The organism is Bacillus sp. PK5-006 (genome assembly GCF_054161415.1).
This window is the reverse complement of sequence record NZ_CP096414.1, coordinates 3,336,960-3,394,630: the sequence shown is the minus strand read 5'-3', so window position 1 is coordinate 3,394,630 and position 57,671 is coordinate 3,336,960. Positions and strand designations below refer to the sequence as shown.

Genomic DNA, 57,671 nt, shown 5'->3' with positions numbered 1-57,671 from the left:
ACCAAGTGGTTGAGCGAGTGAAGGAAATCACAGAAACGAAAACAACAGCCAATCCACTTTCTGCGGATGTTTACATGGGACCTGTCATTGATCAAGCGTCCTTTGACAAGATCACGGATTATATCGAGGTTGGCAAACAGGAAGGCCGCTTAGTCACTGGCGGAACGAGTGATGATTCGGAAGGATACTTTATCCACCCGACCATTTTTGCAGATCTTGAGCCAACGTCCCGTTTAATGCAAGAAGAAATCTTTGGACCAGTCTTGGCTTTCTCAAAAGTCTCTAGCTTTGATGAGGCACTTGAGGTAGCCAACAACACAGAATACGGTTTAACAGGTGCTGTCATTACGAATAATCGTGATCACATCAACCGTGCGAAGCAGGAGTTCCATGTAGGGAACCTTTACTTTAACCGTAACTGCACAGGTGCCATCGTTGGTTACCACCCATTCGGCGGCTTCAAAATGTCAGGAACGGATTCAAAAGCAGGCGGTCCAGATTACTTGGCTCTGCACATGCAGGCAAAAACGATTAGTGAAATGTTTTAATATGGAAAAAGCATGAACCTGCACTGACGGGTTCATGCTTTTTTTGCCTGCTTGCGACTTGTTTCTATACAAATCTGACTGGAAAGAAGTATGATAAATGTATCACTTAATCAGGGAGCAATCGGGATGGAAGAGATATTAGAAAAGCTTCATACATTTTTTGATGTCGATAAATTAATTGCATTTATTAGCGGCTATTTAAAAAAACCAGTCATTTTAGAAAGCACAGAGTGTCAGCTCCTTGCTTATAATTCTTACAGCATTCAGCAGTTTGACCCAGTCAATCAGCAAACGATTTTCTCCAAGGAATGTCCGGGGTCTGTGGTCGATTGGTTAAAGAAAACAGGGGTAATTGAGCGGCTTCACAAGGAGTCAAAGCCTTTTTATGTGAGCGGCCATGACGAGCTCGGATTTAATCGGCGGGTGGCTGTGAGCGCCAAGCATAAACAAGAGGTAGTAGGCTTTATTTGGGTGCAGGACATTGAGGACTCCCTCTCTCAGGAGGAGCTGCAATTTTTACACGAAGCTTCCTTTCAGGTTGGAAAAGTGATTTATAAGAATAAGAAACAGCTTGAGAAAAAGGAAGGCAAGATTGAAGAGTTTTTCAAAAAGGTCATGGATGATCATTTTTATACTGAAGAAGAGCTGAAATGGGAGGCTGAGAACTTAAGCATTCCACTGCCAGCCGTATTTACTGTTATGGTCGTGCACGCTGCCGATAACAAAAGTGAGACGGCAGAAGATGTGAAGGATGTCATTCGAACGTATTTGCAGCTAGAGGATAAAGTGAATCACGTCTATTCGGTTCAAGCAGATATTGTCGTTATATTAGGCAGCCTGTCAGACCGGCACTCACCGAAAGCGACTGCCGCTGATGTCATCGCACATCTGCAATCAAAAACGAATGCCCATCCTTCCCCTTTGTATATTGGGATGGGAAGAGAGTATCGTGATGTCATGAAAATGAGTACAAGTCGATTTGAAGCGATAGAGGTCGTCAAGGCAGTAAAAATTGTCGGAGGGCAAGAACTGATTCCATATGATTATGAGAATTTAGGGGTCTTCCGGTTTTTAGACTCTATTTACAGCCATCAAAAAAAGAAAAACGACTTCAATCCAGATTTGTTACGCTTGAAGGAAAAAGACCGCGAGAGTCAAACCTCGTTTTTAAAAACGCTGGAAGTCTACTTATTGAATAACTGCAAGCTAAAGCCAGCAGCGGAGCAGTTGTTTATTCATCAAAATACATTAAACTATCGAATGAAACAAATTTTTGACATGACTTCGATCGACTTAAGTCATTTTAGCCAGAGATGTGAGTTATTTATTGAATTGATGCTGATGAAAAAAGATCAATAATCATGATGGAATCCGCAGGTGCACAGGATCACCTGCGGGTTTTCATGTGACATGCGAAAATGGCATACAACTGATGCATTTCGTTGTATGATAGATAAAGATTTTATGAGAAAAGTGAAAGGGGGGCCACCTTTGGGATCAGTCACCTTAGCCATTTTGATTTTCATCATGACCCTCGTCCTTGTCATTTGGCAGCCAGGACGTGTCACCATAGGATGGTCAGCGTGTGGAGGCGCCATTCTTGCACTTGCCTTTGGTGTCGTTCATCTAGGCGATGTGTGGGAAGTCACGCAAATTGTATGGAACGCTACCTTTGCCTTTATTGGCATTATTATCATTTCGTTAATTTTAGATGAGATCGGTTTTTTTGAATGGGCTGCACTGCATATGGCAAAAGCCGCAAGAGGCAACGGTGTCCGCATGTTTATTTACTTAACATTGCTCGGCGCTGTTGTGGCTGCTTTTTTTGCCAACGATGGAGCGGCACTGATCTTGACCCCAATCGTCTTATCTGTGGTGAGAGCGTTGAAGCTGGATGAGCGCATGGTGCTTCCTTTTGTGATGGCAAGCGGTTTTATTGCAGACACAACCTCCTTGCCATTTGTCATTAGTAACCTGGTCAATATCGTATCAGCCGACTATTTTCATATTGGTTTTCTAGAATATACAGCGAATATGTTCGTGCCAAACCTTGTGTCGCTTGGAGCGAGCATGCTGGTTCTGTATGTATTTTATCGAAAGCTTATCCCAAAAACCTACGATCTGTCACAGGCAAAGGAACCGGCGTCAGCTATTCGAGATATCCGTATGTTCCGTTTGTCTTGGTATGTGCTCGGCTGTCTGCTTGTGGGTTATTTTGCGGGGGAACTGATCGGTATTCCAGTATCCATCATCGTAGGCGGGATTGCCCTTGCTTTCTTGTGGCTGGCAAGAAGAAGTCCACAAGTAGCGACAAAGCGAGTGGTCAAAGAAGCGCCGTGGTCCATTGTGTTTTTCTCGATCGGTATGTATGTCGTCGTATATGGACTGAAAAATGTCGGTCTTACAGAAATATTGGCGGCATGGATCCAGCAAGGGGCTTCACATGGCTTGCTTGCAGGAACGATGTTTATGGGCGTGCTTGCCGCAGTGCTGTCCTCTGTGATGAACAATCTGCCGACCGTTTTAATTGATGCGATTGCCATTGGACATACAGATACAGCAGGTGTCATGAGAGACGGACTGATTTATGCCAATGTCATCGGCTCCAACCTTGGACCGAAAATGACCCCAATCGGCTCATTGGCGACATTGCTGTGGCTTCATGTCTTAAAGAAAAAAGGCGTCCATATCTCTTGGGGGGCGTACATGAAAGCCGGGATCATCCTGACCATCCCAACCTTGATTCTCACATTACTCGGGTTATATGTATGGTTATGGCTTATTCATTAATTATCGTGCAGACAAATCCTCGCATTCGCCCGCAGGTCTGCGCTCCAGTGCTTAGGGCTGCAAAGGTTTTCTATCACGCTGAAAAAGAGCAGATCCATGAGATCTGCTCTTTTTTTGCTACAGATATTTCGCATAGCGTTTTTCTAAAAAGTCCTGAAGCAATGAGACGACACTGCAAATGCCCCAGTAAATGAGTGCGACCAAAATATACATGGTCATATAATCGAATTCTCGTCCGCCTACAATTTTTGCTTGCTGGAAGAGCTCTGGTACAGTAATCATTGCTGCCAGTGAGGAAGCTTTGATTAAATCGAGCATGACATTGGTCAATGGCGGCAGGGCGATGCGGACGGATTGAGGCAAAATGACACCACGCATCGTTTGCCAATAGCTGAGACCTAATGATTTAGCAGCTTCCACCTGTCCACTTGGAACAGAGGAGAGAGCCGCCCGGTTAATTTCTGCAATATAGGCAGCACTATTAAAGCTGAACCCAATAATGGCGGCAGTGACCGCTGTGAACTCAATGCCGATATAGGGGAATCCAAAATAGAGAATAAACAAAATCACTAGAATGGGCACGCCTCGCATGAATGAGATATACAGTCGTGCAGGCAGCCGAAGAATCCATGAATTCGCCATCCTGGCAAGAGCGATAAAAAAGCCAAGAATGGTACCAAAAAACATGCTCACAAAGGAAATGAGCAGCGTCAGCCAGATGCCTTTCATAACAAACGGAAATGACGCCTTTGCCAGTGCAGGATTAAATATATATTCTAAATGAATATCTCCCACGATTGCGGCTCCTTATTTGGAAATGTCGACATCTTCGACATCAGCATCAATTTTCTTAGAGACGTCTGCATGATTAAAGAATTTCTCAGAAATCTTTTTCATTGTTCCGTCTTTTTTCATGTCGCCTAATACACGATTTAATTCTTTTTGAAGCTCTTTGTTGTCCTTCTTCATAACAAAACCTTGTTCATTCGGCATGTACTTCAAGTCAGGGTGAATTGTAATATTTAGTTTAGGAAATGCAGCAAGAGCCAGTGTCTGCAAGTAATAATCATTTAGAATGACATCTGTACGGCCGTTTGCAACATCCTTTAGGTATTGCTCGTTTGTCGCATTATCATAAATGACTTCCTTTGCACCGTACTTACGAGCAACATCCATATAAATCGTTGTGGCAGCCCCTGCTGCTTTCTTTCCTTTTAAATCTTTTAAAGTTTTAATGCCAGATAAATCATCTTTCCGAACGATAGCCGTTCCGTAGGAATATTTATAAGGGGTTGAAAAGGCAAACTTGTCTTTTCTGTCATCTGTGATGTCGATATCATTTGCAGCGGCATCCACTTGACCAGAATTAATGGCGCTCAGCATCCCATCATAGCCCATTTCTTTAAATTCTACTTTCACATCAAGACGTTTAAACGCTTCTTTGACGACTTCTACTTCATAGCCAGTTAATTGATCCTTGCCATTAGAAGTATCATGATAAGAAGTTGGATAAAGGGTGCCTGAAGTTGCAACCACGATTTTCCCTTTCTTTTTAATCTGATCCCACTTTGTGTCTTCAGATTGAGATGAGCCTGATTGACTGCAAGCAGACATGATAAGCATGAAAGCAGATACAACAAGCATGATCCATATAGGTTTTTTATGATAAAAACGACTCATTTAAGAATCCTCCTCTATTTTTTATACAAAACAAAACATAGCACGCTTTTTCTGTAAGGACAACGTTTTCAGAAGAAAAGTGAAAAAGTAAGAATATTTTAAGCAATTTGCGTGTTAGAAATAATGTATAAAAAAGGAAAGCGAGCGCAAAATAAAGGCGAATAAAGGAGGGAACAACAATGATGCAAAAAATAAGTAGTTTGATCATCTTGTCGATGATGCTGTTATTTGGTTTTCATATAGAAACGGCTCATGGAGAAACACCTCAAATGGAAAAGCGCCCGGTGACACATCAAGTGAAATTAACAGCAGAACAACAAAAACAAATTGAAATCCTTGAGCAGCAAATTCTTTCTAAGCGAAAAGAAGTCATTGAGAAATATGTACAGTACGGCGTGTTAACAAAGGAACAAGGCACACACATCACGAAACGAATGGATGAGCATTACACTCATTTGAAAAAGAACGGATTTGTTCCATTGCTGAAAAAACCACAGCACCATCGCCCATGATAATGATGAAACCGGCAGCGAAGTGCCGGTTTTTTATTGTCGATCAGAAGGTGAGACTTTCCCCATCTTGAGGGACAAAAATGGCTTGATCTGCATGATGCTCTTGAACGTAAGCTTCTAAAGCAGCTCTTGTTAACAGGCAATGATTCACTGCTTCAAGATGACAGACGACAATTTGAGCTTTTGGCTGAGAACGGTGAATGTCTAGAATCTCTTCCTTGGTCATTGTAATGGGATCGCCTTCTAAAAATTGAGCAGCCCCGCTATTGACCACAATGACGTCTGGCTTGCTTGTATTCACAACCTCTTTCGGTTCATCACACCAAATGGTATCACCTGCAATATAAAGGGTAGGTTCATCAGGGTGAGAGAAAACAAAACCGCTCACCTGCCCCATCCGCTTCGCCGTTTCTCCCGTCCCATGCTGTCCGCCTGTACGTTTAATATGAACACCGCAAATGTCCATTTCATCTTCAATGCATGTGACATGCTGAAATCCAGCTTCTTCAACTTCTTTTCGATCCTTCTCCGATTGAGTATAAATTGGTTGATCCTGAGCTAATTTCCTTTTGGCCTCGTCGTCAAAGTGGTCCACATGTAAATGAGAGAGTAAGACAGCATCTGGGTGTAACAGACTGTCTAAATCTATATTTACAGGAAGCTCCACAATAGGATTGTTCAAATGTTGATTGGCTGTATGAGGGAACGGTGGATATGTTCCTTTTGCTGCTAAAAAGGGATCGATTAAAAAAGTTGAATGACCATAGTGAAGGTATAAAGTCGCATTGCGAATGAGTGTTATTTTCATAAAAAGGCCTCCTTTTTTTCTGATTAAGTTTACAGTATATTAAAAGAGTTCTACGTGACAGAGGATCATGAAAGTCTTTTGGCAGAAGGGCTTGATTTTTGAAAGAGGTGAGCCAATGCTAGACCAAACAGATATGAATATTTTAAAAGAACTATCAAAGAACAGCCGATTAACGATGAAAGCTCTAGGTGAAAAAGTTCATTTAACCGGCCAAGCTGTTGCAAATCGGGTGTTAAAGCTAGAAGAAGAAGGCGTGATTGAAGCATATACCATTTCAATTGATTGGCAGACACAAAAGACGATTCAAACCTTTTTGCAGCTATATACCCGTAGTCATCATCATGAACCACTTCTGTCGTTTCTTTATAAAAAGGAAGAAATCAAGAATTTGTTCAAAATAAGTGGTGAAGGCTGTTATATGGCTGAAGGACATTTCTCCAGTCATGATGAACTTGATCAGTTTTTAACGGAGCTGACGAATTACGCCAATTACAAACTGTCTATTGCGGTTAAACGTCTCATTCATCAGTAATAGAAGAGACGCAGGAGGAAAAGGAACGATGCAAAAATTAATCGAAAATCAAGCTGAACCGATGACAAAGGAAAGAATCAAAGCAGACTTGGTTCAACTTGGTGTGAAAAAGGGCATGATTTTATGTGTTCATTCATCTTTATCATCAATCGGCTGGGTAAACGGAGGCGCTGTAGCCGTCATACAAGCATTGATGGAAACCTTAACAGAAGAGGGGACACTGATTATGCCGGCACAAACGTTAGAGCTTTCTGATCCCGCCGATTGGATCGATCCGCCTGTTCCTTATTCATGGTGGAAATCGATCAAAGAAACAATGCCCGCATTTGACCCAGCTTACACGACGCCAGCAGCAATGGGAAAGGTGGCGGAAACATTTTGGAAATACCCAGGCGTGGCGAGAAGCAATCATCCCCATTTTTCATTCACCGCCTGGGGGAAAAGAAAACATGAAATTCTGAAACACCATGCACTTTCCTTTGGATTAGGAGAGCAGTCGCCTCTTGGCCGCATGTATGATCTTCATGCTCAAGTGCTGCTGCTTGGTGCATCATTTGAGAGCATGACAGCTTTTCATCTAGCTGAATACCGAATCCCTCAGCAGGACCTCATGACAAGAGGAGCCCCTATTTTAGAGAATGGGTGGAGGGTATGGAAAGAGTACCAAGATATCATCACAAGAGAAGAACTATTTGAACAGATTGGCCGTGATTTTCTGCAATCAGGAGGCATCCATCAGCACAATCAAATTGGACTTGCCAGTTCATATTTACTGCCCATGAGAGAATCGGTAGACTATGCGGAACAGTGGCTTGATCTATACGATCAGTCGTAATCTACACTGTTTGGAAATTTACATAATAAACGTCTTGATCAGGCTGCTGTGAGGTGTAGCAGTTAAGCTGATAGTTTCCTTTTGGAATGGAGAAAGACAGCACATGGGCCATGACGCTTGTGATATAAACTTGGTCACTTGTAAGCGTAAAGGGAACTGTTATGGCTCTATCAACCGAGACTTGGGGCTCATCGCTATTTAATGTCACAATAATAGACGCCTTTCCATTATTGATTCCTTCAAAGGAAACTCCTTGATCTCCCGTTGCAAATCCTTGAAGAATGTCCTCATCTGTCCAATCAATAACAGGTGGTGTTTCGCTTCCGGTGTATACCGTGATTTGGTGGTAGGAGATAGATAGGGAATAGGCTTGATTTAAGTGATTCATATAAAAAACTCCTTTATTTATGGATTTTCGTTGGAACGTGAATGGTTAAAGAGTGATTCTTGAGGAGAAAGTTAGGCAGCAAGACGATTGTCGCCGTCTTGCGCTATTTGGTGTGGGATCTAGATGTGAAATTGCGAGACCATTGCTTTTAAATCTCCTGCTAAATGGGCAAGCGCTTCTGATGAAGCTGTTACTTCTTCCATTGCAGCAAATTGTTCTTCTGTTAAACCGGCTACTTGCTGTGAATGTTCACTCGTTCGTTTCACGCCTTCTGTAATAGACGCAAAAGACTGTTTCGCATCGTTTGTATAAGCTGCGATTTTTTGTGATGCACTTGATAAATGCTTAATGCCATTCGCCATTTCTCTCATCGACTGCTGGATATCATGAAATGATTCCTCTGTATGAGAGATAAGTACAGCCCCTTGAGCCGCTTCCTCTCTTACTCGTTTGATGGCATTCGTCGAATGAGTCATCTCTTTTTGTATTTCAGAAATGAGATGGGAAATCATGTTTGATGATGCTTGAGATTCTTCTGCAAGCTTTCTCACTTCGTCTGCGACAACAGCAAATCCTTTTCCATGCTCACCTGCCCGTGCTGCTTCAATTGCTGCATTAAGAGCTAGCAGGTTTGTCTGGCTGGCGATATCTGTAATGACTTTGGAAATATGATCAATTTCAGCTGAACGTGTTTCCAATGCTTGAATCGCTGTACCATTTTCTTCAATTGATTTGGCAATAGACGTCATTTGTGAATGAACTTCACCGATATTGTGTACACCTTTTTGGGCCACTTCTTGTGCGGAGTGACTTCTTGAAGCCATTTGTCCTGCATTTTCAGTGATGTTTGCCAGCTCGTTTGATACTTGAATCATTTTGTGCTCACTAGCTGTCATTTGAGTGGACTGTTCTTCTGAAGATTGTGCCACTTCTTGAATCGTGTAGGTGATTTTTTCTGATGCTGCACTTGTTTCTTCTGCGCTAGCTGACAGCTGCTCAGAGGATGTGGCCACTAATTCAGACGTGTTCATGACATTTAGAATGGTTTGATTTAGTTTTTCACGCATCTTATTGAAATGGCCAGCCAGATCAGACAATTCATCACCAGCAGTATCCGTCACATTGATGGTTAAATCACCTTCGCCTGCACTCTTAATGGCAGAAGCCATATGCTTGAGACGTGCCTGAATCCGTTTAGTGAAAATAGAAATAATGATGACCGAAACGATCAGACTTAACAAAAGGACGATGACAAATTGTATATAGAATGACTGAAGCATTTGTGAAATCATGCTTTGATTGGCGCCAGTATAAAAAATACCAATTGTTTCGCCTGCTTCATTTTTGATCGGCATATAAGCCGTTTGATAGTCTTTCCCGGCAACATTTGCAGTGCCGTAATAGTTTTCTCCTTTATCTAAAACAGTGGTCTTCACTTCAGGAGAGACTTCTGTACCTACAGCTCGTTTCCCGTTTAACATGACATTCGTAGCAACGCGGGTATTTCCTTGAAAAATCGTGATGGTATCACCGGTATATTCGGCTAATTGGTCAACCAATGTGTCATGATCATTCATTTGCGTATTTCCTTTGAATAGCTTGTTCTCTTTAATCTGCCACGAGCCTTCTACTTTTTCATTCAGGTAGGCGTAGCCTAGTTTTAAATCACCTTTTGCTTTTTCAGTTGCCATATGCTTGATGTTTTCTGTCATCTCGCGATTCACCACATAACCAACAACTGCGGAAAAGATGATGAGGACACTTAAAAAGATCAGCAAAATTTTGGCGCCAAGCCTCAGTTTTCCCTTTTTCTTCATGCTTTTTAACTCCTTTAGGTATAAGGTAGGATATCCCTCCTTAAGGATTATCGGCATGAAAAAAGTGTTTAAAATACCTGCATGCAGTCATGTGAAAATTTTTTTAATATAGAAAAGGGAAAGGCTGCTAATCGATGATAAATTGAATTCTTGTGCCGTCAGGATCATCCGATAATTGATGACTCACCCACGAGCCTGCGCCTCTATTATCAGAAGGGCGTACATATTTGACAGAAGCTCCTGTGCCTCCTTCTTTGCACATTGCCATTGGCCATTCGTCACGATCATACCCGCGCTTTGTTGGAACGCCATGTAATGATCGATCCCTCTGCTCATCACTATGTTTACGGTCAATTGTACAAATGGATGAATGACCTTCATCAATGGCTTCTTCTATGTGCTTGGCTGTTTCGGGATAGCGGTCTGATGGAAAATGAATCGTTTTGTCATAAGATGAATTCGCTGTCTCTTGTTTCCCTTGCTCCAGCTGGATATAGCCTGTTGCTACACCAATAACAATCAATAAAAGCAAGAGAATCATTTTAAGAAGTTTCATAGGTGCTGGCTCTCTTTCTTGTTTGCGTATTTTGTAAACAGAAGTATAGCAGAATTACTTACCAATTTCTCCTGGTTTTGAAAAAACGCCTTTTAAAATTCAAAAAACAGATTTTACTTGATTTCTTGTTTTTCATTTTTGTAGAAATTCATAAAAATTTTAATTTTGTAGATCATAAAACGATTATGCTCATCCAAAATGGCTTTATCACTGCTTTTTGAGCTAATTTCAAGAATTTAACACACAGAAATTTCAAAAAAATAAAATTGACTAGACCGATCTGCTTTAATAATATGGAGTCAAATATCAAAAAATGTCGTAATTTATCAAAATATGATTCTAATTACATTGTAGGAGGGAAGTACAAATGGCGGATGTCTCATACCGGCTCGGAATAGACATAGGCGGAACATTTACTGATTTATCGTTGATAAATGAAGCAACAGGGGAGCTGACTGAACTCAAGACACCCACAGTGACTGATGACCCAGCCCAAGGTATTATCAATGGGTTAAATCTTCTAAAAAAAAGAGGTGTTGATTTATCCAACATCCAATACCTCGTTCACGGAATGACAATCGGTCTTAATACATTATTGCAGCGAAAAGGAGCAGATTTAGCCCTTTTTGTGACAGAAGGATTTCAAGATATATTGTCACTTCAACGTTTACGACTACCCATTCCTTATGACTTCAATTCTCGTTTGCCAGAACCATTGATACCTCGGAAGCATGTATATCCAATCTCTGAAAGGTTGATACACGATGGTACGATCAAAAACCCTCTCTATCTGCAGCAGTTAGATGATGCAGTCCAGCATGTTATATCTAAAAATCTAGCAGGCATCGTCATTTCTTTTTTACATAGTTATCAAAACCCAGTTCATGAATTACAGGCAAAAGCCTATATCAATCATCATTATCCACAGTTAGAAGTCCTTACTTCATCTGAATTATGGCCTCAAATGAGGGAATACGAGCGTACAGTGATGTCTGTTGTTAATTTGTACATTCAACCAAAGGTGAAACAGTATTTACAAACACTGAAAATTCGTTTGAAGGAAGAAGGTGTACCAATTTCTCCATACATTACACAATCAAATGGTGGTTTAATGGATGCAGAAAGTGCGGCAACCTCGCCTGTTAAGACTCTCTTTTCTGGTCCGGCAGCTGGTGTCATCGGTGCGGCGAGAATTGCAGCATCAGCTAGTGAACCCAACCTGATCACTTTTGATGTCGGGGGGACGAGTGCAGATATCTCGATTATTCAAAATGGACAGCCTACAATGGCGCAATCCAATCAGCTTTCAGGCTTCCCAATCATTCTTCCATCTGTTGCGATGTATTCAATAGGAGCAGGGGGAGGTTCGGTAGCATGGATTGATCAGGGCGGACTTCTAAAAGCGGGGCCAGAATCAGTTGGCTCAAATCCGGGACCAGCTTCGTATGGAAAGGGAGAAAAAGCAGCTTTAACTGATGCGTTTCTCATATGCGGTTATCTCAATCAAGAACGTTTTGCCGGAGGACATTTACAATTACAGTTGTCTGCGGCGAAAAAGGCCTTTCAGCCAATTGCTGATCAGCTCAACAAAACGGTTGAAGAGGCGGCTGACCAGCTCATTCAAGTAGCCGTAGCCAATATGTACACAGAATTAAGCAATGTGATGGAGCAGCAAGGATTTGACCCTAGAGATTTTAGTTTGCTGGCGTTTGGCGGAGCAGGACCGGTTGTAGCGAATTTTCTTGCGAGAGAAATTCATGCGAAAAATGTGGTTGTTCCTCCGAGTCCGGGTACATTATGTGCATTAGGTGCTCTGACCGCTGACTTTATTCATGATGCGGTGCTGTCGAAGAAAATATGCTTACAAGACTATTCGATCAAACAACTAAAACAAGATTATGAGAAGCTGTCGCGAAAAGCGGCTGATTGGGTCAGCCAGCAGGACATTCAGCATATCAATCAGACATCCATTCTATTATTAGCAGACGCACGTTATCAAGGACAGGCATTTGAGATTGAATTGCCATTATCGATTGATTGGCTAAAACAAGAACAAGACATCCACCAACTCATTGAAGCCTTTCACAAACTGCATCAACGACAATATGGTCATAGGGATGATCAGGCAAACATCGAGTTTACTCATTTACGCGTTCGAGTCATAGGCGAGACGCCTCCTCTGCCTTTTTCACCTGTTCATGAAAGCAGCGGACAGTCTTTGAAACCATATGAATATAGACGAATCTTTATAGAGGAAAAAGAATACGAAGCATCGGTTTATAACCGGGATACTCTGTCAGTAGGTTCTATTGTTAATGGACCAGCCGTTATTGAGCAGGATGATACAACAACATTAATTTTGCCAAACTGGGCAGGCAGCATTGATCCATCAGGTAACTTAGTGATTTCAAAGGAGGCAGCTTTACATGAGAACTGATCCAGCAAAGCTTGAGATGATGCGCAGTTATTTTAATGCGATTGCATCAGGCATGGGACATGTCATTGAACGAACGTCATTTACGACCTTCGTCAAAGAATCTGCTGACTTTGCGACAGCATTAGCCACGCCTTCTGGAGATTTCTTTGTTTATCCGAAGACAGTGGGTGTGACGATCTTTTTAGGGCTGAGTCTAAAAAAGGCGATTGAAGAAAGCGGGCCGATGCAGCCAGGAGACATTATCATCACTAATGATCCTTATACGACAGATGGTTTGGCGACTCACCTGCCAGATGTCCATATCATTAAGCCGATTTTTGTAGATGATGAAATCGTAAGCTATGCTTGGTCTTTTGTTCATGTCAGTGATGTGGGTGGACTTGTGCCTTCGAGTATTTCACCGACAGCAACGGATGTTCATCAAGAAGGATTAAGAATTCCGCCAGTAAAAATTTATGAAGGCGGAAAAGAGAATCAGGTCGTACGTACCTTTTTAAGAGCTAACAGCCGCGCTAGTCATCTAAATGATGGTGATATCAATGCGATGATTGCTGCAGTGAATACAGCAGATATTCGGTTAAAAGAAATGATTGAGAAATTCGGAAAAAACGAAGTGAAACAAGGAATGATAGACTTGCTGAAGCAAGCCGAGGATCGTGCTGGAAAGGTCATTGAAGCTATACCGGATGGAACGAGTGAATTTGCTGATTATTTAGATGATGATATGATCTCAGACGTCCCTATTCGGTTGAAAATCAAGCTAACGATCAAAGGGAAACGGCTGACGCTCGATTTTTCTGAGTGTGATCCGCAAGTAAAAACAGCCTTTAACCTTGTCACCAATGGTCAGAAGCATTCCTTTCTTTATCAAGGGTTGATTAATTACATCATTAGTAAGGATCCTTTTATACCGATTAATGGTGGAATAACGTATCCAATTGACGTGGTCTCTCCTAAAGGAACGCTGGTGCACCCAGAATACCCTGCCTCTGTCGGAATTCGGCATTCGATTACGATGAGGCTGTACAATGTCGTGCTAGGCGCCATTGGTAAGCTGCTGCCTGAAGCAGTGCCGGCAGCAGGTGCAGGTCAATCTGCCATTGTGGTTCTCTCTGTACCTGATGATCAAACGGGTGGCAGGAAAATGTCCGTTGTCGAACCATTAGGCGGAGGCGGAGGTGCTCAAAATGGTACTGATGGAGTGGACGGTATTGATCATTCGTCAGGCTTTTTGAAGAATACCCCAATTGAGAGTTTGGAACAGCATATTGATATTCATGTTCACCGATATGAGCTTCTGCCGAATACAGGTGGAGCTGGTGAAAATCGAGGCGGACATGCGATTGGTTTGGAATTTGAAATGATGAAGCCTGAATCGATGGTGACAGCACGAGGAATGGAACGGATGAAGTTTCAGCCTTGGGGATTAATGGGCGGCCGAGCAGGAGCGGTTGGTGAGGTCAAGCTGATCACAGCTAATGGTGAGAAACAAGACCAGCCCAAAATAGATGTCTTGCGACTTGATAAAGGCGATATCGTTCAATTGATTTCACCAAGTGGAGGCGGCTGGGGGAATCCATTTGACAGGAAGAAAGAAAAAGTCCTTCAGGAAGTGGAAGCAGGTCTATTAAGTGAAGAAAGAGCGCTGCAGCAATATGGTGTGAAAATATATTTAGACCAAAATGAATGGAAGATTGATGAGGAGCAGACGAGCAGGGTACGTGAAAAGGTTAATCATTCTCCATCTACTGACGTGTGGGATTTCGGAGAACAAAGAGCAGCTTATGAGAAAGTATGGACGGACGAAGCCAGCAGTGAGCTAGCCGTTCAGCTTCGTTCCTATCCGGCTAATGAACGTACGCACTATAAACATGCAGTTCATCAACATTTCAGTCATAGAAAAGAGCCGTTAACAACGAAAGATATTACTCAAGCACTTCGTCAAATGAATGGACAAAAAGGGGGAAATGAATCATGAAAAGAAGATTAATCGCTATTTTTGCAGGCATCCTATCAATCGTTGTACTGCTGACCGCTTGTGGTGGAAATGGAAAGGATCAAGGCAAACAGCAGCAGACTGTGATTGTTGGCGTATATGGAGGCGATTGGGAAAAGAATATCAAACCAATCCTCGAAAAGTTTGAAAAAGATACAGGAATTAAAGTGCAAACCGTCTCTGGGGCGGATTCTGAATGGTTTACAAAATTAAAAGCGTCAAATGGGAAAAATCCACCATATGACTTACTAATCTTACAGCCTGATACGATTCAAAGAGGTATCGCGGCAAACGTTCTTGCGCCTATTGATGAAGATCAAGCGCCGAACGTCAAAAAGCTTTACCGTTCTGTCCAAAAGAAGCTTACTGTGAATGGAAAACAATATGCAGCAGGTTTTAGTATGGGGCAGCTTGGTATTGCTTATAGAAAAGACCTCGTCAAGCAGGAACCAAACAGCTGGACTGACCTATGGAGCAGTCAGCTGAAAGGGAAGGTAGCCATTTCATCTCCGACTTATTCAGCCGGTTTGCAATTTTTCTCTGCACTTGTTCATGCGCAAGGGGGGACAGAATCAAATCCTAAGGATATTGATAAAGCATTTAAAAGTCTCGCGCAGTTAAAAGGTCATGTTGCTGCTTTTCCAGATAACCCAGGATCGATTCAAACCTTGTTAGAACGTGGGGATGTTGCGGCTGTTCCATATTGGGACGGACGAGTATTTGCACTTGAAGAAGAAGGCATGGATATTGGTTTTTCATATCCGAAAGAAGGTGCTGTTGCAGCTGTTGCGAGCTGGGCTTTAACGAAGGGAAGTCCGCATGAAGAAGCGGCGTACAAACTATTAAACTACTTAAGTGGAAAAGAAGCTCAGGAGGCTTTCTCGGAAAAATCTTATTATGGCATGTCGAATTCTGATGTGAAATACGATGACAAGATTAAGGGGAAAGTGAAAGTTGGAGAAAATTATTACAGCAAGCTGACGTGGGTAGATTATGAAACAGCGACCTCTGAGCTTGGCAATTGGACAAATCGATGGAACGAAGTATTAGGCGGAGGAAAATAGGTGATCGCATGAGTGGAATTCATTTAGAACACATCAGTCAGCACTTCGGTGAGCAGATTGCTCTCAACGATGTCAGTCTTACGGTGAATGAGGGAGAGTTTTTCTCCCTTCTTGGTCCTAGCGGCTGCGGAAAATCAACATTATTAAACATCATTGGCGGTTTTTTAGAACCAACAAAAGGCGTCGTCTATATTGGCGATCAGGATGTGACAGCTTTGCCGCCTTACCAAAGAAAAACAGGTATGGTTTTTCAAAGCTATGCACTTTTTCCACATCTGACTGTATTTGATAATGTGGCGTACGGGCTAAAGGTTCAAAAGAAAAAGAAGGCGGAAATTAAAGAGAAGGTGATGGAAAGCTTGTCTCTTGTTCAATTAGAGGCATTTGCGAAACGGATGCCCCACCAATTAAGCGGTGGTCAGCAGCAGCGGGTAGCGATTGCAAGAGCGCTGGCGATTCAGCCGTCTGTTCTCCTTCTTGATGAACCGCTCAGCAACCTAGATGCCAAACTAAGAAAAAACATGCAGACAGAGCTGCGAAATATTCAAAGGAATGTCGGGATTACAACCATTCTTGTGACACATGATCAAGAGGAAGCCTTAAGCCTTTCTGATCGGGTTGGAATTTTAGGAGAGGGAAGAATACAGCAGATTGGGACGCCTTTAGAGGTGTACCGCCAGCCAAACAATCGATTTGTAGCTGAATTCATCGGACAGGTGAACATCTTTGAGGCCGTGTACAATGAAGCTGATGCGGCATTTACAGTTCCGCATGTCACCCATTCAAGCGGTCAGCATCTTCAGCTGCAGGCTGCGGCACATCAAGAGAAGAGGGAAAAGCAACTGCTTATGCTGCGTCCTGAAAGAATCAGCATCTCTTCTGAGCGGGAGGAAGTAAAGCCGAACCATGTATCAGGCGTGCTGTCAGATGTGAGTTATATTGGGCATTCATTACGTTTGGTTGTGGGGCTTGATAATGGTGAAATCATTGTCCATGCTTCTGATGCGGCATTTCCCGAACTGCCTGAAGTTGGAGAAACCGTCCATATCCATTGGCAGCCTGAAGATATCGTTTTCTTAGATTCGAAGGTGCATACGTGATGCGAATCAAGAAAAAGAATCAACGATTTCATTGGTTTATGCTGCTGCCAGCCTGTTTGTTTCTTGTAGTATTTTTACTAGCTCCTCTGGTGATGATGCTCGTTCTCAGTTTTCGCGATGTCGATTCGATGATGAATACATTACAAACGTATAGCTTTTCTCAATATATTCATGTGTTCACGACAGATGCATATGTAAAGGCGATTGGAAGTACTGTGTGGGTGGCTTTGCAGACAACGGTGATTTGTTTATTGATGGCATACCCCGCAGCATACGTGCTCGTCAAAGCACCTAATCCGCGTCTGCGGGCATTTTTCTATATCCTACTTGTGTCGCCGCTTTTGACAAGTGTTGTGATTCGGACATTTGCATGGATTGTTCTTCTTTCGCAAAATGGTCTGATCAATGGCATGTTATTAGATTTACAGGTGATTGAGAAGCCGCTCTCGATGCTGTGGAATATGAATGCGGTCATTATTGCCTATGTCCAAGTCATGCTGCCATTTGCAGTACTGCCGATCGCAACAAGCTTAACCGATATGGATCGTCACTTAAGACCGGCTTCTATGAGTCTTGGAGCTGGCCGGATTCGAACCTTTTTTCATGTCACCTTACCACTGACCATTCCAGGCATGGTGACTGGCGCGATCATCGTCTTCTCACTGGCAGCAGGAAGTTATATCACCCCGCTGTTAGTCGGCGGACGGATGCAGCCGCTGCTGCCGCTGTCAATTTATCAGCAGGTCATGCAGGTGTATAATCTGCCTCTTGCTGCGGCTATGTCCTTTACATTATTGGTTTGTGTGCTTATGGTAGTCAGTCTATTAAGCTGTTTATTGAAGCGTTGGGAGGCGAGGATGCATGCGTAAAAAGTCAATAGGTGACCGCTTGCTTTCCATCCTGATTTGGACTGCTGGGTCATTGGTTTATCTTTTTTTAACCATACCTGTTCTTGTGATCGTCCTATCTGCTTTTAGTCCAAATGCCTTTCCTGAATTTCCACCGACTTCGTTCTCTGTGCGCTGGTTTCATGAGGTCGTGTCAAATCCAGAATGGATGGAATCTCTTCGGATCAGTGTGATTCTGCTGTTCATCGTGACGCCTCTCACGGTTCTTTTAGGGACAATGGCATCGTATGCTTTAGCAAGGCTTTCCTTTAAGGGAAAGGAGGCTGTCCAAGCTTTCATTCTGTCACCTCTCATGATTCCTCAGGTGGTGTTAGGGATTGCAATGCTTTACTTGTTTACGGCTATGGGCTTTACAGGGTCTTTGTGGGCGCTCGTCATTGGTCACGTCATCATTGGTTTTCCCTATGTGGTTCGAACGGTAGGCGTGAGTGTTTCGAATTTAGATCCGCGGCTTGAGCTGGCTTCAATGAATCTTGGCGCAGGACCCATTCGCACGTTTTTTAGAGTCACATTGCCTTTGATTAAGCCGGGAATCATTGCAGGAGGGGTGTTTTCAGCTGTGACGTCATTTGGGGAAATATCGATCAGTTTGTTCGTTTCCTCTCCTCAAACCATTACAATTCCTGTCAGGACCTTTAATTACATTGAGCAGACCTTTGATCCAAGTGTCAATGCGATATCTGTCATATTTATTATCATTTCTATCATTGCGCTGCTCATTATTGAAAAAACGATTGGTTTGTCTAAGGTGATGTAAATATAATGAAGAAACAAGGAGTTGTCATTTGAAATGACAACTCTTTTTTTGTTGTTTTTACAGTAAAAAAATTCATTTTTTTAGGGAATATAGTTCTTAAGATTTAAGAATTTGCGGGGAACGCAAGGAGACCTCTATCCTACATTTTCGGTCATATTTTCAAAATTTAAGGGAAAATATGAAATTTTTGCGGTATTTAGTCGATTATTTTCGGTTGAACGCAACTATTATTAGTTATTTTCGGTAAATATCGTCAATTCTAACAGGATCCCTTCGGTATAACGCATGAATCTTTACACCCATTTTTCGGTGAAAAAAACAATATTTTCATATAAAGTGGACGTAAATAGAAAATATCTAAAAGAAAAGAAGAAAAAGGCAAATCTATGGAAACATAGAGACGCAAAGCCATGTCCTAAGGTAAATGATTCTTTTTTTGCTAAGGTCGGCAGGCTACCGAATGAAAATGGGAGTCCCTCCGTTTTATTCGGGGTGGGCTCCTTTTCTGTTTAACCATCTATTTTAATGAAATAGACTTGGTTCTTTTGATATAGAGGGTGCAGGGTGAAATTGGTGGAGAAAACATAGAAGAGGCGGAGGATGAGAATGAATATAGTTTATTACCCCTTAACACATGCGCAAAAGCGAGTATTCTACACGGAAAGATTTTATCCAGGTACAAGTATTTCTAATTTGGGTGGATTCGCCAGGTTGAGATCAGCATCTGGTCTCGATCCTTCTTTGGTCGTCGATGTGCTTCAAGCGTACATTCGACAAACTGACTCTCTTCGGCTGAGGCTCGTGTATCGAGATGAAGAGGAGGAGCCTGTTCAATATATCAAACCTTATGAAAAACAGCCGATTCGCATGGAAAAGGGCTGGAGTGAAGAGGAAGTAAGGGTTTGGGCAAACGAGCAGATTCGTGAGCCGATGCCATTGATTGACAGCCCTTTGATTGAATTTACGGTGTTTCAAATCAGTGATCAAGAGTGCTGGCTGTTCTGTAAAGCACATCATATTGTCGCGGATGGTATTTCCATCATTTTAATGGGAAATCGCATTATTGATTTATATCATGACATGCTGCAAGGAGTAGACATCTCGCCAGTTGAGGAGATTTCCTTCGTTGATCACATCATGAGTGAGCAGAGCTATGAATCTTCTAAACGTTTTCAAAAAGACCAGGCTTTTTGGAATGAGCAATTTGCTCATATTCCAGACTTCGCATCTTTAAAACCGCATAAGGGATACGAGATGAGTTTGCATGCGGAGCGATTTTCAGGGGATGTTCCAGATTCTTTAAAGGAGAAGCTTCGTGTTTTTTGTGAAGAACAGAAAGTCAGTATGCTTTCGATGTTTATGTCCACTGTCTATATTTACTTACATCGCTTTAGCGGTATGGAGGATGTCGTTCTTGGAACCTTTATGGGCAACCGGACGAATGCCAAAGAAAAAAAGATGATTGGGATGTTTGTATCTACGATTCCAATGCGTGCATCTGTTCAAGGGTCGCAATCGTTTCTTGATTTCGTCAAGCAGGTCATGGCGGATCAAATGAAGATCTTGCGACACCAAAAATATCCTTACAATCTCCTCATGAATGATTTGCGGGAAAGAGAAGGGTTTACAGGACGCCTTTTTGATATTTCTTTAGAATATCAGGTCATGCAGTGGCAGAAAAAAGAGAATCTGTCGTTCATTACTGAACCGATTTTTAGCGGGAGCGGAATGAATGATATTTCAATACATGTGAAAGACCGCTGGGATACTGATACATTGACCATTGATTTGGATTACCGTACAGATGTATTCACAGAAGAAGAAATGAGTAAGATGTTTGATCGATTCTTGATATTACTAGAAGCGGCCGTCTCTCAGCCTGATCAGCTGATTGGGACACTACCTTTACTTTCAGCAGGTGAACAAAAGGAGTTGCTGCAATTATCTGAAGGAGAATCGTTTGAAAGGCCAGCAGCAAAACCGGTTCATCACCTGTTTGATGAGACAGCCAACAAATATGCAGGCCGGACAGCCGTTGTAGCAGAAGATGGAACAATTACTTACGGAGAGCTACAACAACAGGCAGAAAAGCTGGCTCGTTTTTTACAAATGAAAGGTATCTCACGTGATGTGCCTGTTGCTGTTTTGATGGAGCGTAAGACAGATGCCATGGTAGCAGTCTTCGGCATACTAAAGGCTGGCGGGGCATATGTACCAATTGATCCGGCATTACCTGAGGAGCGCATTCAATTTATTGTGGAGGATTCAGGTGCTTCTATTGTGTTAACAGAGGAATCGTTCATTCAAGAATACCCAGCCCTTTCGGAAAAATTGATCGTGCTGCAGCAAATATTATTAGATGATGGACGACTGCCTGAGCTTGTAGATCAGACGGCGCCGGAGGATTTAGCCTACATGATTTATACATCGGGTACAACTGGAAAGCCGAAGGGCGTCATGATTGAGCATCTTCAGCTTCATCATTTGGTCCATGCTTTGCATCATGAGATGTATCAAGGGGCGAATGAGCTACAAATGGCGCTTCTAGCCCCATTCCATTTCGATGCATCGGTCAAACAAATCTTTGCTGCCCTTTTATTTGGACATACGCTTCATATCATCCCGCGAGAAACGACGAGAAATGGCATGCAGCTAGCGGCTTATTACAGAAAACATCAAATTGAAGCGGCGGATGGAACACCGGCGCATGTGCAGCTTTTACTTGCTGCGGATTTGGACGGGCTGTCATTGATGCACATGTTGATTGGGGGAGAAGCGCTGCCAGCGAAAGCAGCACGTTCACTCATCGAAGCAGTTCGTATGAGTCAGCCTGATTTTACTCTGTGGAATGTGTATGGTCCAACTGAGACGTGTGTGGATGCGGCGGTGCATCGCCTGAATCTCAGTGAGCTGAGCGAATCAACTGAACAGCGCTATGTGTCGATTGGAAAACCGCTTGGTCATCATCGCATTTATATTTTAAATGAACATGATCAATTGCAGTTGCATGGGGCTGCTGGAGAACTGTGCATTGCCGGTATAGGTGTTGGGCGAGGCTATGTGAATCAGCCTGAATTGACGGAGAAGGTATTCACAGCAGACCCGTTTTCTCCACATGAGCGGATGTATCGAACGGGGGATCTAGTCAGATGGCTTCCAGATGGCACGATTGATTATCTTGGCAGAATGGACGATCAAGTGAAAATAAGGGGTTACCGGATAGAAACAGGCGAGATTGAAGCTGTGATGGAGCAGGTAGATGGAGTTGATAAGGCAGTCGTGCTAGTGGTTGACGAAGCGGATGGAGAAAAAGAGTTAAGTGCTTATTATCAAGCTCGTCATGAAGGTGTGTCTGTTGACATGCTGCAAGCGGCTATCAAACATCAGCTTCCAGCGTACATGATGCCTCTTTATTTCAAAGAGCTCGATGCTTTTCCACTCACAGTCAGCGGCAAAGTCGACCGTCGTGCACTTGCTGCGTTAAAAGGTGATAGAGCGGTACATGCTGTTTATACGGCACCTAGAAACGATATAGAAACGAAGCTTGTTCATTTATGGGAAGACATTCTAGATCAAGAGAAGATCGGTGTATATGATTCTTTCTTCGATCGAGGCGGGCATTCGCTCAAAGCGATGACCGTACTTACCAAGGTTCAGCGAGACTTTGAAGTGGAGGTGCCGCTCTCCATTTTATTTGAACAGCAGACAATTGCTGCTCTAGCTGCTTATATTGAGCAAGCAGAAAGGTCTTCTGAAACGGTGATACCAAAAGCGCCGGCTGCTAATCATTATCCATTGTCGCCTCCACAGCAGCGCGTCTATATGGTGAGTCAATTGGAGCAAAGCACTGCATATCATATGCCTGCTGTTGTGAGGTTAAAAGGAACTCTGCAGCTTGAGAAACTGACTGAAGCCTTTGACAGGCTGATCTCACGTCACGATATGCTGCGTACTTCTTTTCATACAATAAAAGGTGTTCCTCGTCAGCGGATCGTTTCATCAGTGTCCTTTCAAATAGAACAGCTGACAGGCGGTACGATGGAAGAAAACATGCAGCAATTTGTCAGACCTTTTGATCTTGAGTGTGCGCCGCTTCTTCGAATTGGTTTGCAGTCATTGCATGATCAGGAGCATTTGCTCTTTTTCGATATGCATCATCTGATTTCAGATGGTCTTTCGATCGATTTGATGCTGCGTGAGCTGTCAGATGCTTACGAGGGATCGATTAAAGCACCATTGAAGCTTCAATATCAAGATTATGCTGTTTGGCAACAGCACCAAGGCTTTCAAAAAGAAGAGGCATTTTGGCTGCAAGAATTTTCGGGCGATATTCCTGCTTTACAGCTGCTGACCGATTATCAGCGTCCAGCTGTCCAGTCTTTCGCAGGTGATCGTGTCATCAAAGAAATAGATGAAGCGTTAAAGAATCAATTACAGGAGCTTGCAGCAAACCATCACACGACACTGTATACGGTCTTGCTTTCTGCTTACTATACATTGCTTGCCAAATATACAGGTCAAAAGGAATTTGTGGTCGGCACACCGGCGGCAGGACGTGTGCATACAGATTTGAATGACATGATCGGTATGTTTGTCCAGACACTTGCTTTGCGGTCTGAGGTAGACCCGAATGGAACCATGTCTCAGCTGATTGAGCAAGTAAAGAAAAAGACAATGCAGGCATTTGATCATCAGCAATATCCATTTGAACGGCTGCTTGAAAAGCTGAATGTGCCAAGAGATTTTAGCCGTCATCCATTGTTTGACACCGTCTTTACACTCGCGCCGGATCATGGAGCAGCCCAGCATATTGGAGACATGCTGGTCGAGGTTGAAGAAACCAATTTCCATATTGCGAAATTTGATTTAACACTGCAAGCGATGGAGTCCGATCAAGGTTTATCCTTTGTACTTGATTTCAGTACGGCGCTATTTAAACGAAGTACGGCAGAGCAGATGATGAAACATTATGTTTATCTGCTGGAGCAGATGGTTCAAGCGCCGCAGGAAGCTATTCAATCCTATCGATTACTGTCTGAACAAGAAGCAGAAGCTCAGTTAAATAGGTGGAATCCGTTACCTTCGCCTTATCCAGCAGAAGAAACCATTGTGACGCAGTTTGAAAAACAGGTGCAGCAGTATGGTCATCAGCCTGCATTGCAATGTGAAGATGTGGTTCTTTCTTATCAAGAGCTAAATGACCGAGTGAATCAGCTTGCTCATTATTTGCGTGAAAATGGTTTTGAAAAAGGGATGAAAGCAGCCTTATTCTTTGAACGTTCCAATGAAATGGTGCTCTCTGTTTTGGCTGTGCTTAAGGCTGGCGGTGTCTATGTACCAATTGACCCCGATTTCCCTGATGAGCGCGTGAAGCACTTTTTAACAGACAGCGGTGCACAATTCTTACTGACACATCAAGTGCTGCGCCATCGCTCGGTGCTCACTGCATTTGAGGGAACCATCATAGAAACAGAAGATCAAGTGATTACACAGCAGTCAGACAGCCCTATAGATGCTCATATTTTACCTGAGGACTTGGCGAATTTGACCTATACATCAGGTACAACCGGTAAGCCTAAAGGAAATATGGTGACACACCGGAACATTTTGAGAACGGTGAAGCAATCGAATTATCTCACCATTCATCCTGAAGACACGGTGATGAGCCTCTCAAACTATGTATTTGATGCCTTTATGTTTGATGTGTTTGGTGCATTATTAAACGGAGCGAAACTCATTGTTCTGCCAAAGGATCATATTTTAAACATGAATGAGCTTTCTGGAGCGATTGAGAAGGAAAAAGTCAGTATTTTAATGATCACAACAGCTCTTTTTCACTTACTCATCGACATGAAAAAAGACAGCCTGAAAAACGTAAGAAAAGTGCTGTTTGGCGGAGAACGTGCTTCTGTGCCTCATGTAGTGACTGCACTTGAGACAGTTGGGAAAGACAAGCTTGTTCATATGTACGGACCTTCTGAGAGCACAATTTTCACCACATATTATCCTGTGAATCATATTGAGAAGCAGGCGTTATCCATCCCAATCGGAAAGCCAGTGAGTCAAACGGCTGTTTATATTGTAGATGAGTTTGGACATGTTCAGCCGCCGGGTGTGGCGGGAGAGCTATGTGTCGCTGGTGATGGACTGGTGAAAGGATATTATAAGCAGCCAGAACTAACAAGCGAAAAGTTTGTCAAAAATCCTTTCCGTCCTGGAGAGGCCATGTATAAAACGGGCGATCTTGCACGCTGGCTGCCGAATGGAGATATTGAATTCATTGGACGGATCGATCATCAAGTGAAGATTCGCGGACAGCGTATCGAGCTTGGGGAAATTGAACACCAGCTGCTGCAGCATCCTCAGGTGAAGGAAGCTGTCGTCATTGCTGCTTCCAATGACACCTTATGTGCGTATTTCACAGCAGAAGGATCTGTTTCATTATCTGATTTGCGCGAGCAAGCAGGGCGTGAACTGCCTGTATATATGATGCCGGCATTTTTCATGCAATTAGACGAGCTTCCTTTGACGAATAATGGCAAGGTCGATAGGCGGGCGCTGCCAGCACCTGATCTCAGTGAGCAGGGGGCAAATGAATACACCTCTCCTCAAACAGAAACAGAGCGTCTGCTGGCGAACATTTGGGAGGAAGTTCTTGAAGCGCCGCGAATCGGCAGGCACGATCATTTCTTTGAATGCGGGGGCCATTCGCTGCGCGGCATGAAAATGCTAAACAGGCTATATGAAGAGATGCAGGTGGAGCTCACTTTGAAGTCTTTATTTGAATCCCCAACATTAGAAGCGTTCGCCCTTGCGGTTGATCAAGCGGATCAAACGGAGATCAAGCGAGTAGAAGTTGCCAAAGAGGCGTCCTATTATCCAGTGACATCTGCTCAGAAAAGACTGTTTGTTTTGGAGAAAATGACTGATGCGGAGCAAAGCTATCATATGCCGGCTGCCTTAAAGATAGAAGGAGCCTTTGATGAAAAACGATTTGAAAAGGCAATTGATCAGCTAGTCCAACGTCATGAAGCTTTCCGAACGAGTTTTGATTTTGTTCAGAATGAACCTGTTCAACGGATTGAAACAAATGTCTCTGTAGACATTGAAAAAATTGAACAGAACGGCCGAGACATACAGGAATTAATGAATGACTTTATCAGGCCATTTGATGTAGAAAAAGCGCCTTTACTCAGAATAGGGCTGGTTTCCGTCTCCGTAAATGCCCATTATTTACTGATTGATATGCATCATATCATTTCAGATGGTGCGTCTGTTGGCATTTTAATTGAGGAGCTATCAGCCCTGTATCGAGGAGACAAACTAGAGGAATTACCTGTTCAATATAAGGATTATGCAGTTTGGTCAAAAAGTGAGGCATCTGCTGCGCAAAAAGCAGCTGAAGAGGCTTTCTGGCTGGATCAATTACAAGGGGAGCTGCCTGTACTGGCACTGCCAGAAGATCTGCCAAGGCCAAAAGTGCAAACATTCGCAGGAGATCGTGTCTCATTTACAATCGCAGGTTCGCTTAAAGCGAAATTGGACGAACTCGTTAGAGCGCTCAACAGTACGACCTATACAGTCCTGCTTGCTGGCTACAGTATTCTTTTGAGCAAGCTTTCAAGACAAGAAGATATCATCATTGGTTCTCCGGTTGTTGGCAGAACCCATCCTGATATTCAATCTGTGATCGGCATGTTTGTGAACACGCTGGCACTTAGAACAAGACCATCAGGACATCAGACAGCTGCTGAATTTGCTTCAAATGTTCATCAGCTTGTGTTAGAGGCAAATGAGCATCAGCTGTACCCATTTGAAGAATTGGTAGATCAGGTGCAAACGGTTCGCGACACAAGCCGTCATCCAATTTTTGACGTGGTATTCTCAATGGAAAATGCGGATATTCGTGATTTATCAATGGATGGGCTTCACATTGTTCCACAGCCATTCGAAGAGAATATTGCCAAATTTGATTTGATCTTAACTGGAAACGAATCCGCAGATCAAATTGAGCTCGTGTTTGATTTTAATTGTTCTATCTTTCAAAAGACATCAATTGAAAAGTGGAAAGAATATTTCCTTCATTTGCTGGAACAAATGGTGTCAGCACCAGATCAATCGTTAGATCAAATGCAATTATTGTCACCGCAGCAGCAGCAAAAACAGCTGAACGAATGGTTAGGTCCTGTTCTAGACGTCCCGTCAGATCAAACCGTCCATGCCTTGATTGAGGCTAAGGCTCAAGAAGCACCGCACCAAAAAGCAGCGACCTTCTGCGGAACGAGCTGGACGTATAAAGAGCTGAACAGCCGGGCGAATGTAGTCGCTTCAAGACTCATCGCAAACGGCACAAAACCAGGCGACCGCGTCGGTATTTTCACTCGTCCGTCCCTTGACATGACGGCAGCTGTTCTTGGCGTTCTCAAGGCAGGTGCGGCATTCGTTCCAATTGATGCAGACTATCCAGCGCAGCGTATTGCCTACATGCTGGAAGACTGCGGGGCAGAGGTGCTTCTGATGCAAAAAGGACTCACTGCACCATCTTCATTTACAGGTCAAGTGCTGTTCATAGAAGATGCCGTAGAAGGAGAAGCTCACGAGATTCAGGTTCATATCAAACCAACGGATCTCGCTTATATGATTTACACCTCTGGGACGACAGGACAGCCGAAGGGTGTCATGGTCGAGCACCAGTCCCTTGTGAATCTTGCATTCTGGCACAATGAAGCCTTCCAAGTGACGAAAGACGATCGAACCGCGAAATATGCCGGCTTTGGCTTTGACGCCTCCATTTGGGAGATGTTCCCAACGTGGATCGCCGGCGCAGAGCTGCACATTATTGACGAAGCGATTCGTCTCGATATGATCAAACTCAATGCGTATTTCAATAAAGAAAACATCACCATTGCCTTCCTGCCGACTCAGTTATGCGAGCAGTTTATGTCAATGGACAACCATTCTTTACGCTATTTACTAACAGGCGGAGACAAGCTGAAACAGGTAAAGCCAGTCCCATACAAACTAGTGAATAACTACGGTCCAACTGAAAATACAGTCGTAGCGACAAGTGGAGTCATCGATCCAGAACAAGGCACGATTCCGATAGGAACAGCCATTGCCAATACACGTTTTTACATCATGGGTTCGTTATACGACCTGTCGCCGCCAGGCGTACCGGGCGAGCTCGTCATTGCAGGAAAAGGACTGGCGAGGGGCTACTGGAATCTTCCAGAGGAAACCGATAAACGATTTGTCCCAGATCCATTTTATCCAGGCGAGCGCATGTACCGTACAGGCGATTTAGTGAAATGGACAGACGATGGTCAGCTGATCTATCTCGGCAGAATAGACCATCAGGTCAACATCCGCGGCTTCCGTATTGAGCTGTCAGAAATTGAAGCCCAGCTCCTGACGCTGGATTCGGTCAAAGAAGCTGTCGTGACCACGGTCAAAGATGCGAGTGATCAAGATGCACTTATCGCTTATGTCATCGCGGCTGAAGAAACAACAACCCTGAAAGAAAGCCTAAAACGAACGTTGCCTGAATACATGGTGCCATCATGGATCATAAAACTAGATCAATTTCCAATGACGGCCAATGGAAAGGTCGATCTCAAAGCATTGCCAGCTCCTGATATCGAAGCGAACCAAACGGTATACGAAGCACCAAGAGACGAAGTGGAAACACTGCTTTGCGGCATTTGGGAAGATGTCCTTGGCGTCAGCCAAGTCGGCATTCACGATCATTTCTTCTTCCTTGGCGGAGATTCGATTAAAGGTATCCAAATGGCAAGCCGACTCACGCAAGCAGGCTGGAAGCTCGATATGAAACTTCTATTCCAGTACCCAACGATTGCGGAGCTGCGCCCATATATTGAAGAAGCCGATCTTCTCACAGCCGATCAATCACCTGTCGAAGGAGAAGTCATTTTAACACCGATTCAGCGCTGGTTCTTTGAACGAAACTTTACGAATCAGCATCACTGGAACCAATCGATGATGCTTCATGCGCCAAATGGCTTGGATGAACAAATCGTTCAGCAAGTACTGGAGCAGCTCATGATTCATCATGATGCATTGCGAATGGTATATCCGCTCGAAGAAGGGCGCGTCATCCAGCGTCATCGAGGAATCGAGGAAAACAATGTGGCAATTGATGTGGTGGAAGTAAAAGGAGAGCTGTCGCAGCAGATCCAGCAAGTAGAAAAGCTGGCAAATGAAGTGCAGGCGAGTATGTCGTTAACGGAGGGACCACTAGTGAAACCTGCCATTTTCCGAACAGATCAAGGAGATCATTTATTGCTCGCTGTACACCATCTTGTCATTGATGGTGTGTCATGGCGCATTTTCCTTGAAGATTTCATGGCTCTTTATGAACAGTTGAAGCGTGGGGAAACTCTTACCCTCCCTGAAAAAACACACTCCTTCCAAGAATATGCCCAGAAGCTGACTGAATACGCTGTGTCAGATGAGCTGCTATCGGAAAGAGAGTATTGGAAAAAGGTGCTTGCGCATTCCGTTCCTCCGCTTCAAAGGGAACATGTCACGGAGGATCAACGAATGCTTCATACACAGACCATTCGTTTTGCATTGTCTGAAGAGGAAACACGCAGTCTGCTGACGGATGTACATGAAGCCTATCAAACAGAAATCAATGATATTTTGCTGACGGCATTAGGGTTGTCCATGAAAGAGTGGACAGGTGAAGACAGGCACTTTATTCATCTTGAAGGACACGGGAGAGAGGACATCCTTCCTGCGGTCAATGTATCACGGACCATCGGCTGGTTTACTAGTATGTATCCTGTGTTATTGGATATGTCGCATGCAGACGATCTTTCTTATCAGATCAAGTATTTAAAAGAGGAACTCAGACACATTCCGAACAAGGGCATCGGCTATGGCGTTTTAAAATACTTAACGCCTGACAAGATGAAGGACGATATCGATTTTCAAGTTACACCAGATATCAGCTTTAACTATCTTGGTCAGTTTGATGAACAGATCGGCGGCGGTGAACTGAGACGCTCTGCATGGCATGCAGGACAATCGCTGAGCCCTGAATCCGAGAAACCTCATGCGCTGGATATTGTTGGTTTCGTAGAACAAGCAATGCTCCATGTGACGATTTCCTATCATCACCTTGAATTCGAAGAACGTACGATGGAACAGTTCAAGGAACTCCTAGAAAAGAATGTGAAGGCATTAATCTCACATTGTCTATCACAGGATGAGAGTCAGATCACACCTAGTGATGTGGGGGATGAGGATCTCACCATGGACGAACTTGAAAAGCTAATGGATCTATTTTAAGCAAAAATGAAGAGGTGGACTTATGAGCAAGCAGAAAATTCAAAAGGTATATCCTTTAACACCAATGCAAGAGGGCATGCTGTATCATGCCATGCTAGACCCTAATTCCTCCTCTTATTTCACACAGCTTGAGCTTGGAATAAGCGGAGATTTTGATCTCGATCTTTTTGAAAAGAGTCTCAATGAACTCGTACGGACATATGACATTCTGCGTACAGCCTTTGTCTATCAGCAATTACAAAAGCCTCGTCAGGTTGTACTGGCTGAACGTCATATAGATGTGTATAGAGAAGATCTATCTCATCTGAATCATCAAGAGCAGAAAAAGGTATTGGATCAATATAAAAAGCAAGTGAGAAAGCAAGGATTTCACTTAACGAATGATCTGTTGTTGAAAGTCGCTGTTTTTCAATTAAATGAAACAAACTGGCACCTGATTTGGAGCAACCATCACATTATTATGGATGGTTGGTCCATGGGTGTTTTAATGAAAAAACTGTTTCATTACTATGAATCTTATCGGAACGGCCGAACGCCGGATCGCTCACAAGGTAAGCCTTATGCGGACTATATCCAGTGGCTTGGAAAGCAAAACAAACAAGAAGCGGAAGACTATTGGACGGAGCGGCTGGATGGTGCTGTTCAGCACCAAGGGCTGCTGCAGCAAAAAGAAGCAAACGGACAATATGACCATCAGGAATGGACGTTTACATGGGACGCTCAAACGGTAAAAGCCATTCAAGATGCGGCAAGACAATGCCAAGTGACAGCACCGAACCTTTTTCAGGCTGTCTGGTCCGTTCTTTTAGGCACCTATCATGCAGCAGATGATGTCACATTCGGAACAGTCGTATCAGGCAGACCTCCAAGTGTGTCTGGGATTGAGCGGATGGCAGGGCTGTTTATCAATACGATACCTGTTCGGGTGACATTAGATCAGGAGCAGACCTTTAAACAGCTGTTTCAAAAGGTTCAGCAGCATGCATTGGAGGCGGAAAACTATGATTTTATGCCGCTTTATGACATTCAGCAGAAAACGGCTGCTGGAGGAAAACTCTTTGATCATTTGGTTGGGTTTGAAAACTATCCTTTAGATCAGGAGCTGTCTGGTGACACCATGTCTGCACGTCTCGGTTTTGCCATTGATGTAAAGGACGGATTTGAACAAACGAATTTCGATCTCAATGTCCTTGTCTATCCTGGTGAAACGTGGACATTGAAATTCAAATACAATGCGATGGCTTTTGAAGAAAAGGTCATTGAAAACATATCCAAACATCTGACCAACCTCATGAAGCAAATCATTCAAAATCCTGACGTACGTCTTCATGAAGTGACATGTATTACAGAAGAAGAAAAGCAGCAGATTGAAGCATGGAACCAGACGGAGCGAGATTATCCGAAGCATCTGTCCATTCCTGAGCTGCTCGATGAACGTATCAAGGCGCAGCCTGACCATCCGGCATTAGTCGAAGGCGAGCGAACATTCACATACGAAGAGCTTGGACAAGAAATCCGTCGTTTAGCGAGCAGCCTTGTAGAAAACGGCGTTCAACGGGGGGATGCTGTCGCGGTATATATGAACCGATCAGCAGATGCGGTGATCTCTATTTTGGCCATTTTACATGCAGGGGCTGCTTATGTACCGATTGATCCAGCTCAGCCTGAGGAGAGAATCCGTTGGATGCTTGAAGACAGCGGCGTATCCGTTTTGCTCTATGCTGACAGCCAGCCGCCAGTTGATGAAAGCATCAAAGTTGTTCATGTGACCGGCATGTCTCATCACTCACAAGCGGAGTTATCAGTCGAGACGTCCCCATCTCAATTGGCATATATCATGTTCACTTCGGGATCAACTGGACGGCCAAAAGGAGTTCAAATTGAGCATCAGCATATTGTGAGGTTAGCATGCTCTCAGGAAAAAATAGGCTTGAACACGTCGGATCGTATGGCGCATACAGGAGCTGTCAGCTTTGATGCGATTACCCTTGAAATCTTTACTACGCTTCTGAATGGGGCGACGCTTTATCCTGTTGACCGTGATACTTTATTGGATATTCACCGATTTGAACAATTTATCCAAACACATCAGATCACAGCGCTCTTTTTAACGACTGGTTTATTTAATCAGCTCGCTCAGCAGCGGCCGCAAATGTTCAAAGGGTTAAAAACATTATTCACCGGCGGTGATGTGATCAATGTGAAAAGTGCGGAGCTTGTGAAAAAGCATCATCCATCAATTACCTTGCTGAATGTCTATGGCCCAACTGAAAATACAACCATTTCGACCATTTACGAAGTAAGAGGAGATGAAATGGGCCCGATCCCAATTGGTCAGCCGATCAATCATACGTCAGCTTATATTTTAGATGACTATCAAAGACTTCAGCCAATTGGAGCCCCAGGAGAGCTGTATGTGGGCGGAGATGGTGTTTCAAGAGGGTACATCAAACGTCCAGATTTGACTGATCAAGTATTCATGGCAGATCCTTTTAAGCCGTCAGGACGGATGTATCGAACGGGGGACTTGGCTAGATATGGTGCGGATGGTCAGATTGAATTCCTCGGTCGTGCCGATGATCAGGTGAAAATTCGTGGTTTCCGTATTGAGCTTGGTGAAATTGAATCAGTGCTTCACCAAGAAGCGGGCATAGATGAAGCAGTTGTACTTGTTCAGCAGCTTTCTTCAGATGAAAAGGAAATCATCGCTTACTTCACAGGGACACTGACAGAAGAAGAGGTACGAGATGTATTCAATCAAAAACTGCCAGCTTATATGGTGCCGCACCATGTGATGAAGCTGGATACCTTTGCACTGACATCGAACGGGAAGGTAGATCGAAAAGCTTTACCGAAGCCTGACGAAGTGCATCGCGAGGAAATCAAAATCATTCTGCCTGAGACTGAGACAGAAAAGGCACTCGCTGACATTTGGGAGGATCTTCTTGGGAAAACGATTGGGATAGACGAGCATTTCTTTATGGCTGGCGGGCACTCACTCAAGGCAATGATGATGTCTGCGAAGGTTCAAGAAGTGCTTCAAAAGGAAGTGCCGATTCAAGTGATTTTCGAGAAGCCGACGATTCGCTCATTAGCGGCTTACATCGATCAGGATGGTCAAGAAGAAACCGGACATCCTATTTTGCCAGCAGAGCAGGCGGACGAATATCCGGTATCACCAGCTCAGCGCCGTTTATACATTTTGCAGACACTTGAACCTGACAGCACGAATTATCATATTCCGATCGTCTTAACGCTTGAAGGAACACTCGAATATCAGCGGCTCAAATCAGCATTTAACCAGTTAATCCAAACACATGAAATCTTAAGAACGAGCTTTCATATGAACGGGGAAGACATTGTCCAAAGGGTGCATGAATGGACTGAATTTGACCTTCCTGTTCATGACATCAAGGAAGAAGAGGCGGAGGGATTTCTTACAGAACGTCAATCGCCATTTGATTTAACAGCAGCACCCCTTTTGCGAGCTCAGCTGCTGAAAGTCAGTGAGAATCGTCATCTTCTCGTCTTAGAAGCACATCATCTCATTACAGATGGCAGCTCCATGAAGACGTTCATTCAAGATTTGGCGAAGGCTTATGATGGAGAAGCTCTTGCTGAACGAGCCCTTCATTATAAAGATTACGCTGTCTGGCAGCTAAGTGAAGAAGAAACGGAGAAACAGAAGGAGCATGAAGCGTATTGGCTGAAGCAATTTGAAGGAGATTTACCGATTTTAGAGCTGCCAACTGATTATCCGCGTCCAGCAGAACGTGATTTTACTGGAGAACGATTCATGTTTGGCTGTGATCAAGCAACGACTCAGCGAATTCAGGAACTGCTTCAGAAAACCGATACGACCATGTATATGTTCTTGTTATCCGCCTTTCAAGTGCTGCTTGCCTCCTATAGCGGGCAGGAAGATATCATTGTGGGTTCGCCAGTTGCTGGACGGACACACCCTGATATCCAAGATATGCCGGGGATGTTTATCAACACCATTGCGATGCGCGGAAAACCAGAACAAACCAAAACATTTTTACAGCTGCTTGAAGAAATAAAAGAAACAAGTGTTGATGCTTTTGCACATCAAAGCTATCCGCTCGAAGAGTTAATTGCACATCTTCCATTAGACCGTGATACAACTCGGAGCCCGCTTTTTAGCGTGTCATTTAACATGCAGAACATGGAGGTACCAGCGCTAAAGCTCGGCGATCTGCACATTTCGCCTTATGCCATTCAGCATCACTCGGTCAAATTTGATCTATCTTTAGAAGCATTTGAACGCGAGGGAGCATTAAAGCTGAGCTTTGACTATGCAGCGGCGTTATTTAAAGAAGAGACCGTCCGCCGGTTCGGAACTCATCTTCTGGCGATTATTCGGGAGGCGGTTCGTCATCCAGAGGAACAGATCGGCTTGCTCCATATACTGGATCAGCATGAACAAATAGAGCGTCTGGAGAAAAAAACCGAAGGGCAGACGAATCGTCATGAGCCATTCCATGTCCAATTTTCACGTCAGGCGAAGGAAACACCGGATGCTATCGCCGTCATGGATGATCAAAGAAAACTCACCTACCGCGAGCTTGAGGATATGTCATATGCACTTAGCTGTGAGCTTAAGAAACGAGGCGTCGAGAAGGAACAAACTGTGGCACTGATCCTTGACCGCTCTGTCTATGTCATCGTCTCCATGCTTGGTGTGATGAAAGCAGGAGGAGCGTTTGTCCCGATTGATCCGGCCTTTCCTGCTGAACGAATCCGCTACACATTAGAGGATTCAGGTGCACAAGTCATCGTGACAAATGAGTCTCTAGCAGATTCCTATCAAAATCATAAGTCGATTCAAGTGGTGCAGGTTGAACAAGCAGTGCATCAAAGCCATCCACTAGAATTGCCGGAAGTATCGGTTGAGCAGCTCGCTTATGTCATTTACACATCTGGGACAACGGGGAAGCCGAAGGGTGTACAGCTCACGCATCGTAATCTATCACACTATGTCAGCTGGCTGATAAATGAGGTGACATTGCAGGAATGTGATCGGACGGCACTGCTTTCTTCTTATGCGTATGATCTTGGTTACACAAGCATCTTCCCTGTTTTAAAAGCAGGGGGGACACTCTATGTTCCTCATGAAGACGTGTATACAGACCCTGTACGTTTGATGCGGTTGATTGATGAACAAGAGCTGACTTATATCAAAATGACACCATCCTTATTTCATATGATGGCAGATTCTAAGGAACATTCATTTAATGCTTTACGCCTGGTGGTACTTGGAGGAGAACCGGTGATCCCTGAGGATGTTGAAACATTTATGATGCAGCATCCATGCGTGGCAGTCATGAACCATTATGGTCCGACTGAGACAACCATTGGTACAGTGATCAAGCTGATCACACCGCAAGAGCTGGACGCTTTGAAGGAACGATCTTTGATCGGACAGCCCATTGCTCACACAAGAGCGCTCGTATGCAATCAGCAGCAGCGGCTTGTCCCTTATGGCGCGCCGGGAGAGCTTTATATATCTGGAGAAGGCGTGTCGAGAGGATATTTGAATCAGCCTGAATTAACAGCAGAACGTTTTCTTGATAATCCATATGATCCTCAAGAGAGAATGTATCGCACAGGGGATTTGGTCAGACAGCATGCAAATGGAGATATTGAGTTTCTTGGACGAGTCGACGATCAAGTGAAAATCCGCGGCTATCGCATTGAGAAACAGGAGATTGAGCATGCCGCACGTGCTCTGGCATCTATTCAAGAAGTGTATGTAAAAGTCCTGCACCTGTCCCGTTTGCCGGAGCTTGCACTCTATTACACAGCGCCTGAACACATTGGAACACTGACGTTTAGAGAAAATCTTGCGGAGACACTGCCGGATTATATGATTCCAACGTACTTTGTGAAAGTCGATCACATTCCACTCACCCAAAACGGAAAGGTGGATGCGAAGTCTCTGCCGCTTCCGCATGAGGTGCATATGAACCATACGGCGCATGTGGCACCAGAAACGGAACTTGAGCGGGCGCTGTGTGACATTTGGTCAGAAGTTCTTGGAGTTGAACAAATGGGCGTTCTTGACCACTTCTTTGAATTGGGAGGTCATTCCCTCAAGGGCATGGTGCTCATTTCGAAGGTGCAGGCAAAGCTGAACAAGCATGTGCCGCTCAAAGTCCTTTTTGAAAAACCAACCATACGGGCAATGGCAGCCTACTTGGAAGAAACGGATTCTTCGGTGGTGACATCCATTCAGCCAGCGGAAAAGCAAGATTTCTATCCCGTCTCTTCTGCTCAAAAGAGGATGTATGTACTGCAGCAGCTGCATCCAGAAGCAGTCACTTATCATATGCCAGCCGTTTTAATGATGGAAGGCAGCCTTGATGTGAAGCAGCTGGAAGCAGCGCTTCAAGCCTTGATCGGCAGACATGAATCACTTCGGACAGCCTTTGTAGAAATTGACGGCGTGCCCGTTCAAAAAGTCTATCGCCAAGTGCCGTTTACATTAGAGGTTGATGAAATAGAGGGCGATCAGGAGCAGTCTGTCATCGAGTCATTCATTACACCATTCTCATTACATCAAGCACCATTAATGAGGGCAAAAGTGGCGAAGCTTTCTGATGAGAAATATGTATTCATGATGGATATGCACCATATCATTGCGGATGGTGTCACACGCAGCCTGCTCATTCAAGAACTCGCAGAGCTGTATGAGAAAAAGACGTTACCGCCAGTTCAGCTGCATTACAAGGATTTTGCGGTATGGCAGCAGGAAGAAAAGCAGCAGGCGCTGCTTGAGAAACAGCGGCAGTATTGGCTGGAGCAATATGCACAGCCGCCGGAAGACTTAGCACTGCCTCTTGATTTTCCGCGTCCTCAAGTTCAGTCATTTGAAGGAGGGCGAGTCGATAGATGGTTATCTGCTGAAAAGGTGCAGTCCATCAAAACGCTCATGGCGGAAAAAGGTGTGAGCTTGAACATGGTGATGCAAACGGCATTTGCCATTTTCCTTTCCAAGTTAACTGGGCAGACAGATATCGTCATAGGCGCTGTGACCGCAGGACGTACGCATGCTTCGATCGAACGGGTTCCAGGCATGTTTGTCAATACACTGGCTCTTCGAAACGAAGTGCAGCCAGAAGAAACGACAGCGCAGCTGCTTGAAAAAATGAAAGATCGCAGCCTATCAGCCTATGAACATCAAGAATTCCCGTTTGAGGAATTGGTGGCTCAGTTAGATCTTCCGAAAGACACGAGCCGCAATCCATTGTTTAGTGTCATGCTGACAACAGATGACCGTGACCTGACGTTACCGGATTTGAATGGACTCAAGCTGTCGCAAAAGCAGCAAGATACCGTTCATGCAAAATTTGATATAACGCTCGGTGTATTTGAAGAAAATGACCAAGTGGGCTTGCGCTTTGAGTATGCAGCGGCCCTGTTTAAAAAGAGCACCATTCAGCGCTGGAGCAGGTATATTGAAAAAATCATAGACGATATGCTGGCTAAGCTGAATCAGCCAATTTCAGCGCTATCTCTCATAACTGAAGAGGAAAAACGAGAGCTGATCAATGAATGGTCAGGACCTGCCCTAGACGTCCCGGTAGATCAAACCGTTCATGCCTTGATTGAGGCTAAGGCACAAGAAGCACCTCATCAAAAAGCAGCGACCTTCTGTGGAACAAGCTGGACGTATGAAGAGCTGAACAGCCGGGCCAATGTAGTCGCTTCACGACTCATCGCAAGCGGCACAAAACCAGGAGACCGCGTCGGTATTCTTACCAGCCCATCTCTTGACATGACAGCTGCTGTCCTTGGCGTTCTCAAGGCAGGTGCGGCATTCGTTCCAATTGATGCGGATTATCCAGCGCAGCGTATTGCGTACATGCTGGAAGACTGCGGGTCAGAGGTACTTCTGATGCAGAAAGAACTCACTGCACCACCTTCATTTACAGGTCATGTCCTGTTCATAGAAGATGCGGTAGAGGGAGAAGCTCACGAGATTCAGGTTCATGTGAAGCCAACAGATCTCGCTTATATGATTTACACGTCTGGGACGACGGGACAGCCGAAGGGTGTCATGGTCGAGCACCAGTCCCTTGTGAATCTTGCGTTCTGGCACAATGAAGCCTTCCAAGTGACGAAAGACGATCGAACTGCGAAATATGCCGGTTTTGGCTTTGACGCCTCCATTTGGGAGATGTTCCCAACGTGGATCGCCGGCGCAGAGCTGCACATTATCGACGAAGCGATTCGTCTCGATATGATCAAGCTCAATGCGTATTTCAATAAAGAAAACATCACCATTGCCTTCCTGCCAACGCAGCTATGTGAGCAGTTTATGTCAATGGACAACCATTCTCTGCGTTATTTACTAACAGGCGGAGATAAGCTGAAACAGGTAAAGCCAGTCCCATACAAACTAGTGAATAACTACGGTCCGACTGAAAATACAGTCGTAGCGACAAGCGGAATGATCGATCCAGAACAAGGCACGATTCCGATTGGAACAGCCATTGCCAATACACGTTTTTACATCATGGGTTCTTTATACGACCTGTCGCCGCCAGGCGTACCAGGTGAGCTCGTGATTGCAGGAAAAGGACTGGCGAGGGGCTATTGGAATCTCCCAGAAGAAACCGACAAACGATTTGTGCCAGATCCATTTTATCCAGGTGAGCGCATGTACCGCACAGGCGATCTAGTGAAATGGACAGACGATGGTGAGCTAATTTATCTCGGCAGAATAGACCATCAGGTCAACATCCGCGGTTTCCGTATTGAGCTGTCAGAAATTGAAGCGCAGCTCTTGACGCTGGATTCGGTCAAAGAAGCCGTCGTGACAACGGTCAAAGATGCGGGTGATCAGGACGCCCTTGCCGCTTACGTGATTACGGAGAACGATACAGAGGACTTAAAAGAAAGCCTAAAACGCACGTTACCAGAATACATGGTGCCATCATGGATCATAAAACTAGACCAATTTCCAATGACGGCCAATGGAAAGGTCGATCTCAAAGCATTGCCAGCTCCTGATATCGAAGCGAACCAAACGGTATACGAAGCACCAAGGGATGAAGTGGAAACACTGCTTTGCGGCATTTGGGAAGATGTCCTTGGCGTCAGCCAAGTCGGCATTCACGATCACTTCTTCTTCCTTGGCGGAGATTCGATTAAAGGTATCCAAATGGCAAGCCGACTCACGCAAGCAGGCTGGAAGCTCGATATGAAACTTCTATTCCAGTATCCGACCATTGCGGAGCTTCGCCCATATATTGAAGAAGCCGATCTTCTCACAGCCGACCAATCACCTGTCGAAGGAGAAGTCATTTTAACACCGATTCAACGCTGGTTCTTTGAACGAGCATTCAGCGATCAGCACCATTGGAATCTCTCGGTGATGCTTCATGCACCAAATGGATTTGACCTTTCTATTACAGAACAAGTCATGCAAAAACTACTTTCACATCATGATGCACTGCGTATGGTATACAAGCAGGAACATGGCGGCATCCTGCAATACAACCAGCGGGAGCTCACGGAACCGCTGGCGATTATTTCTCATGATGTCTCAAAAGAGCACGACGTGAAAAAGGCTGTTTCCACATATGCCAATGAGTATCAGCGTCAGCTGAATCTCGAAACAGGTCCGTTAATGAAAGTGATTTGTTTCCATGCAGAAGATGGCGATCATTTACTCATCGTGACACATCATTTAGTCATTGACGGTGTCTCATGCCGAATTTTACTAGAGGACTTTATGTCTCTATATCAGCAGGCAGCTCAGGGACAAAAGCTTGTCCTGCCGCTGAAAACTCATTCCTTTAAAGAATGGGCAGAGGCCATTGAACGTTATGCACAGTCACAGCCATTAAAAAATCAGCAGGAGTATTGGGCAGAAATTGAAAGCAAACCATTAACCGCATTACCTGTTGATCATGAAGTGACAAAAAGAAAAGTTGCCGAAACCAAATCAGTTCAAATGCAGCTGACAGAAACAGAAACTGAGCATCTTTTGACCGATATTCATCTGCCGTACACAACGGAAATGAACGATATTCTTTTATGTGCTCTCGGTCTTGCTGTTCAAGAGTGGACAGGTGAGTCCCATGTTCATGTGCAGCTTGAAGGTCATGGTAGAGAGGATATTTTATCAGGGCTGGATGTCTCTCGCACGATTGGCTGGTTTACGAGTATGTATCCAGTTGTACTTGAAGCGAAGCCAGATCAGACCATAGCTGATGCTATTAAAGGAACGAAAGAAATGCTGCGGCGTGTTCCAAATAAAGGAATCGGCTACGGGATCTTAAAATACATGACAGCCGCTGAACCGTCAGGACAGCACGTACATCCTGAAATCAGTTTGAACTATCTTGGACAGATTGATCAGGAAGTGACGACAGAACTCTTTGGGCCGTCGACTTATGATATGGGACGACAAGCAAGCCCTGATTCGGAAGCTGTTTATAAGCTGAACCTTAGTGGTCTTGTTCAACAAAATCGATTCATTTTGTCTTGTTCCTATTGTGCAAGTGAATATGAAGAACAGACGATACAGCAGTTCATGGCATTGTTGAAGGGGAAAATTCAATCCATCATCACCCATTGCTTGGCGCAGCAAGAACGGGAATTTACGCCAAGTGACTTCTCTGCGGCTGACCTTGAAATGGATGAAATGGACGACATTTTTGACATGCTTGAGGAGAAATTGACTTAACAACACGAGATGAATCATAAAAAAGGAAGGGAGGATGAAATAGATGAGTCAATTTAAAAGGGATCAAGTTCAAGACATGTATTATCTGTCACCGATGCAAGAAGGAATGCTGTTTCATACCCTCCATCATCAGGAAAAGGGCTTTTATGTAGAGCAAATGGATATGAACGTTAAGGGCACATTGCGTTATGACTTACTTGAGAAAAGCATGAATATCATCGTGGAGCGGTACGATATTTTTCGTACCGTGTTTCTCCACGAAAAAGTAAAGCGCCCTGTCCAAGTTGTACTAAAAGAACGTCCTTTTACACTTGATGTTGTGGACTTGCAAGATCTTTCTGAAGACGAACAGCTTGAACGTATAGAGAAATTCAAACAACACGATCAGCTGAGAGGATTTGACCTCTCGAAGGATTCTCTCATGCGGGCATCTGTTTTCCAAACGGGCCCTGCCAGCTATCGCTGGATATGGAGCTATCATCATATCCTTCTGGATGGCTGGTGCTTTGGACTTGTGGTGCAGGAGTTATTTGCGATTTATCATGCACTTTTACATGACGTCCCTTACAAGTTAGAGCCGGTCAAACCATATAAAGAATATATAAAGTGGCTGGAAAAACAAGATAAGCAAGCATCACTTCAATATTGGCAGCAATCATTAGCAGGGTTTGATGGACAATCGACCTTTAAAGAACAGCGGAAACAAACGAATGAACATGAATTAGGCGAAATTGAGTGGTCCATGAGCAAAGAAGAAACGGCTGCTTTATCAGAGTTAGCGCTGCAGCAAAATGCAACGTTAAGCAGTGCGCTTCAATCAGTCTGGTCGGTTCTGCTGAGCAGGTATCAGCGGTCAAATGATGTGCTGTTTGGAACAGTTGTGTCAGGACGTCCAGCAGACTTGGCTGGCGTTGACAGGATGGTTGGATTGTTCATCAATGTCATCCCAAGAAGAATTCAGCTGACAGATCACATGACATTTCGTGCGCTCCTGTCAGAAACACAGCAGCAGTCTCTTGCAGCCGAGCCGCACCAATATATTCCGATTTATGATATTCAGGCAAAGACAGGCCAGCAGCAGCTCATTGATCATATTGTTGTGTTTGAAAATGTCCCAGCCGCAAAGAAGGACGAGCAAGAGGCACGGTTAGGGTTCACGGTGGAGGACATGAATGTCTATGAAAAATCAAACTATGATCTCAACCTGCTCGCATCGCCTGGAGAAGAATTACTATTGAAGCTGGCCTTTAACCAAAGAGCGTTTGATCCTCAATTTGTTCATAAGTTAAAGGAACAGCTCAGCCTATTGATACATGAGGCGGTCAAGCATCCCGATCAATCGGTTCATACACTCCCACTCGTCACGAATCAGGAAAAACAGCTGATTCTTGAGGAATGGAATGCACCTGAGCTTGAGCATGACCAGCTGTATTTATCGAAATGGTTTGAGCATAATGTCCGCAAACAGCCAAATGCAGTGGCGCTATCAGCAGAAGAGCAAACGATGACATATGCTGAGCTGAATGAACAAGCCAATCGATTGGCACGACATTTGCAAAAAAATGGAGCCGAACATCAAACGGTCATCGCCATTTTAGCCGATCGAACGCCTGAACTCATTGTCAGTCTGCTTGCTGTCTTAAAAGCAGGCGCAGCCTATGTGCCAATTGATCCTGACTATCCAGAAAGCCGCATTCAATACATGCTTAAAGACAGCGGAGCGACGCATCTTCTGACTCACTCATCCTTTATTGGTCAGGCGAAGGGGCTCGGGTTTGCTGGCACGTATCTGTTTGCAGATGATCAGGAGATTTCACTAATGAGCTCAGAGAATCTGCCGCTAGAAGCAGGTTTACACGATACGGCATATATCATGTATACATCAGGCACAACGGGTCAGCCAAAAGGCATCATGACAACCCATTCCAATATTGCCCGGGTGGTTAAAAATACGAACTACTTAACCATTTCAGAAACAGATACACTACTGTCGCTATCCAACAGCGTATTTGATGGCTTTACCTTTGATGTATACGGTGCGCTTTTAAACGGAGCAAAGCTTGTCCTGCCGAAAAAAGACACCATTTTAGATATGCATGAGCTGACGGAGCTGATTAAAAGAGAAAGCATTTCTGTCCTGTTTGTTCCAACTGCTTTATTTAATCTTCTTATTGATGAAGAAACCGATTGGATGCGCAGTGTGCGCAAGGTGCTGTTCGGAGGTGAGCGTGCATCTGTACAGCATGTGAGAAAAGCCTTTGATGTCATGGGGAAAGGCAGACTAATCAATGTCTACGGCCCAACTGAATCAACGGTTTTCGCCACCTATTATCCTGTAGATGAAGCTCCTCCGATCGAAGCGCATTCTATTCCAATCGGAAAGCCGATTAACCAAACGGGCGCTTATATATTGAGCCAGCACGGACAGCTTCAGCCGATTGGAATGGTCGGAGAACTTTGTCTCAGCGGCAAAGGGCTTGCGAAGGGGTATTTGAATCGTCCTGATCTGACAAAAGAAGCCTTTATCACACATCCATTTGCTGCGGGAGAAAGGCTGTATCGTACGGGTGATTTGGCTTATTTTCGAGCAGACGGTCTGATTGAGTATGCAGGCAGAGTGGACGATCAGGTGAAAATTCGCGGCCACCGAATTGAGCTGACAGAAATTGAAGCCCACCTTCTCATGCATCCGGGCGTAAAGCAAGCTGCCCTTATGACGGATCAGCATGGCTCGCAGCATACAAGACTGCTCGCCTATATGACGTGTGAGGAGGAGTGGAAAGACAAAGTTGATGTGATCAAGTCAGGGCTGAAGGAGAAACTTCCGGCTTACATGCAGCCTCATGAGCTGATCAGACTTGAGAAAATGCCGCTGACACCAAACGGAAAGATTGATAAACGTCAGCTGCCAAAGCCGGAGACGCCTCAAGGAAACCGCCATGTGAAGCTTCCGGCCAATGAGATAGAACAAAAACTGCTTGTCATGTGGCGTGAAGTACTTGAACGAAATGATATCAGTACAGATGACCATTTCTTTGAGCTTGGTGGACATTCTTTAAAAGCGATGTCACTTTTATCAAAGGTGTCGAAGGAATTCGATGTTCAGGTGCCTATTCACTTGCTGTTTGAGACGCCGACAATCGAAGCCATCAGCCGTTATATTCAACAGCAGGATCACGAAGCTGCCGGCTATCTTGTATTCAATGAATCTCAAACGCCAACAGTCTTTGCTCTTCCGCCATTACCGGGCTACGGCTTTATCTATCAGGAAGCTGCCAAAACGCTTGATAGCGTTCGTTTGATCGCCTTTGACTTTATTGAAGCTGATCAACGCATGACGCAATACGTTCAGCATATTCAGCACCTTCAGCCTGAAGGACCGCTGACTTTGATGGGTTACTCTGGCGGGTGCTATCTGGCCTTTGAGCTCGTTCAATCGCTTGAACAAGCAGGACGGACGGTGGAAAAGGTCATCATGATCGATTCCTATAAGAAAATTGGTGAAAGTGATTTAGAAGGACGATCCATTGATGACGATATCGCAGCGATTGTCCATCAATCAAAGCAAAGTGAACTTGCCCAAGAAGAGCTCGTTCAAGAAGCGCTTGCTCAAAAAACGCGGGCCTATTATGAAACATTTGTTAAGGGGGTGAATCAAGGAAAGATACAAGCAGATATTGATTTCATCCAATCAGAAGAGCAAATTGATATACCAGACTGGATGGATCATTGGGAAGAAGCGACGACCGGTGCTTATCGTTATTATCAAGGCTATGGTCAGCATGCTGACATGTTCAAAAACCAAGAATGTGCAGCCCAAAATGCCCAGCTGATCCAAAAGATCGTCAATCAAAAAAATAGAGAAGCCGTTTTGTAAACTTTAGATCAGGCAGGGGTGCACATTAGCAGTCCTGCCTGATAAAAAAGGAAAGGAACTCATATGAAACCATCAATTATGAACCAATCAAATGTACATGAATCAATGGATACGATTTTACAAGATGTACAGAGAACCATTTTACAAACCAACGAAATCGAACGCTTCGCTGTTTTTTCTCGTGAAAAAACCATTCGACCGCGGCCATATCACCTCTCTCATTTATTTCTCGACAATCACATGGAGCAGGAGGCCGCATCTGAATCGATACAGACGCAAACGGCTTCCCCTGCTTTAGCGGACATGCCGCCCGCCCTTTCCTATGGAGGGGATCTAGATGTTAAGGCAGGAGCCCAAACCTTGCAGGACGCCTTAACGGAGGCGGCAAAAACGACAAATGGGCTGACTTATATCGTCAATAGTGAAAATGAACTCACACAATCCTACGCGCAGTTAAAGGAGGATGCCGAGCGGGTTCTGACAGGTTTAAGGGCGCTCGGACTTGAACCAGGTGATCCAGTGTTCTTTCAGTTTTCATCCAATCATGCGATGGTAACAGCCTTTTGGGCGTGTGTGTTAGGGGGATTTGTTCCAACACTAGTGTCCGCTGCACCGACCTATCGTGAAATGAATGCCTCTGTGAAGAAGCTTCATCATGCGTGGAACCTGCTGGAGCATCCGCTCATTTTAACAGATGACTCGCTGGTTGATGAGGTGCAAGGCTTAGCTTTATTGTGGCATACAGACAAGTTACGTGTCGCAGCCGTTGAGCCGATGCTTTCTTTAGAAAGAGATATAGAAGCTTATCCCGCGTCACCGGATGATTCAGTCTTTTTTATCTTAACGTCTGGAAGCACAGGGATGCCCAAATGCGTAGAGCATTCTCATCGAAGCGTGCTGGCGAATGTCAAAGGAACAGTGGCAGCCAATGGGTTTACACAAGAGGATGTGTCGTTAGACTGGATGCCTTTAGATCATATTGGCGGTATTGTGATGTTTCACCTTGTCAATGTGTACACGGGCTGTGAACAGGTTCGGGCAAGAACAGATGATTTTATCGCTCAGCCGCTGCGCTGGCTTGACTGGATGGACCGCTACCGTGCAACGAAGACATGGGCGCCTAACTTTGCATTTGCGATGATCAATGATTATGAGAAAGACATCTCATCAGGATCTTGGGATCTTTCTGCTATGACTTGTATGATCAATGGGGCTGAAGCGGTCGTACCGAAGACGATTCACCGATTTTTACACTTGCTGGCTCCGCACGGCTTAAAGGGAGACGTCATGAGACCGGCATTCGGCATGTCTGAAATCTCTTCAGCCGTTGTCTTCTCTTTTGCGATAGAGCGGGGAGATGAAAGCAGCGGGGTTCTAACCTTTGAGGAAACATCACTCACAGAGCAGCTAAGACCAGCGGAGGCACGTGAGACAGGAACCGTCAGCTTTACAGAGCTGGGAAGACCAATTCCTGGTATCACGATTCGTATCGTTAATCATCAGCATGAGCTTCTTCCCGAAGATCATATTGGCAGTGTGCAAATTAAAGGGCCGACGACAATGAAGGGCTATTACAAGAATGACGAAGCGAATCAAGAAGTCTTTCAAACAGACGGCTGGTTTCACACAGGGGATTTAGGTTTTCTGCACGAAGGAAGGCTGACATTAACCGGAAGAGAAAAAGACATGATCATCATCAACGGGAAAAATTATCACAACTATGAAATAGAAGTCATTACAGAGGAAGTACCCGGCGTCGAAACGAGCTTTGTAGCCGCTTGTTCTGCCCGGATGGAAGCATCTGCATCCGACGAGCTGATTCTCTTTTTTACACCGAAGCTGTATGAACCTTCTTATATCATGAGGGCAAGTCAGAATATCAAAACCCATATTGCAACAAAAATGGGGTTGACTGCATGGCGTGTGATCCCTGTCCAGAAGCACGCCTTTCCGAAAACAAGCTCTGGAAAAATAGAAAGGGCACAGCTCAAGAAGCGATGGCAGGAAGGCGAATTCGATGAAATCATCAAGGAGCTGGACATCAGACTTGAAAATGAGCACACCTTGCCTGATTGGAGTTTACAAAAGAAGTGGACACCTGCTCCGCTTCATGAAGCGGAAAAACAAACAGAAGGGGACACGGTGATCTTTGCAGACACATTAGGGCTGGCAGATCAATTGAGATCCCTTTCAAGCAATGAACAAACTTATATTACGGTTGAACCGGGGCAAGCATTCACACAACTCACACAAACACACTTCATCATCCACCCGAATCGGCCGTCTGACTACGAACAACTCTTTGAGACGCTCCGTTCGTATGGCGTTTCGGTGAAACAAATCATTCACCTTTGGAACTACACAACTCAAGAAGATACACTTCATGCAGCGTTGGCGAAAGAAGCCCAGAAAACAGGCAGTATGAGTGCACTATATGTAACTAAAGCGGTCGCTGCCTATGATGAGCCGGTAGAGATCACCTTTGTCTCTGCCAATGCGATGAATTTGCCGGAAGATCAAACACATGATGTGGAGAAAGCAACGACAGCAGGACTGATGACAGCTGTTCAGCATGAATGGCCGTTTATCAAGGTGCGGTGTCTTGATTTTTCTCTGACAGAACCGGATGCTGGCCGTTCTCATGCATCATCGATCATGACAGAGCTCACACATGACACAAGCCATCATATCGCCGCTTATCGTGAAGGTGTTCGTTATACTCCTCTTTTAACACCGCTTCATCTGGAAAAAGAACAGAGGATGAAGAAGCCGCCATTTGAATCATCCGGGCTTTACGTGATGACAGGCGGGCTTGGCGGCATTGGGAGGATGCTTAGTGAGTACCTGCTGACATCCTATCAAGCGCATCTAGTGCTAGTTGGAAGAAAAGCGCGAGAGGCTTTATCTGCGGAGCAGCAAGACGTATTGATTTCACTTGAGAATCAAGCGGAAAAGCACGGAGGTACAGTTCTTTATGAAAAAGTGGACATCACTGACGCAAAAGCCATTGAAGACCTGATCTCAAGAGAGGAGACGGCATTAGGTAAAAGGCTGCATGGCGTTATTCATTTCGCTGGCATCATTCAAGAAGAGCTGCTTCGTGATATGACGTCTGTGTCATTACATGCGATGTACGAAGCGAAGGTATATGGCACGATTGCGCTTCATGAAGCAGCCTCTAAACGGGAGAATGTCTTATTCCTTTCTAGCTCGTCAGCTCGAACGTTAAAGGGCGGGATGACCGTTGGCGCTTATTGTGCGGCCAATGAGTTCGTTGAACAATTTGCTCATTATCAGAGGCTGACATCTACAGTAAAACCATATTGCTTTAGCTTTAGCATGTGGGATAAGACCGGAATGAGTGAAGGTTCGATGATCAAAGGCATGCTAAAAGAAAGGGGCTATCTCCCGATTCAAAAGCGGGCGGGCATTCAAACTATGCTGGCATGCTTGATGACAGATGCTCCCCTCATTTATATCGGGCTGGATCGGTCGAAGCAGGAAATTCAAGAGATGATACAGGGGGAGACTCAAACAGAGCAGGTCATATATGTCTTTTTCAAAACCGATCAAACAAAGGCTGTTGAAGAAAGGCTGTATCAGTCCATTTATACGTGTATACAGTCTCGTCTCTCTGGTGAATATTCCGTCCATCTATATCCTGAAGAATACTGGAAAGAAACAGAGGATGGGATGCCGGACGAAGTGCATTTCAATGAATTAATAGAGGAAAGTGGACATGCTTCAGAGGACAAAGCACCTCAAACTGAGACGGAGAAACTCTTGGCACACATTTGGTCCGAGCTGCTTGATGTCTCAAACATCAGCTGTGGTGATCATTTCTTTCTACTCGGAGGTCATTCGCTCAAGGCAACGCAAATGCTGTCTGCTGTTAGACAGAAAACGGGATTTGACGTGCCGCTCGCTGTTCTTTTTGAGCATACGAGACTTGGAGAGTTAGCGGAGTGGATTGATTCACATGCCAAAGCCGATGAAGCGATTCTGATACGGAAAATAGAAAAGGGTCAGGAGCTTCCGATGTCCTATGCCCAGCAAAGACAGTGGTTTCTCTATCAATTACAGCCCGATCTAGCATTATACAATAATACGATTTCCTTTCGGATGAATGGACCTTTAGATGTAAAGGTGCTTCAGCGCAGCCTGCAGCAAATGGTGCAAAGGCATGAATCACTCAGAACATCCTTTGCGATGAACGGCGATGAACCGGTACAGATCATACATGAGCATATGACTCTTCCAGCGCTTGAGGTGGTCGATGTATCGGATTTGGCATCACAGAAAGAAAAAGAACAAAAAGCGGCTGAGTGGGCGAAAAAAGAAGCGGGCACGCCTTTCCGCTTAGAGCATGATGCACTCTTTCGCACGAAGCTGATTCGGCTGTCAGAAACAGATCATTTGCTGCTGATGTCCATTCACCACATCGTGTCAGATGGCTGGTCGATTGGCATTGCCGCAAAGGAGCTGTCCGAATGGTATACAGCGATCATCGAAGGGAGAGAGCCTGTTCTCTCACCGCTGCCGATTCAATATGCAGATTACGCACTATGGCAGAAGGAGTATTTGACGGGAGAAACGCTTCAGAAGCAGCTTTCCTATTGGAAGGAGCAATTTGCGGTACCTGTGGAAGAGTTGATGCTGCCGTATGACTACACGCGTCCGGCCGTTCAATCTTATAGGGGAAAAACGAAAAAATACCGCTTATCGAAGCCGCTGTCTGACCAGCTGTCTGCTATTTCTCAGAAAACAGACAGCACCCTTTATATGACATTACTTTCGGCTTTCTCTACCTTGCTGCATCGATTGTCTTCACAGGATGAGTTTGTCATTGGATCCGTCATTGCCGGGAGAAATCGGACGGAGATGGAGCAGCTCATCGGATTTTTCGTGAATACGCTGGCACTTCGGATCGATCATAGCGGGAATCCGGCTTTCACAGAGCTATTAGAGCGAGTGAAGGAAACAACAATGGGTGCCTATGCGCATCAGGATGTGCCGTTTGAGATGGTCGTAGATGAGCTGAATATTGTACGTGAGGCTGGGAAGCAGCCGCTGTTTCAGGTCATGTTCGTTCTGCAAAACCTGCCCCTTGAAGCTTCTCCGATGGGTGAGGTGACATCTGTTTTAGCTATTGAAGATAATGATACAGCCAAATTCGATCTCTCTCTGTTTGTTTTTGAAGGGGCGGAGGGTCTTCAATTAAAACTAGAGTATGATGCAGACTTATTTTCTGACGACACGATGGAACGGTTCCTTCGTTACTACGAGCAGCTGCTTGCATGTATTTGTGAAAATCCAGCACAGCCGATCAGACAAATGAATTATCTGCCAGAGAAAGAGAGGCAGCAGCTGCTCTATGAATGGAGCGGCAAAACAGAACAACTAGCAGGCCCGCTTCTCATCACAGAACGGTTTGAAGCACAGGTGAAAAAGACACCTCATGCGATCGCCCTCGAATCTGGGGGAAAACAGTGGACGTATCAGGAGTTACAAGAGAAAGTCGACCGGCTTGCCGCTTATCTGCAGCAGCGAGGAGTGAAGCCGCATGAACCAGTAGGGCTTCTGATCGACAGGTCGCCTGAAATGATTTTTGGGGTGCTGGCGATTGTGAAAGCAGGCGGGGCCTACGTCCCAATTGATCCTGAATATCCAGATGCACGCATTGATTATATGCTGAGGGATACAGGTATTCAGCTGTTACTGACAAAAAATGAATGGCTGAAACAAGTCTCGATCAGTCAAACCGAGCTCATTTGTCTTGATCAGGGGTATGAAGAGTTTTTATCAGAGGCAGAATTCAAACCTGCTGCTTTAAAACCTGATGGACTCGCTTATATCAATTACACATCAGGATCAACCGGTCAGCCAAAAGGGGTTTTAATTCCACATCAAGCGGTCATCCGGCTTGTATGCGAAACAGATTATGTCACCCTTAATGAACAAACGCGTATTTTACAAATCGCGAGCTTTTCCTTTGATGCCTTTACGTATGAAATATGGGGAGCCCTGCTCAACGGGGGAAGGCTGATACTGACTGATCGAAATACGATCTTATCAATGGATACACTCGCTGACACGCTGACATCTTACAAGATCACAACAGGATTTCTGACAGTGCCGCTGTTTAACCGATTAACAGAGGAACATCCAGAAGCTTTATCTGGATTCGATGCCTTATTGGTCGGCGGTGATGCTTTGTCAGCTGCTCATATCCGTAAAGCGCTGCCGTATTTACCTGAAGGCCTTTTAAACGGCTATGGACCAACTGAGAATACGACGTTCTCCTGTGTGCATCACATTCGGGCACTGGATGAGGGGCAGGTGGCGGTTCCTATCGGTCAGCCAATTGCGTATTCTCAGGCCTATGTACTAGACGACCAGCTACAGCCGGTTCCGCAAGGTGTTATTGGAGAGATTTACGTAGGAGGTACAGGGCTTGCACTCGGATACCTTGGAGATGAAGAAAAAACATCGCAATCATTTATCCCGCATCCTTTCCAAGAAGGAGCGCGTTTATATAAAACAGGCGATATGGGCCGCTGGCTGCCAAACGGCATCATCGACTGCCTTGGAAGAATCGATCATCAAGTGAAAATTCGCGGGCACCGCGTCGAATGCGGAGAAATTGAAGCTGCTATGCTGCGCTTTGAAGACATCATAGAATGTGCGGTCATTCCGCATCAGCATGAGAGTGGTCATAAGCGATTGATCGGTTACTTTGTCCAAAAGGGCAGCATGACCACGCAAGACATTCGCCATCAATTAAAAGAAATACTGCCAGATTATATGGTGCCAAGCCTATTAATAGAGCTGGAGGAACTCCCGCTCACGGCAAATGGCAAGGTAGATCAAAAACGTCTCCCGCCGCCAGAGTGGAGACAGGAAGAAGTGGACAAACCGGCTGACAGGGCACTCAGTGAGGAAGAGCGTGTACTGGAAAAAGTATGGACTCAGCTGCTCGGTACGCCTTCGATTGGCGTACATGATAACTACTTTGAGCTTGGCGGAGATTCGATTATTGTCATACAAATGGTGGCGCGCTTAGCACAGGAAGGCTATGTCATTCAGCCGAGAGATGTATTTGAAAAACAGACGATTTCACAGCTGGCACTTGCTATGAAAAGGTCAGATGCTGCTGCGTTCTATGATCAGTCGCCTGTCACAGGAGATGTTCGTCTGCTTCCAATCCAATCATGGTTCTTTGAGCAATCAATGACAAACCAAGATTATTGGAATTTATCAGCGCATATGGAATTCAAGCAATCCATACAGCTAAAGCAGCTGACACAGGTTCTCTCAAAAATTGTCGATCATCACGATATGCTGAGAGCGGTATATACAAAAGCAGAAGATGGCTCGTGGATTCAAACCATTCGTGAGCCTGGCATCACCCCTTGTGTCTCCTTCTTTGATTTGACGGGTGTTTCTCAGGAGGAAGCGCTGGAACAAATCCGCATGGAGACCGCCGCCTGTCAAGGAACGTTGTCATTAGAACGGGGAGAAGTCATCAAAGCCATTCTTTTTCACACAAGTGATGGCACGTCTGAACTCTTTATCGCTGCCCATCATCTTGTAATGGATGGAATCTCATGGCGCATCATACAGGAAGACCTATTAAATGGACTGAAGCAGCTTGCGGCAGGGCAGGAAATCGCGCTTGCAAAGAAAACTGCGTCCTATCAGCAGTGGGCAGAGACTCTTTATGAATATGCACAAACCGATCAATTACAAGAGCAGGTTCCTTTTTGGCAAAATATCATCAGTCAAGAGGAAGAGGGTTCTCCTTTTCAAACACCTGCGCTTTTCAATATAGAAGAACATGCAGAGATCCTGTCTATTCAATTGACGAAGGATCAAACAGATATTTTATTAAGACAGGCATCACAAGCGTACCGAACAGAGGTAAACGATTTACTCTTATCAGGACTCACACAAGCCGTTGGAAAGCCGCTGCTCATCACGTTAGAAGGGCACGGGCGCGAGGATTTATTTGAACAGATGGATTTGTCACGAACAGTCGGATGGTTTACAAGCTCTTATCCTATTTTTATTCCTTTTATTCAAACCGATATTGAGAGACAAATCAAAGATGTCAAAGAAACCTTAAGAGCTGTGCCGCAAAAGGGAATCGGCTATGGCTTGCTTCAATACATGACAGCATCTCGTTTACTCAAAAAGGCCGCGCCGCAAATGAGCTTTAATTATCTTGGACAGTTAGATCAAATAGACGGTGAAGCACATCTTTATTTAGCAGATGAACGAAATGGACTTGTACATGATCCAAAAGCAGAAAGACAGCATTTGATCGATGTATACGGATATGTTGTGAACGGTCAGCTTCAGATGAATTTTATGATAAACCGTGAACTGCTTCAGTATGAAGAGGTGCGCCTGTTACCTGAACGGTTCAAAGAAAAAATGGAGGATATTCTGACGCATTGTGTAGAGACAAAAGGCGGCTTTACGCCATCTGATTTTCCAATGGTTCAGCTGACGCAAGAGCAAATCGATGATCTCCCAGACAATGTAGTGGATGTGTATCCACTATCCCCAATGCAGCAAGGGATGCTGTTTCATGCTCTATTAGATCAAGCGTCACAGGCGTATTTTGGTCAAGTGCATATGACGCTCGTAGGCTTAACGGACGGCGCAGCCTATGAAAAGGCCTGGAATCTGCTTGTAGAGCGGCATTCGATTTTGCGGACAACATTTGCTTGGGAAGGGCTAAAGGAGCCTGTTCAGTTGATTCAATCAGAAGGAAGCATTCATCTCACTCAGCACGATGTGCGCCACCTGAGCGAAACGGATCAGAAGGAAGCCATCCAGCAATATTTGCAAACAGATCGTTTAAAGGATTTCAAACTAGAAGATACGGATGAACCGCTGATTCGTATTACTTTATTCCATCGGGATGAAAACACATGCACGTTTATTTTTAGCTTTCATCATATTTTAATCGATGGCTGGAGCTTGTTCAGCTTTATTGAAGAATCCTTTTCTTTGTACCGCTCTCTTGTGGATGAACGGGAGGTGGATCTTCCTGCTGTCCGTCCATATAAAGATTTTATCGAGTGGCTGCAAAAGCAGGATCAAGAGAAGGCGCTAGCGTTCTGGAAAGGTTATATGTCAGGAGTAGAGGAGGCTACACCGCTACCAGGAGACGGCGGGCAGGCTTCGGATGAAGATGCAGGTGTTGATCAACTAAGTATCAAACTAACGCCCGAGATGCAGCAGAAACTCGAAAAGATGACAGGCACGCAGAAGGTGACAATGAGCACATTGATTCAAACAGCATGGGGGCTGCTTTTGCATCTTCATTCAGGATCAGAGGATGTTGTGTTCGGAGTGACAGTATCAGGACGGCCGGCGGATTTACCACAGGTTGAAAGCATGACAGGGCTCTTTATTAACACATTGCCGCTCCGTTTGCCGATCACGCCAGAGTGGACCATTTCCAAGCTGCTGGCACATACGCAGGACACAGTTTTTCAGATGCGGGAATTCGAATATACCGTACTGCCAGATATTCAGCAGCTGACCCACATCCCGAATGGAGATTCATTGTTTAACAGCATTGTCGTGTTTGAAAACTATCCGATTGAATCTATCGAGCCATACGGGGTACGCATTTTAGACATTGCGAGTCATGAAGAAACGAACTATGATCTGACCCTTGTGGCAGTTCCGGGAGATACGCTGGAGCTGCGGGTCACATACCGCTTCAATCAATATACAGAAAAGCAAATACAAGCGCTGATGCAGCAGCTGATCCACACACTTGAAGCGATGACAGAACAAATGGAGATACCTCTCTCTTCCTTCACGATCGTCACGAATGAAGAAAAAGAGCGGATGATCACCGATTGGGCGAAAAACGCACAAGTCAGCGTGCTGTACCCAGATCAAGAAGAGGTCTATTCAGGTGTGCATGATCCTTCCTGTGAGACGGAAATATATGTCCTGAGCGAAGAGCATCAGCTCATGCCGGTAGGATTTTCTGGAGATGTTTTTATCGGCGCAAAGGATATTAAAGCAATTTGCGGGGAGCTTGCCGATTGGATGGAGACGCATAAAATTCCGCATCCATTCAAACATCAAACTGGCGAATACCTCTATCCGACAGGGGATGTCGGCGTTTGGACTGAAGAAAACAAGATTCAGATTTTGGATTGGATGTAGGAGGAGAAGAACGATGCTAGTGAGTAGACGAAAAGGACATGCAGCAAATCATATCGTCAGAATCAATGGAAAACGGATGGACCTCAAAGCATTAGAGCAAGTCATGATGCTTCATTTTCCGCTTAAGGAATGTGCCATCATTCCGAAGAAAAATCAAGAAGGCAGTCTATCGCTTGTGCTATTTGCACAGGCGAAGGACCCTTCGCTGACAAGGGAGGACCTGATGAAAGGTCCACTTCACCCTCATGAAGTACCAGCTGCTCTTGTCTTATTACCTTCTTTGCCAAAGACAGAAAGTGGAGCAGTTGACAAAGAGGCACTGCTTTCAATTGAAATCATAGATCAAGAGGAATTAAGAAAGATAGAAGAGCGCACCAAAGCTATAGATGGAGTAGAGGAAGCGGCCGCTTTCATTGAAATTCAGTCAGAAAAACGTACGCCCTATCATCTAGATGACCTGTTTCCTGATCGACAGCGTACTCAAGGGAACGGACCGATTTCAAAAAGTGAAGCGGGCAAAACAAAACCATCATCTCTACATGAGAAGCCGCCCGCACTTGTGTATGGCGGAGATGTGATCAAAAAACCAGGCACACCTGTCACACTGACAGAGGTGCTGATTCGATCAGCCTTTATGTCACCAGACCGCGGGGTGACTTATTTAAAAGAAGGCGGGCGTACGTTGACCCAAACCTATCCTGAATTACTAACTAGCGCTGAACGTGTTCTGTCCGGTTTAAGGGCAGCAGGACTGTCAAACGGTGATCAAGTGTTACTTCAATTGAAAGAACATCAAGATTTTATCACGGTGTTCTGGGGCTGTATTCTCGGAGGAATCATTCCGACCCCAGTCTCTGTGCCGCCTGTTTATGATGAAGTGAATCAAGGTGTGAATAAGCTGAAGGGCGTGTTTCAGCTGCAAAATGAACCTTTCATTATTACGAATGAAGCAAGTGCTGAGGACATTGCTGGGCTGCGTGAGACATTTGAAGCAAAGGTCATGCCTATCTTAACAATTGAAGCATTGCTGGCGTATGAACCAGATGAACAGCATTATGAGCCAGAGCCGGATGAGCCTGTGCTGCAGCTGCTGTCTTCAGGAAGTACGGGTATACCAAAGTGTATCCGTCATCATCATCAAAGCATTTTATCTAGAATTATGGCCTTTGAGCAGGTAAACGGCTTTACACATGAGGATGTGTCGCTTAACTGGATGCCGCTTGATCATGTTGGTGGAATTGTCATGTTTCATGTACATGACGTCTACCTTGGCTGCCAGCAGATTAGTCCCTCCATCGATCAATTTATCGAGCGGCCGATGGTGTGGCTGGATTGGGTAGAAACATACGGTGTCACAAGGACATGGGCGCCAAACTTTGCCTTTGCCATGATGAATGAATATGAGGACGAGATTCGTAAGGGGAGCTGGGATCTGTCTACTCTGACTTATATCATGAATGCAGCCGAAGCGGTTGTTCCGAAAGTCACGCAGCGCTTCTTGCACATGATGGGGCAGCACGGATTAAGCCGTCATGCGATGGTACCTGCTTACGGTATGTCAGAAACATCCTCAGCCATTGTTCAGTCAAAGAAATTTATGCGGAACAGTGAACAGGATGGACAGCTGACGATTGATCAGGCCTCGTTAACAAGTGAGATCGAATATGTGACGCACGATCATCCGAACAAGATGACGTTTACAGAAGTCGGCACGCCGATTCCGTCTGTATGGATTCGAATTGTAGATGAGCATCACGAGGTGCTGCCAGAAGATCAGGTTGGGCGCTTGCAGGTGAAGAGTCCAACAATTATGATGGGCTACTATCAAAATGAAGAAGCCAATCAAGAAGTTTTTGCGGAAAACGGCTGGTTTCACACGGGGGATTTAGGCTTTATTCACGAAGGGCGTCTCGTTCTGACAGGTCGAGAAAAAGACATCATTGTGATCAACGGCGCTAACTATTTGAATTACGAAATTGAAGCGGTTGTAGAAGAGGTGGACGGAGTCGAAGTCACCTTTGCCGCTGCGTACGGCATTTATAATCCCGAATCAAGCAATGACACGCTTGCCGTCTTTTTTGTCTCACAAAGGGATTCAATAGAGGAACAAATCGCGATAATTCAACAGATAAGAGAGGCCATCATTCGAAAAATTGGCATAGAGCCTGATCACATCATTCCGGTGAAAAAGGACCAATTTCCAAAAACGGAGAGTGGGAAAATCCAGCGTGCCCAGTTAGGCGCAGCACTAAAAGATGGAGCCTTCCGTGACATTGAACAGGCACTGGATCTTGCTTCTGAAAATGAACAAACACTCCCAGACTGGTTTTTCAAACGCATTTGGGCTAAGGAGCATATCGGTCCAACTCAGCCTTTTACTGATCATGTACTCGTTTTTGAAGATGAAAAAGGACTTTATCAATCGCTTTACACACAATTTGAACAAAAGAATCAGCCATATGTTTCTGTAAGAAAAGGGCATGAATTTTTGCGTCTGTCCAAAGGGATGTACCAGATAAATCCGAGAATCAAGGGGGATTACGTCAGGCTCATTGCCGCACTTGAAGCAGATGAACTAAAGATCGGCCGCATGCTCCATCTGTGGAATGTGTCAGACAAAGAAGACATCGTTGATCCTGCGCAGTTCAAAGAGCTGCATGCCAGCACCAATCAATCCATTTTGTACTTGTATCAAGCATTGAGACAAGCAAATAAAGTGCCTATCCGTCTTGTCGTTGTGACAAAAGGTGGTCAATTTGTGAAGCCTGAAGACGATCTTCATGTGGAGAAAACGCCGCTTGTAGGTCTGCTAAAAACCATTCCGCAAGAATGGGAAGGA

The 57,671-nt window shown here is 44.7% G+C and carries 23 protein-coding genes and 1 riboswitch (2 of these 24 cut by a window edge); of the genes, 17 read left to right on the top strand and 6 right to left on the bottom strand.

The window, feature by feature from the left end:
• The 3 genes from pruA to M1D84_RS17245 form a co-directional block, all read left to right on the top strand.
• Positions 1-548 carry the 3' portion of an L-glutamate gamma-semialdehyde dehydrogenase gene (gene pruA / locus M1D84_RS17255; protein WP_024424316.1) on the top strand. Its footprint begins 1,000 nt before the window's first position, so the window shows 548 of its 1,548 coding nt (coding positions 1,001-1,548); the start codon falls outside the window, past its left edge; it ends in the stop codon at positions 546-548.
• Between the two features lie 126 nt (positions 549-674).
• Positions 675-1,907 carry a PucR family transcriptional regulator gene (locus tag M1D84_RS17250; RefSeq protein ID WP_024424315.1) on the top strand — a complete coding sequence of 411 codons (1,233 nt, stop codon included), beginning with the start codon at positions 675-677 and terminating at the stop codon, positions 1,905-1,907.
• Between the two features lie 132 nt (positions 1,908-2,039).
• Positions 2,040-3,338 (top strand): arsenic transporter, encoded by a 1,299-nt coding sequence (locus tag M1D84_RS17245; protein WP_135032815.1) that lies wholly within the window; start codon positions 2,040-2,042, stop codon positions 3,336-3,338.
• 117 nt (positions 3,339-3,455) lie between these two features.
• Here M1D84_RS17245 and M1D84_RS17240 read toward each other — a convergent pair whose 3' ends face one another.
• Positions 3,456-4,133 (bottom strand): amino acid ABC transporter permease, encoded by a 678-nt coding sequence (locus M1D84_RS17240; RefSeq protein ID WP_034283291.1) that lies wholly within the window; start codon positions 4,131-4,133, stop codon positions 3,456-3,458.
• A gap of 12 nt (positions 4,134-4,145) precedes the next feature.
• Entirely contained in the window at positions 4,146-5,018 is an 873-nt protein-coding gene (locus M1D84_RS17235; protein WP_044332703.1) for a transporter substrate-binding domain-containing protein, read from the bottom strand.
• A gap of 182 nt (positions 5,019-5,200) precedes the next feature.
• Here M1D84_RS17235 and M1D84_RS17230 point away from each other — a divergent pair, with 182 nt between their 5' ends.
• Positions 5,201-5,530, top strand: coding sequence for a YckD family protein (locus M1D84_RS17230; protein ID WP_185854516.1), 330 nt, complete (start codon positions 5,201-5,203; stop codon positions 5,528-5,530).
• A 43-nt stretch (positions 5,531-5,573) separates the two neighbouring features.
• Here M1D84_RS17230 and M1D84_RS17225 read toward each other — a convergent pair whose 3' ends face one another.
• Positions 5,574-6,338 carry an MBL fold metallo-hydrolase gene (locus M1D84_RS17225; RefSeq protein WP_034624002.1) on the bottom strand — a complete coding sequence of 255 codons (765 nt, stop codon included), beginning with the start codon at positions 6,336-6,338 and terminating at the stop codon, positions 5,574-5,576.
• Positions 6,339-6,453: 115 nt separating this feature from the next.
• Between M1D84_RS17225 and M1D84_RS17220 the strand changes: the two genes are divergently transcribed.
• Together M1D84_RS17220 and M1D84_RS17215 are read left to right on the top strand one after the other, a co-directional pair.
• On the top strand, positions 6,454-6,870 hold the full coding sequence (locus tag M1D84_RS17220; protein WP_025092811.1) for an Lrp/AsnC family transcriptional regulator: 417 nt from the start codon (positions 6,454-6,456) through the stop codon (positions 6,868-6,870).
• A 28-nt stretch (positions 6,871-6,898) separates the two neighbouring features.
• The gene (locus M1D84_RS17215; RefSeq protein ID WP_185854078.1) at positions 6,899-7,705 is read left to right on the top strand and encodes an AAC(3) family N-acetyltransferase; all 807 of its coding nucleotides are present in this window, start codon (positions 6,899-6,901) and stop codon (positions 7,703-7,705) included.
• Position 7,706: 1 nt separating this feature from the next.
• Here M1D84_RS17215 and M1D84_RS17210 read toward each other — a convergent pair whose 3' ends face one another.
• The 3 genes from M1D84_RS17210 to M1D84_RS17200 all read right to left on the bottom strand — a co-directional run bounded on the left by M1D84_RS17210 (position 7,707) and on the right by M1D84_RS17200 (position 10,466).
• Complete coding sequence (locus M1D84_RS17210; RefSeq protein ID WP_332285363.1) at positions 7,707-8,093, bottom strand: competence protein ComJ; 387 nt, start codon at positions 8,091-8,093, stop codon at positions 7,707-7,709.
• 119 nt (positions 8,094-8,212) lie between these two features.
• Positions 8,213-9,910, bottom strand: a complete 1,698-nt coding sequence (locus M1D84_RS17205) for a methyl-accepting chemotaxis protein (RefSeq protein ID WP_185854079.1) — start codon at positions 9,908-9,910, stop codon at positions 8,213-8,215.
• A gap of 127 nt (positions 9,911-10,037) precedes the next feature.
• Positions 10,038-10,466: a NucA/NucB deoxyribonuclease domain-containing protein gene (locus M1D84_RS17200; RefSeq protein ID WP_024424305.1), complete on the bottom strand. Its 429-nt coding sequence runs from the start codon at positions 10,464-10,466 to the stop codon at positions 10,038-10,040.
• 367 nt (positions 10,467-10,833) lie between these two features.
• On the opposite strand from M1D84_RS17200, the gene M1D84_RS17195 reads away from it, so the two are divergent.
• The 11 genes from M1D84_RS17195 to M1D84_RS17145 form a co-directional block, all read left to right on the top strand.
• Positions 10,834-12,903, top strand: a complete 2,070-nt coding sequence (locus tag M1D84_RS17195) for a hydantoinase/oxoprolinase family protein (RefSeq protein ID WP_332285360.1) — start codon at positions 10,834-10,836, stop codon at positions 12,901-12,903.
• Positions 12,893-14,881, top strand: a complete 1,989-nt coding sequence (locus M1D84_RS17190; protein ID WP_332285358.1) for a hydantoinase B/oxoprolinase family protein — start codon at positions 12,893-12,895, stop codon at positions 14,879-14,881. The genes M1D84_RS17195 and M1D84_RS17190 overlap by 11 nt, the downstream gene beginning before the upstream one ends.
• Entirely contained in the window at positions 14,878-15,963 is a 1,086-nt protein-coding gene (locus M1D84_RS17185; RefSeq protein WP_024427273.1) for an ABC transporter substrate-binding protein, read from the top strand. Before M1D84_RS17190 ends, M1D84_RS17185 begins: the two co-directional genes overlap by 4 nt.
• Before the next feature lie 8 nt (positions 15,964-15,971).
• On the top strand, positions 15,972-17,063 hold the full coding sequence (locus M1D84_RS17180; RefSeq protein ID WP_025092817.1) for an ABC transporter ATP-binding protein: 1,092 nt from the start codon (positions 15,972-15,974) through the stop codon (positions 17,061-17,063).
• Positions 17,063-17,932, top strand: a complete 870-nt coding sequence (locus tag M1D84_RS17175) for an ABC transporter permease (RefSeq protein ID WP_213404992.1) — start codon at positions 17,063-17,065, stop codon at positions 17,930-17,932. Before M1D84_RS17180 ends, M1D84_RS17175 begins: the two co-directional genes overlap by 1 nt.
• Positions 17,925-18,728, top strand: coding sequence for an ABC transporter permease (locus M1D84_RS17170; RefSeq protein WP_024424298.1), 804 nt, complete (start codon positions 17,925-17,927; stop codon positions 18,726-18,728). Before M1D84_RS17175 ends, M1D84_RS17170 begins: the two co-directional genes overlap by 8 nt.
• Positions 18,729-19,095: 367 nt before the next feature.
• Positions 19,096-19,189, top strand: a riboswitch (cyclic di-GMP riboswitch).
• 145 nt (positions 19,190-19,334) lie between these two features.
• On the top strand, positions 19,335-30,041 hold the full coding sequence (locus M1D84_RS17165) for an amino acid adenylation domain-containing protein (protein ID WP_458106347.1): 10,707 nt from the start codon (positions 19,335-19,337) through the stop codon (positions 30,039-30,041).
• A gap of 22 nt (positions 30,042-30,063) precedes the next feature.
• On the top strand, positions 30,064-40,758 hold the full coding sequence (locus M1D84_RS17160; RefSeq protein WP_458106346.1) for an amino acid adenylation domain-containing protein: 10,695 nt from the start codon (positions 30,064-30,066) through the stop codon (positions 40,756-40,758).
• 43 nt (positions 40,759-40,801) lie between these two features.
• Positions 40,802-44,635, top strand: a complete 3,834-nt coding sequence (locus M1D84_RS17155; RefSeq protein WP_458106345.1) for a non-ribosomal peptide synthetase — start codon at positions 40,802-40,804, stop codon at positions 44,633-44,635.
• Positions 44,636-44,698: 63 nt separating this feature from the next.
• On the top strand, positions 44,699-54,832 hold the full coding sequence (locus tag M1D84_RS17150) for an amino acid adenylation domain-containing protein (protein ID WP_458106344.1): 10,134 nt from the start codon (positions 44,699-44,701) through the stop codon (positions 54,830-54,832).
• Positions 54,833-54,845: 13 nt separating this feature from the next.
• Positions 54,846-57,671: the 5' end (the start) of an amino acid adenylation domain-containing protein gene (locus M1D84_RS17145; RefSeq protein WP_440179665.1), read on the top strand. It continues 5,370 nt past the right edge of the window; only the first 2,826 of its 8,196 coding nucleotides appear in the window; its start codon is at positions 54,846-54,848; its stop codon lies beyond the right edge, outside the window.

Excerpts from the sequence above, each read along its gene's own strand:
- M1D84_RS17250 (WP_024424315.1), top strand. The coding sequence starts at position 675 with ATGGAAGAGATATTAGAAAAGCTTCATACATTTTTTGATGTCGATAAA.
- M1D84_RS17235 (WP_044332703.1), bottom strand. The coding sequence starts at position 5,018 with ATGAGTCGTTTTTATCATAAAAAACCTATATGGATCATGCTTGTTGTA.
- M1D84_RS17230 (WP_185854516.1), top strand. The coding sequence starts at position 5,201 with ATGCAAAAAATAAGTAGTTTGATCATCTTGTCGATGATGCTGTTATTT.
- M1D84_RS17225 (WP_034624002.1), bottom strand. The coding sequence starts at position 6,338 with ATGAAAATAACACTCATTCGCAATGCGACTTTATACCTTCACTATGGT.
- M1D84_RS17220 (WP_025092811.1), top strand. The coding sequence starts at position 6,454 with ATGCTAGACCAAACAGATATGAATATTTTAAAAGAACTATCAAAGAAC.
- M1D84_RS17215 (WP_185854078.1), top strand. The coding sequence starts at position 6,899 with ATGCAAAAATTAATCGAAAATCAAGCTGAACCGATGACAAAGGAAAGA.
- M1D84_RS17210 (WP_332285363.1), bottom strand. The coding sequence starts at position 8,093 with ATGAATCACTTAAATCAAGCCTATTCCCTATCTATCTCCTACCACCAA.
- M1D84_RS17205 (WP_185854079.1), bottom strand. The coding sequence starts at position 9,910 with ATGAAGAAAAAGGGAAAACTGAGGCTTGGCGCCAAAATTTTGCTGATC.
- M1D84_RS17200 (WP_024424305.1), bottom strand. The coding sequence starts at position 10,466 with ATGAAACTTCTTAAAATGATTCTCTTGCTTTTATTGATTGTTATTGGT.
- M1D84_RS17195 (WP_332285360.1), top strand. The coding sequence starts at position 10,834 with ATGGCGGATGTCTCATACCGGCTCGGAATAGACATAGGCGGAACATTT.
- M1D84_RS17190 (WP_332285358.1), top strand. The coding sequence starts at position 12,893 with ATGAGAACTGATCCAGCAAAGCTTGAGATGATGCGCAGTTATTTTAAT.
- M1D84_RS17185 (WP_024427273.1), top strand. The coding sequence starts at position 14,878 with ATGAAAAGAAGATTAATCGCTATTTTTGCAGGCATCCTATCAATCGTT.
- M1D84_RS17180 (WP_025092817.1), top strand. The coding sequence starts at position 15,972 with ATGAGTGGAATTCATTTAGAACACATCAGTCAGCACTTCGGTGAGCAG.
- M1D84_RS17175 (WP_213404992.1), top strand. The coding sequence starts at position 17,063 with ATGCGAATCAAGAAAAAGAATCAACGATTTCATTGGTTTATGCTGCTG.
- M1D84_RS17170 (WP_024424298.1), top strand. The coding sequence starts at position 17,925 with ATGCGTAAAAAGTCAATAGGTGACCGCTTGCTTTCCATCCTGATTTGG.
- M1D84_RS17165 (WP_458106347.1), top strand. The coding sequence starts at position 19,335 with ATGAATATAGTTTATTACCCCTTAACACATGCGCAAAAGCGAGTATTC.
- M1D84_RS17160 (WP_458106346.1), top strand. The coding sequence starts at position 30,064 with ATGAGCAAGCAGAAAATTCAAAAGGTATATCCTTTAACACCAATGCAA.
- M1D84_RS17155 (WP_458106345.1), top strand. The coding sequence starts at position 40,802 with ATGAGTCAATTTAAAAGGGATCAAGTTCAAGACATGTATTATCTGTCA.
- M1D84_RS17150 (WP_458106344.1), top strand. The coding sequence starts at position 44,699 with ATGAAACCATCAATTATGAACCAATCAAATGTACATGAATCAATGGAT.